The following is a 55,359-nucleotide window of genomic DNA, read 5'->3' as shown; positions in this document are numbered from 1 at the left end:
AACAACCTCGACCGGCTGCCGCCCGACGGGTTCGAGATCGTCTGCTTCCCGGTCAAGGTCCACCGCGCCTCCGCCGGCTGGACCCGCGCCGTCGCCATCCTGCCGGAAGAGGGAGGGGCGCATGACCGGCTGCGGCCATGGCCACGCAAGCTGGGGGCCAGCCGACCAGATCGGCGCCGCCAATCTGCTGACGCCCGAACTGCGCCTCGCCGCCCTGCGTCTGGTGACGCAGGGACATGCCTACGACCTCAGCCACGTCACCGGTGCCGACGCGCCGTTCATGGCCCCGAACCAGACGCCGTTCCTGCTCTCGCTCTGGGCCACCTGGCGCGACACCATCCGCCGCCGCCGCCGGCACGGCTTCACCAACGATGCCGGTTCCAACGTGGAACGGCTGGAAATGACCGCGCATACCGGAACCCATATCGACGCGCTCGGCCATTTCTCCATCGGCGACCGGCTCTATAACGGCCTCAGCGCTGCCGACGTCGTCACCGACCGCGGCCTCGACCGGCTCGGGATCGAGCACGTCCCGCCCATCATCACCCGCGGCCTCCTGCTCGACGTCGCCGGCCTCGACGGCGGCGCGTTCCTCGAACCCGGCCGCGTCGTCACGCCTGACGACCTCGCTTGCGCCGCCGGCGACAGCGTCATCAGCCCCGGCGACGTGGTGCTGATCCGAACCGGCTGGGGCCGTTTCTTCGCCGCCGACAACACCCGCTACCTGGCCGGCGAGCCCGGCATCGACGTTCCCGCCGCACGCTGGCTCACCCGGCAAGGCGTGGTCGCGATCGGCTGCGACAACATGGCCGTCGAAGTGCTGCCCAACCCCGATCCCACGCAATCCCTGCCGGTACACCAGCACGCGCTGGCGGAGGCCGGGGTCCATCTGATCGAAAACCTCGCCCTCGAGGAGCTCGCCCGGGACCGGGTCACCCGATTCTGCCTGATCCTCCTGGCGCCCAAGTTGCGTGGCGCCACCGGCGCTCCGGTGCGGCCCGTGGCGCTGATCTGACGATCAGGCCGCCTGCAATGGCGGCAGGATTTGCCAGGCAACCTGGCCGGGCGCGGTCACTTCGGCGAGGAAGCTGACGCGGTCCGGCTCGCCGGCGGCATTCCAGGTGGTGTCCAGCAGCAAGGCGGGCTCTTCGGCCGTGGTGATGTGCTGCCCGCGCAGCGCGTCGGCGAGGCCGCGCGGGTCGGCGCGGCCCAGGCGGTCGGTGGCGGCCTTCACCATGGCGACGGCCATGTGGCCCTCGATGGCGGCGCTGCTCGCCGGTTGCTTGAAACGGGCCTGGAAGCGGTCGTGGAACGCCGCCAGCGGGGGGGCCGCGGCGGCCAGCGCCACGCTCGCGCGCACGCCCACGGCGGCGGCGCCGGCCTTTTCCAGCGTTCGGTTGGCCACCAGGATGGCCTCGCCGAAGATGGGAAGCTCCGGCGCCTGGCGGCGCAGCTCGATCAGCAGGCGCGCGGCGTCACGGCCGGGGGCCGCCAGGAACACGGCGTGCGGCGCGGCGCGCAGCAGCTTGGCGATCTCGCCGGGCAGCTCGGCGGCCGTGGTCGGCACGGGCAGGTCGCCGGCAATGGCCAGGCCCACCGGCTGGGCGGCGCGGACGAAGGCGTCACGGCTGGCGCGGCCGGGTTCCGCGGGGGTCCACAGCACGCCGATCCGGGTGATGGCGGGCAGGGCGGCGCGCATCCACAGCACCAGCTTGGTCATGCGGGCGGCCTCGGGCACGCTGGCCAGGAACAGGAACGGGGCCCCGGCGGTCGAGACCATGGTGCTGCCGGTGATCTGCAGGATGCGCCGTTCACGCACCATCGGCAGCGATGCCAGCGTGTCGGCCGCCGACAGCGGGCCGAGCAGCGCATAGGGATCACCATCCAGCGCGCGCTGCAGGCTGCCGCGCAGCCCGGCGGCGCTGGACTGGGTGTCATAGGTGCTGACCTGCACCATGCGGCCGAGAATGCCGCCGCCGGCGTTGATGTCCTGCACCGCCATCTCCACGCCGTTGCGCCAGTCGTCGCCGATCAGGGCGCGCTCGCCGGACAGCGGGATCACCTGGGCGATTTGGAGAGGGGCGTCCGCGGCGTGGGCCCGCGTGGCCAGCGCCGCGAGGCCGATGGCGCCGAGGCTGCGCCGCGTCAGGACGCGGGGAGATGTGGGATGCATGGTGCCGCAGGTCTCGCACCGGCGGCGGCAGGCGTCAACGCCCGGCGCGGCGCGCCAGGCGGCTCAGCGCGGTCGTTCGCGTGTCAGCGGATGTTGCGGTTGACCGCGTCGATCTCGCCTGCCACGGCCGGCGCCTCGGCGACCTCGTCATAGCTGGCGGCGCGGCTGGGGGTTCTTCGCGCCCGGGAGTTTGCCAGCATCACGCCGCGATCAGGGCGGTCATAGATGAAGCCGTAGGTCGGATACACGCTGCCGAAATCGCCGTTGCGGCCCAGGCTCACGCGCACGGCCGACCAGTCGTTGTTGTCGGAGACGTCGATCACCGCGATGCCGCGCGCCACGTTGCCCTTGCCGGTACGCGCCCAGTTGGCATGGTCGATCTCGACCTCGCGCGCATTGATCACCCGCGTCACGACGGCGACATGGCCCAGGCGCATCGAGCCGGTGGCGCGGAAATTCAGCACGCTGCCCGGCTCCGGCTGGCTGCCGCGCTGGTAGACGCCGGCGGCGGCATCCCACCAGTTCACGGCGTTGCCCTTGAGGTCGATGCCGGAAGCCGCGCGCGCATATGGCACGCAGCTGATGCCGCCATAGCTGTGGCGCGCATACACCACCTTGCCGGTCTTGGACTGGGGCTTCTTCGAGGACAGATGCGCCGGCGCGGTGGAGGCGCGCGGCGCGGCCGCGCGGCCGGGCTGTGCCGTGCTGGCCTTGTGCGTGGCCTGGGTGCGATTGGCGGTGTCGTTCGGCCGGGCGGCATGTGCGGGTGTCGGGTTGCCGAGTGTCAGGAATGACCCGAGCACGACCGCCGTTCCCCCCATCATCCATGCCCGCATACGCCGAATCCTTCTAGCCGTTGCAACCGTGTTTCCGATTGCTACACGGCCGTGAGCGTGACAACCCGGGAAAGCATTGGGTGCACGTCAGGCATGCGATTTAGTGGATACGCCCCTGTGGATAACGGCTGGAATGAGGAACGCTGTCCTAAAACGTTGGATTTCCAGGGGTGTTGCCGATAAATTTGTTGCATGTGGCGCAAATGCAACAACCGCTGGTAGCGAGGACCGGCGGCGATTCGCGCCGCCATGTCGTTGCGCCATCGCAGCTTCGCCGAACGAAGCCGCGGCCGGGAGGGGCGGCAGGCGCCGCGATCCCTCCCGGATTGTCGTGGAAGCCTACTTGCAGGCGGTGACCATGATTTCGACGAGGATGCGCGGATCGGCCATGTTGGCCTCCACGCAGGCCCGCGCCGGGGCGCCGTCCTTGGGCAGCCAGGCGGACCACAGCTCGTTCATGGCGTCGCGGTCGCGGATGTCCTTGAGCCAGATCTGCGCCTGCAGGATGCGGGTCTTGTCGGTGCCATGCGTCTCCAGGATCGCGTCGATGGCGTCCAGGACCTCGGCGGTCTGGCCCTTGATGTCCTTCGCCACATCCTTGGCCGTGCAGCCCTGCAGGTACACGAAGCCATGATACTCCACGGCTTTGGCGAGAATCTTGTTCGGTTCGGTGCGGATGATCTTGCTCATGGCCCCTCTGTCTCCCGGCGATACGAAGCCTTGGCTTCTAGAGCATCTTCCGGCGCGGCGAAATCACCGCGCCGCAAAAAGATGCTCGTTCCCGGGTAGGATCGGAATCGCTGCCGAACGGAGCGAGCCCGGCGCCGGCGGACGGTTCTCGCAACGGGGCAGCCGCAGCGTGGTCACGTCGGCGCTTCGCCCCGCTCCAGGGCACGCGCCATGTGCGGCAGGCGGCTGATCGCGGCGACACAGGCGCCGGCTGCGATCGCACAGCCGACCAGCACCGGCGCCTGCAGCCCCGCCACCTCGGACGCCGCGCCATAAGACAGCGCGCCCATGGCCGGGGCGGCGCGGGTGATCATGCCCCACAGGCTCAACACCCGGCCAATCATGTGGCTGGCGGTGGCGGTCTGCAGCAGCGTCTGCACGGCGATGCCGTGTATGGTCGTGGCCGCTCCCATGGCCGCCGCGCAGACCACCGCAAAGGGGAAGGCGTGCGTCGCCACGAACCCGGCGGTGGCCAGCGCCAGCACCAGCCCGCTGCCGACCGCCAGCTTGCACAGCCCTTTCAGCCGCCCGCGCATGGCGATGAACGTGCCGCCGGCCAGTGCCGCCAGCCCGATCGCGCTCGACACCGTTGCCAGTCCCTCGGCGCCGCGGCCGAACAGCCCGGCCACAAAGGGCGGCAGCAGTTCCGGCACGGCGCGAATCAGCACGCCCACCGTCGCCGCGTACAGGAACAGCGGGCCCATGCCGGGATGGCGCGCCACGTAGACGATGCCGTCCAGCGCCTCGCGCAGCACGCTGCCGGTGGGCGCGTGGCCGCGCCGCGTGGCGGCATCCAGCTTCAGCAGCGGCATGGTCATGCTGGCCGCCAGATAGGCGCAGCAATTCGCCAGGATCGCCGGCACCACGCCCCAGGTGGCGACGATCACGCCGCCGATGCCCGGCCCGATCGACCGGGCCAGGTTGAAGCACAGCGAATTGAGCGCCACCGCCCCCGGCAGGTCGGCGCGCGAAACCATGCCGGGCACCAGGCTCTGCCGCGCCGGCTGGGCGAAGGCCTGCGACGTGCCCAGCAGGATCTCCAGCGCCGCCATGTACTCGATGCGGATCAGGCCGGTGAGCGTCAGCACCGCCAGGGTCAGCGCGTGGCCGGCGGTGATGAGTTGGGTCAACACGGTCAGCCGCAGCCGGTCCACCCGGTCCGACACCGCGCCCGCGAACGGCGAGACGATGACGGAAGGGCCCAGGTTGCAGAAGGTGAGGATGCCGATCCACAGCGCCGAATGCGTCAACTGCCAGGCCAGCCAGTCGGTCGCGACCTTCTGCATCCACAGCCCGGTCCATGAGGTCAGGCTGCAGGCGTAGAAGATCTGCGTGTTCCGGCTCGACAGGACACGGCGAATCGCCGTGAGGCTGCCCACGATGATGCCGTGCCTAGCGCTTTTTGGGTGGCGGCGGCGGTGGTGGCGGCGGCAGCGGCGTGGCCTCGGGCGCGGCTTGCGGACTGGCGCCGGCGGTGCCGCCGATCCCGTTCAGGCAGTTGGACAGCAGCACGTCGCGCGCATAGCGGCCGGACAGGCCGCTGGTGGTGTTGGACTGCGGCAGGCCGCTCAGCGGCGCGTCGCGCGTGCTGGTGGCATAAGTGTCGGCGCGATAGATGTCCGCCCGGTTCTGCCGCAGATAGACCTCGTCCGCACGCTGCTTGCAGGCGGCCTGCTGTGCGGCGGAGGCGTGCGACTGCGGCTGCTGCGCGGCGCAGGCGGCCACCGCCAGGGTAGCCAGCAGGGAAAGGGTAGGGCCCCGGACCGTTCGGATGGCGGGCAGGCGAAGGCGGGTCATGCAGGGGCTCCTGACGAAAGGCGGGGCGCGGTGGCTGAAGAGGACAGCATGCTGGCGCGCGCCACAAGGGCACGGACACGCTCGGGGTCGAGCCGCGCATCCGGCGTGAGCGCGGTGGTCGCGGCCGCGTGCAGCAGCGCGGGGTGGATCTCGGCACCGTCGCGGCGGACGGTGAACAGCGCATCGGCCCAGCGCGCTTGCGCCAACAGGTCGACGAGCCCGAGCAGGCGCAGGCACAGCGACAGCCCGTAGCTGGTCGAGGTGCCGATGGTGGCGTCGACCGCATGGGCCCAGCAGCACGCATCGGGGTCGGCCAAGGCGAGATCGGTGGCGCTGCCGTCACCGCGACGGAAGCGGAACAGGCGCGCGGGCCCCCAATCCTCATGCGTGGCGGCACTGCGCGCGGCGTCCCAGGCCGCTGCCAGGTCGCGCTGGCGCACGGGCGGCAGGGCCTCGGGCGGCGCGTCGACCAGATAGGTCAGCGTGCCGTCCGCGGCCGCTCCCATCTGAATCGTCGTTGCGCGCGCATTGTCGTCCATGCGCCTAGGATGGACCTCCGCCGCGAGCCGCGCCACCCTCTCACGAACATTCAAGGAGCGCCGTCCATGTCCGATCCCGCCGACCTGACCGCTACCGAAGCCACGCGCCGGATTCGATCGGGACGACTCAGCACCGCGGCATTGCTGGAGGCCTGCCTGGACCGGATCGACGCGCGCGAAGGCCAGGTCCGGGCTTTCGCCCATTTCGATGCGGCCCAGGCACGCCGCGCGAAGCCGGTGGATGGGCCGCTGTACGGTCTGCCGGTCGGTGTGAAGGATGTTCTCGATACCTCTGATATGCCAAGCGAATATGGCTCGCCGATCTGGGCCGGGCACCGGCCGCTTGCGGATGCGGCCTGTGTGGCATGGACCCGGGCGGCCGGCGGCGTGATCCTCGGCAAGACCGTCACCACCGAATTCGCCACCCGCAAGCCCGGGCCCACCACCAACCCCGCCAATCCCGCCCACACTCCCGGCGGCTCCAGCAGCGGCTCGGCCGCGGGCGTCGCCGCCGGCTTCTTCCCGCTCGCTTTCGGCACCCAGACCGCCGGCAGCATCATCCGGCCGGCGGCTTATTGCGGCGTGGTCGGCTTCAAGCCGAGCTTCGGCAGCATTCCACGATTGGGCATGAAAGTGATGTCGGATAACCTTGATACGATCGGCGTCATGGCCCGCAGCGTCGCCGATTGCGCCTTGTTCGCCGGCACCGTCGCAAATCGCGACCTGGGCGACCCCGACGCCCGCCTGGACCGCGCCCCGCATATCGGCCTGTGCCGCTCGCCGGCCTGGGACAAGGCGGCGCCGGAGACGCAGGTGTTGTGGGAGCGCGTGACCGGCGCGGTCGCGCGCGCCGGGGCGGCGCTGCAGGAGCGGGAGCTGCCAGAGGCCTATCGCGCGCTCGACACCGCGCATCCGCTGGTGATGAACGCGGAGAGCGGGCGCTCGATGGGCTGGGAGCTGCTGACCGCGCGCACGCAGATCAGCGACGTGCTGCGCGAGCGGCTGGAATGGGGCCTCGCTCATCCGACCGCGGAGCTGGACGCGGCGCTGGCGGTGTTCGCCCGGCTGCAGGACGGCGTTCCCGCGCTGATGGACGGGGTCGACATCCTGCTGACGCCGGCCGCTCCCGGCGAGGCGCCGGCCGGGCTGGAGTGGACCGGTGATCCCGCCTTCAACGCCTACTGGACCGCGCTGCACGTACCTTGTGTCACCGTGCCGGCCGGTACCGGGCCGAACGGCTTGCCGCTGGGCATCCAGATCGTCGGCCGCCGCGGCGACGACCGGCGGACGCTGGCCTGGGCGCAATGGGTGGCCGCGGCGGTGGCGAACTGATGGGCCGGCACCTCGCCATGACCGACGCCCTGGCGGCCTATGTGGCCGAACGGGGCACGCGCGAGTCCGACGCCCAGCGTGGCTTGCGCGCGGCCACGCGGGGGCGGCCCGGGGCGGGGATGCAGATCGGCCCGGACCAGGGCCAGTTCATGGCCTTCCTGGTGCAACTGACCGGGGCACGGCGGGCGCTGGAGATCGGCGTGTTCACCGGCTACAGCGCGCTGAGCGTGGCGGCGGCGCTGCCCGAGGGCGGCGAGCTGGTCGCCTGCGACATCAGCGAGGACTACACCAGCGTGGGCCGCCCGTTCTGGCGGCAGGCGGGGGTGGACAGGCGCATCGATCTGCGCCTGGGCCCGGCCCTGGCCACGCTGGACGGGCTGCTGGCCGACGGGCAGGACGGCACGTTCGACTTCGCTTTCATCGACGCCGACAAGACCGGCTACGACGCCTATTACGAGCGCTGCCTGGTGCTGGTCCGGCGCGGCGGGCTGATCGCCATCGACAACGTGCTGTGGGGCGGCGCGGTGATCGACCCCGCCGACACGAGCCCCGACACCGAGGCGCTGCGGGCACTCAACCGGAAGATCCATGCCGACGCGCGCGTGGACATGTGTCTGCTGCCGATCGGCGATGGGCTGACACTCGTTCGCCGGCGCTGACCGGCGATGCCCCGGTCGCGCATGACAGGGGCGGATCTGCTGGCCGGCTTGTCGGTGGCCGGGCTGTTGCTGCCGGAAGCGGTGGCTTATGCCGGGATCGGCGGCGTGCCGCCGCAGCACGCGGTGGCGGCGGCGGTGGCCGGCCTGGTGGTCTATGCGGCGATCGGCGGCAGCCGGTTCGCCGTGGTGGCCCCTACCTCGTCGTCGGCGGCGATCGTGGCGGCGTCGCTGGCCGAGCTGTCCCCCGGGACGCCCGAATACCGGCTGGCCCTGGCCTTCGGCATGGTGCTGCTGACCGGCGCGTATTTCCTGGCTGCCGGAATGGCGCGGTTCGGGAACCTTTCCGCGTTCATTGCGCGCCCCGTGCTGCGCGGATTCGGCTTCGGCCTCGCCGTCACGATCGTGGTCAAGCAATTGCCGTTGCTGGTGGGTGTCGCGGGGGTCGGCGGATCGCCGTTCCTGATCCTGCGCGAGCTGGCACACCGGGTGGGGGAGTGGCACCCGTACAGCGCCGCGACCGGCGTCGCGGCATTGGCCGTGTTGTTCGCGCTGAAGCGATGGCCGCGCATCCCCGGGGCCTTCGTGGCGCTGGTGCTGGGCGTTGCGGCATCGCGGGCCGCCGACCTGCCGGGGCATGGGGTGCAGGTCGTCGGCGTCATCGACATCACCGGGCTGGTGCCCGGCCTGCCGGATCTGGCCCGCGCTGACTGGGCTCGGCTGTGCGCGCTGGCACTCCCGCTGTTCATGATCGTCTTCGCGGAATCCTGGGGATCGATGCGCTATTTCGCGCTGCGCCACAACGATACGCTGGACGCCAACCGGGAGCTCATGGCGCTCGGGGCGGCGAATGCCGCGGCGGCATTGGTGCAGGGCATGCCGGTAGGGGCGGGGTTCTCGGCGACGGCGGCCAACGAAGCGGCGGGGGCGGCCTCGAAGCTCGCCGGTGTGGCCGCGTCGGTTGCGCTCGCGGCGATGATGCTGGGCGCCGGCGGGCTGATCGCAAACCTGCCGGAGCCCGTGCTCGCCGCCGTGGTGATTGCGGCGCTCGCGCATTCGCTCGACCCCACGCCGCTGCTGGCGCTGTGGCGCATCGGCCGCGATCAGTACGTGGCGCTGGTCGCGGCCGTCGTGGTCATCGCATTCGGCGTGGTCGACGGCATGCTGATCGCGGTTGGCCTGTCGCTGGCCGCCGCGCTGCAGCGGTTTTCGCGGCCGCAGGTCAGTGAGCTCGGCGAGCTCGGCGACAGCCGCAACTACGTCGACCGCATGCGACATCCGGAGGCGCTGACATCCACCGGCATTGCGATCTTCCGGCCGATGCTGCCGATGTTCTTTGCCAATGCCGAGCTGATGCTGGCCGAGATCGGCGCGCGGCTGGAGCGGCAGGACGCGGTGCAGGTGGTGGTGCTGAGCCTTGAGGAGAGCAGCGACCTCGACAGCACCGCGGCGGAGACGCTGATCGCGTTCGACGCGCAGGTGAAAGGCAGCGGCCGCGTGCTGCTGTTCGCGCGGATCAAGGACGAGGTGCGTGACCGCCTGGCGCGCGCCGGCGCCGCATCGCTGGTGCAGCCGGCCCGCTGCTACCGAAGTGTCGCGGATGCGGTGGCGGCGGCGGAGGCATTGCTGCGGTGAGGTGATATTTGCCGACCCGCATCGCCCGGAACCGGCTGCGTGGCCCTACATCGCCGCCGCTGCGAACGCCGGGTGCCCGATGCCGCCATGGCGTGGCGTGCGCTGCAGCTGGGCCAGGAACACCTCGCAGAAGCGGTTCGCCGTCGTCCTGCGGACCTGCGCGTGCAATGCCTCATGGCGGGCCTTTCGTTCCTCCTCGCGCATGGACAATGCGGCGTGCATGGCCTCGGCGACTTCGTCGGCGTCGAAGGGATTGACGATCAGGGCGCCGGCCATGTCGTCCGCCGCGCCGGCGAAGCGCGACAGGATCAGGACGCCGGGATCGAGCGGATCCTGGGCGGCGATGAATTCCTTGGCAACCAGGTTCATGCCGTCGCGCAGCGGCGTGACCACGCCGACGCGGGCGAGGCGGTAGAAGCCGGCGAGGGTGCGACGGCCGAGCGGCCGCGTCATGTAGCGCAGCGGCGTCCAGTCGGCGTCGGAATAGCGGCCGTTGACGTCGCCCACCAGCCGGTCGAGCTGGCGGCGCAGGCTTTGATAGTCGCCGATGTCCTCGCGCGACGGCGCGGCCACCTGCAGGAAGCTGACCTGCCGGCGGTGCTCGGGATGCTGCTCGAACAGGCGACCGAATGCCTCGACCCTGTTCGGCAGGCCCTTGGCGTAGTCGAGCCGGTCGACGCCGATGGCCAGCGCCCGGCCATCCAGGCTGGCGGCCAGGCGCCTGGTTTCGGGGCTGCCGACCGCACGCTGCGCCACGCGCGAGAAGGCGTCGGCGTCGATGCCGACGGGATCGACAATCGCGCGCACGCGGCGCCCGCCATGGCTGAAGCAGACGGTCTCGTCCGCCTGTCCGTTCGGCGACTGGATGTTCGGCACTTCGACGTTCAGCACCTGGGTCACGCAGTCCTTGAATGCAGCGAGGTAGCCGCGCGTCTGGAAGCCGACGACATCGTATGCGCAGAGCGATCCGAGCAGTTCGGCCGCCCGCGGCAGCGCCGACAGGATCGCCGGCGGCACGAACGGCGTATGCAGGAAGAAGCCGATGCGGTTGTCCACGCCCAGCGCGCGCAGCTCCTCCGCCAGCGGGATCAGCAGATAGTCGTGCACCCAGATCAGGTCATCGGGTTGCAGCAGCGGCGCCAGGGCCCGGGCATAGGCGCGGTTCACGGCGCGATAGCCGGCATATTCCTCGGGGCGGAAATTGATCAGGCCGAGCCGGAACAGCAGCATCGGCCACAGCGCACCGTTGCCGAAGCCGGTATAGAACAGGCGATGGTCGGTCTCGCCGAGATCGATGGTGGCGTAGGTGACGCCGCCTGCCTCCTGCAAGGTCGCCGCGGTTGCGGTGGCGGGGGCGCATTTTCCGCTCCAGCCGAACCACAGCGAGCCAGACTTGACGGCGTCCGCGAGGACCACCGCCAATCCGCCGGCCTGGGGCAGGCGCTGGCGCGGCTGCGGAACGCGGTTGGAGACGACGACGAGACGGGCCACGGTGTGTTCTCCTGGCGGAAAGCGAGGCCCGGCATTCGTTGCGTGCTGCCCCCCGGACCGGCAGCGTAAGGGACCATGAACCGGTCGTGATGGAGCAGAGCCGGGACAGGCGAAAGAAGATGAAGCGACGAGGGCCAGGCATCGAATTACAGGATCAAGGAGGTCCACGCATAAAAGGATGCGCTGGAAACCGTCAACTTGATTTGTTGTATTTTGATCGGAACGGACGTGCTGCGTGCCTCGTTATATTTCAATAGTGTTCAAAAGCAATTGAACGGATTTTTCATGATTCGGAAGCGGCGCCGGGTATACTGGCGCGGCTCGGGTGCCGTGCTGCCGTGGGGCGATGGTGTTACGTGCGCAGGAGGATCGTTTCGCCGGAGCGCCGGGACCGTTCGGCGGCGAAGGCCATGATGTGGCTGTCGAGCGACTCCTGCAGCGACGTCAGCGCCGGACCGACCTGGGTGTGCCGCAGCCTTTGCTGCGCCCGGCCGAGGAAGTCGGCCATGATCCCGTCGTCGCCGCCGCCATGATAGCCGTCGGCCGGAAGGCTCAGCTGGATGCGGGTGACTTCATCGGTACGGAAATCGGTGACGGTGATCTCGTTCTGGTTGAAGTTGCCGGTAATCTCGCCGTGACTCCCCATCAGGTGCACCGTGCGAGTGTTCTCGCCGGTGAAGGCGCTGACGTTCAGGGTTGCGCTGACGCCGTTGGCGAAGCGCATGCTCACGACCTGGCTGTCGGCGACGTCGTTGTCGCACATATAGACGCAGCGCCCGTATGGCCCTTCGTGCAGGGCCTGCGCCAGGGCAGCGGGCGAGGGGTCGAGCGCCACCATGGTGTGCGGCCACCGGTTCTGCGGCGGCAGTTTCTCGAGGTAGATCCGCGGCGCCGAGTAGGGGCAGCTGCGCTCAACCTTGCAGCCGCCGTCGCAGCGATCGGTGGCGCCGTCGGGGGCGTTCTGCCAGGTGAAATGCGCGAGCGCGCCGAACGAGCTCAGCGCCACGCAAGGCGCGCCGACGAACCAACGGATGATATCGAGGTCGTGGCACGCCTTGGCCAGGATCATCGGGCTGGCATCGGCAAGGCGGCGCCAGTTGCCGCGGACATAGCTGTGCGCGAAATGCCAGTAGGCGATGTGCTCGGTATGGCGCAGCGTCTGCAGCCGGCCGATCGCGCCGCGGTCCAGCAACTGCCTGATCTGCAAGAAGAACGGCGTGTAGCGCAGCACATGCGCGACGGTGATGTCGCTGCCGTGCGCCCGCGACGCGTCCTGCAGGACCTGGATCTCCGCCTCGGTCGGGCAGATCGGCTTTTCCAGCAGGATGCTGACGCCGCGCTCGATCGCGGCCAAAGCGGGCTGCAGGTGCAATGGGTCGGGGGTTGCGATGATGACGGCGTCCAGCTCCGTCTCGGCCGCCAGCAATTCCTCCCAGCCCGGATACAGGTGCCTGGGGTCGAGGCCGTGCTGATGTCCGGCATCCTGTAGGCGGTCGGAACGGGGGTCCGCCACCGCAACGACGCGGGCCAGGTCGGGGCGCCGGAGCACATAGGCGCCATAGGCGCCCATGCCGCGATTGCCGGCGCCGAACAGGGCGATGCGGATGCGTGGCGGTTCGGTGGTGTCGTTCATGGCGCTGCCCCCCTGAGCCGGCGAATGATACCGGATGCTGTTCCCATTGGGTGTGACGGATGCGCGCAGGTAGCGTGTCAATGCGGCGGTGATGCGGCGATCCGTGCGCGGCGGGCGCGGGCGCAGTCACAGTTCGGTGTTCGGCGGGACGGCTGCGCACGGCATCATCGGCGCGCAGCGATCGGGTCGTACACGAAACGACAAGCAATGCCAGGGGAATTATTGCGGCCGGAATGGCTATGTTACATGTCCGGAGTTGACATCATCTGTAGATGTCCGAACATCCCGCCCGTTTCCGCCAGCATTGTCTGGCGCGCGTGATCCACCACCAGAACGAGAGAGAAGCATGACCGCGTTCATCGCAGCACCCAGCTTCCGGGATACGACGGCCGAGGAATGGCAGAAGGTGTTCGATCGCTCCAGGGCGCGTGACATTTCCACGGCCGGAGACCACGTTCTGACTCTTCTGCGCAGCCAGGAGTCGGTCGCGACGAGCGGATGGGCCATCAATGCCTACACCCATGCGCTGCAGGCCGGGACCAAGGCCCTGCGCGCCGGCATGGACGAGGAGTACGTCGTCTGCGCCCTGCTGCATGACATCGGCGAGTTCCTGGACCCGTTCAATCACGGCGACATCGCCGGCGAGGTGGTGAAGAATTTCGTCTCCCCGGAGAACTACTGGATGGTTGCCAATCATCCGGTGTTCCAGCTGCATTTCCGCGACCATTCGCGCTATGACCGCGAGGCCTGCCTGAAATACCAGGGCCACCCGGCCTTCGAGCGGACGCTCGATTTCTGCGAACGCTTCGACCAGAGCTGCTTCGACGGCGCCTACGACAACCTGCCGCTGGAGGCCTTCGAGCCGATGGTCCGGCGCGTGTTCATGCAAGGCACGGAGAGATTGTACGCGCGCCATCCCTACGCGACGCGCGCGGCGGCGGCGCAATAGGCCGGCCGCAATGAAGGAGATCGGCATGCACCGACGCACACTTCTCGCCGGCGCCGGCGCCGCGCTTCTGGCCGCGCCCGCCATCGCCCAGCCTGCGCGCGCGCGGACGCTGCGCATGGTTCCGCAGACGAGCCTCACGGCGCTCGACCCGGTCTGGACCACGGCCTCGGTCACCTCGGCTCATGGCTACGCGGTGTTCGATACGCTTTACAGCGTGGACAGCAACCTCCGGCCGCAGCCGCAGATGGCCGAGGGCCACGACGTTTCCGCCGACGGGCGCGTCTGGCAGATCAGGCTGCGCGACGGGCTGAAGTTCCACGACGGCGAAGCCGTGCGCGCCGCCGACTGCGTGGCGAGCCTGGTGCGCTGGAGCAAGCGCGACAGCTTCGGCCAGACCCTTGCCCGGTTCGTGGATGCGTGGGAGGCGGCCGACGACCGCACCATCCGCATCCGCCTCAACCGGCCGTTCGCGCCGCTGCTCGATGCCATCGCCAAGCCGGCCTCCGTGGTGGCGTTCATCATGCCGGAGCGGCTGGCGAAGACGGATGCGAACACGGCGATCACCGAGATGGTGGGCTCGGGCCCCTTCCGCTTCCTGAAGGACGAGTTCGTCGCCGGCAGCCGCGTGGCGTATGCGCGCTTCGAGGGTTATGTGCCGCGCCAGGAGCCAGCCAATTTCATGGCCGGCGGGAAGCGTGCGTTCTTCGACCGGATCGAGTGGCAGATCATCCCCGATCCGGCGACCGCCGCCGGCGCGCTGCGCAACAACGAGGTCGACTGGTGGGAACTCGCGCATCCCGACCTGATCCCGCTGTTCGCGCGCGACAGCGGCGTGAAGGTGACGCAGGTCGACGATCTCGGGTTCATCTCGATCCTGCGATTCAACGCGCTGGTTCCGCCGTTCAACAATCCGAAGCTGCGCGCGGCGGTGCTCGCTGCCGTGGACCAGGCGGATTACATGCGCGCCGTGAACGGGGAGAACGTTCGCTGGCACAACTGCGCCGCCATGTTCCCGTGCGGCATACCCTTCGTGAAGGAGCTCGGCGCCGGCGTGATGAACCAGCCGCGCGACCTGGCGCGTGCGCGCGCGGCGATCCGCGCGGCGGGCTATGGCGGCGAGCGCGTCGTGGTGATGAACCCGGCCGACTTCCCCTCGATCGCGCCGCTGGGCGAAGTGACCGCCGACCTGCTCAAGCAGCTCGGGATGAATGTGGATCTGCAGCAGATGGATTGGGGCACGCTGGGCCAGCGGCGGACCTCCAAGGCCGGGGTTGACGCCGGCGGCTGGAACATCTTCCACACCTGGACCAACAGCGTGTCGATCACCAACCCGGCCCTGAACTACTACGTCCGCGGCCAGGGCCAGGCCGGCTGGTTCGGCTGGTACGAGAACGCCGAGGTCGAGCGTCTCACCGATGCCTGGTCGCAGGCCGCGACCGACGCCGAGAAGCAGGTGATATTCGACGCGATCCAGCGCCAGGCCTTCGAGACCGCGCCGATCATCCCGCTCGGCCAGTACTATCCCGCCACCGCGCACCGCAGCAATATCGTCGACCGGATACCCGCGACCAACCCACTGCCCTGGAACATACGGCGCGCCTGAACGGCGCAGGAGCACAGACATGACAAACATCTCTGCGATCACGATCCCGTCGGTCCGTTCGCGGGTCTCGCCGGAAGAATGGCAGGCGCGGGTCGATCTCGCCGCCTGCTACCGGTTGATCGCGCGCTACGGCTGGGCCGACCTGACCGCCACGCACACCTCGGTGGAGGTGCCGGGCAGCGACCGCCAGCACTTCCTGATCAATCCGCACGGCATGCTGTTCGAGCAGGTGACCGCCTCGTCGCTGGTGAAGATCGACTGCGACGGCAACCCGGTGATGGAATCGCCCTATCGGGTGAACCCGGCCGGCTTCGTGATTCACTCGGCGATCCATATGGCGCGGGCGGACGCCATCTGCGTGATGCACACGCACTCGGTGGCCGGCATCGCGGTGTCGATGCAGGCGCAGGGGCTGCTTCCGGCCAGCCAGCACGCCTGCTTCTTCCATGGGAATATCGGCTACCACGACATCGAGCACATGGAGCACGGGGTGGAGGGGCGTGCCGCGTTGGCGCGCGATCTTGGCCCGCACCCGGCGCTGATCATGCGCAACCACGGCCTGCTGGCCTGCGGGCGAACCGTGGCCGAGACGTTCTGGCTGATGCACACGCTGGAGAAGGCCTGCGCGGCGCAAGTGGCGGCGCTGGCCGGCGGCGCGGCCCTGCATCCGGTCTCGGAGCAGACGGCTTCCTGGTTCGGAGACCTGGTCGGCAACAAGGACTTTTCGCTGAAGCTGGGGAATACGGCCTGGCCGTCGCTGCTGCGGCTGCTGGACGATACCGATCCGTCATATCGCGACTGATACCAACGGCCCTTGACGATGACCCTTCCATCGTCGAGGGCCGTTGATATCGCGCGCCGATCCGCTTGCGGCACGCAAGCGCGTGCCTGTCGCGGGCTTGGTGGGCGGCGGCGCGCCAAATAACGACTCGTACCAGCGGTCATTCTTCATGGCCGCTGGTATGACGCCGGGATAGTGTTGGGGGGCAGGCCGCAGCAATGCGGCCCGCGCGCGATCCCGCCGGGGGGCGCCGTGTTCCACTTGCTGCACATGCCGCTTGCCGACCTGATCGCCATCTATGGCTACTGGGTGGTTGCCGTTGTCGTCGGGCTCGAGAGCATCGGTCTGCCGGTTCCGGGGGAGACGACGCTGGTGGCGGCGGCGATCTATGCGGGCACGACCCACCGGCTCGGCATCGCCCTGGTGATCGCCGCCGCCGCCACTGGGGCGGTGATCGGCGACAATATCGGCTACTGGATCGGGCGTGAGGCCGGCTACCCGCTGCTGCTGCGCCATGGGCGGCGCATGGGGTTGGCTGAAGACAGGCTCAAGCTGGGGCAATACCTGTTCCTGCGGCACGGCGGCAAGATGGTGTTCTTCGGTCGGTTCGTCGCCATTCTGCGCGCGCTCGCGGCCCTGCTGGCCGGTGCCAACCGGATGCCGTGGGGAAGCTTCTTCGCGTTCAATGTCGCCGGCGGCGTGGTCTGGGCGACGCTTGTCGGGCTTGGCGCCTACGTGCTGGGCGACCGGATTCACCAGTTCCTCGGGCCGGTCGGCTGGACCATGCTGGTGCTGGCCGGGATCGCCGGCGTTGGCGGCTGGGTGTTCTGGCGGCGCCACGCGGCGCGGCTGCTGGCCGATGCCGAGCGCGCGCTGCCGGGGCCGCTGGCGCCGGCCCGGCGCCGTCCTCGGTAATTGGTTCGATCGGGTCTGGCGCCTGGATCAGGGCGCGCGCCGCGTGTCGCGGACCATGTAGCGGCTCCCGGTGCCGTAGCTGGCCAGCTTGGCCGCCATCGCCGGGTTGTCGAGTGCGATGAACCCTTGGGCTTCCCAGAAGGGCGCCGAGGCGCCAACGGCGATCAGCGACACGCCGGGCAAGCCGGCGGCGGCGGCGTGGCCGATGATGGCGCGCACGATCGCCGCCGCGGCGCCGGTGCCGCGGGCGCGCGGGAGCAGGGCGATGTCGTGGAGGTAGTAGGTGTCGGGCGCCGCGGGAAGGGCGCCGAGAAGATGGTTCAGCGCCGGCGGGTCGAGCGCGCGCCAGGGGTGGCTGACCAGGTAGCCGGCCGCGCCGTCCAGCACGAAGCAGCCGGCGGGGTGCAGGCGCAGCCGCTCGGCGAAGATCGAGATGTCTTCCGGATGGTCCGGGTGAACGGCGTCGGCGATGCGCGCGACGTCCGGCAGGTCGTCCTGGGTCATGGCGCGCCACTGCATCATCTGGTGCCGCTCACGCGCAGCCGATGCCGGTGCGGTCGAACGACCGCACATGGCCGGCGTCGAGGATGAAGGTCGTCCGGCAGGTGAAGGTTGCCGGCAGCCGCATGCGCATCTGCCAGATATCGGTGCGCTCGTAGACGACGTAGCGCAGCCCCGCCGTGTCGAAGCTGCGTGTGGGCTGGCCCAGGCGCTGCACCAGCTCGACCTCGCCGGCGCCGATCAGCGCGGACAAGGAGGCTCCGGAGGAGAGGTTAGGGGTACGGGAGTCGGGCGTCTCACGGCTGCAGGCCGACACGGCGAGCAGGACCGTGAGGGCCAGAGTCCCGGGGGCGCGTGCCATGCGCGGATGGCTCCCTGTGTTGCGGCTGCCACGGCCGCAATTTGGCACAGAGTTGCCATCAGGGGGCCACCCATCTGATCAAGATGGCCCCCCCGGCATCACGCCTGGTCGTGTCCGCCGCCGGCCTCATACCAGCGGCCATGAAGAATGACCGCTGGTATGAGTCGTTATTTTGCGCGCCGCCGCCCACCAAGCCCGCGACAGGCACGCGCTTGCGTGCCGCAAGCGGATCGGCGCGCGATACCAACGGCCCTTGACGATGGAAGGGTCATCGTCAAGGACCGTTGGTATCAGGCCCGCCGCACGCCGTACATCTGCGGGAAGCCGTCGCGGATGTCGCGCAGCGTGGAGCGGAACACGTTCGGGCCCGAATAGAAGCCCAGCGGCACGAAGGGCACGGTCTCGAACATCAGCAGCTGCATCTGCTTCGCCACCGCCTTCTGGGCGGCCAGGTCTGGCGCGTCCAGCCAGGCCTCGCGCAGTTCCTCCATCTTCGGGTTGTCCGGCCAGCCGAACCAGGCGGCCGGACCGCTGCGGATGGCCGAGCTCGCGGCCGGGGAGACGTTGCCGGTGCCGCCGAGATTGGTGAGGAAGATGTTCCAGCCGCCCTTGTCGATCGGCTCGCGGCTGGCGCGGCGCTGCACCACCGTGCCCCAGTCCACCGCCACGTAGTCCACGTTCATGCCGATGCGCCGCAGCAGGTCGACGGCGATCTGGGAATAGGCGTGCAGCGGCGGGATGGTGGTGGCGCCCAGCACGACGATGCGCTCGCCCTTGTAGCCGGCGGCGGCGAGGTCGCGCTTGGCCTGCGCCATGTCCTTGACCCGGCCCAGCGCCTCCGTCCCGGCATCGCTCGCCAGCGGCGAGCCGGGGGCGAACAGGCCGGCGGGGTTCTTGATGATGCTGGGGTCCGCGCCCGCATAGGCGGTCATGAACTCGTCCTGGTTCACCACCGACAGCACCACGCGGCGGATGGCCACGTTGTCGAAGGGCGGGTGCAGGTGGTTGAAGCGCAGGCAGCCGATCGAGCCGTAGGGGTCGATGACCTTGATCGTCAGGGCCGCGTTGCGCTTGAGCGACGGCACCAGGTCGATCGGCGGGTTCTCCCACCAGTCGATCTCGCCGGAGCCCACGGCGGCGGCGGCGGTGGCGGGGTCGGGCAGCATCTGCCATTCCACCCGGTCGAAATACGCGACCTTCGGGCCGGCGGTGAAACTCGGGGTGCCGTCGGCGCGCGGCACATAGGCCTCGTTGCGGGCGAACGCCACGAGCGAGCCGGGCACGCGCTCGTTCGCGAGGAACCGGAACGGGCCGCTGCCGACGATCTCCGGCACCTGGGCGTTGGCGTCGGTGCGGGCCAGGCGCTCGGGCATGATGCAGGCGGCGTATTGCGCCAGCGCGTCGCGCAGCAGCGGGAACGCCCGCTTGAGCCGGATGCGGACGGTCTTGTCCGAGGGTGCGGAGATTTCGTCGATGCGGCTGGCGAGCACGCTGACCAGGGCGTCGCGCTTGCCGCTGCGCTGGATGCTGGCCACCACGTCGCGCGCCAGGACGGGGGTGCCGTCGTGGAATTTCAGGCCGTCGCGCAGCGTGAGTTCCCACAGCTTGCCGTCGTTCTCGACGCGCTCGCCTGCCAGCATCTGCAGGCGCGGGGTCAGCGACGCGTCGAGGCCGTAGAGCGTGTCGAAGACGGCGAGCGAGAAGTTGCGGGTGATGTCCGCCGTGGTCCAGACCGGGTCGAGCGACGCCAGGTCGGCATGCGGGACGAATTTCAGCGTTCGCGATCCCTGGGCCGCCGCGATCCGCGGTGCCGCCAGGACAGCGGCGCCGGCCGCGAGGAAGTCTCTCCGTTTCATGAACAAGCCCCTCTGTTGCCGGGGCGGTTTTCCGCCTCCGGATGGCCAAAGCAAGGGCGCCGATGCTAGGGGAGCGATGGGATGGCGTTCAATACGGGACCGGCCACAGGGGCGGCGAAACAGGCGTGATCGCCGGTATCAGGCGGCCGGTTTCGCCGGATGCGTGCAGCCTTTGTTACTGTCCGACATCCACGGGGCGCAGGCGCTGTGGCAGCGTGGCCAGGCTGTCCACCGTGTCGAAGTCGCGCAGCACGGAGTCGTCCTTGACCTCGACTTCCTCCACCTGCTCCATGTGCCGCTTCAGCAGGGCGCGGGCGCCGACATCGCCGGACAGCGCGCGGATTTCCGGGAAATAGCGGCGGTCCCACAGGATCGGGTTGCCGGTCTTGCCCTGGTGCGTGGGGACCACGATGCAACGGCCCTCGTCAGTGTCGTAGCTGGCGATCAGGCGGTCGATGATGCGGCCGGTGACCAGCGGCATGTCGCCGAGGCAGACGATGGCGGCCGAGACGGTTGCGGGGACCGCGGCAATGCCGGCTTTCAGGCTGGCGGACAGGCCGGATTCGTGGTCGTCGGCGTGCACGAAGGTGACGGGACGGCCGCCGAGGGCGGCGCGCACGTCTTCGGCGCGATGGCCGGTGACGACGACGATGGGGCGCGCGCCGGAGGACAGGACGTTGTCCACGACCCGTGCGATCATCGGCTTGCCGGTGCGGTCGGCGATCAGAAGCTTGTTGTACGGCGCCATCCGCGTGGACTTGCCGGCGGCCAGCACCACGGCGGCGAACTGGCGGCGCTTCGGCTGCGGCTCCTCCCTGGCGACGGCCTTGGCGCGCGGCAGGGGGCGGGCGTCGGTGTCCTTCAGCAGGCCGCCCACGCCCATGCGCATGATCTCGGCCGGTCCCATCGGGAGGTCGGCGAAGATGCGCTGCAGCACCCAGTCGATGCCGTTGGCCCTGGGGCTGCGGGCGCAGCCGGGCAGGACCAAAGCGGGGGTGTCGCCGATGCGGCCCAGGCAGATCAGGTTGCCGGGATCGACAGGCATGCCGAAATGAATGATCTCGCCGCCGGCGCGCACCACGCCGGAGGGGCCGACATCGCGGCGGTCGACCGTGGCCGAGGCGCCGGCGACCAGCAGCAGATCGGCGCCGGCGGCGAGGAGTTGGTGCAGGGCGGCGGCGATCGGCACCTCGGCGTGCGGGCAGCGCAGCGGCGCCAGCAGGCGGCCCCCCAGGCCGGTGACACGGGCGTCGGTCGCCTCGATGGTGCCTTCGATGACGCTTTCCTTGAGGCCGGGCAGCTCGCAGATCACCAGGCCGACGGTGCGCTTGCGGAACTTGTGCAGGGTGATGGCGGGCGCCGTGCGCGCCACCGCCTCGACCTTCTGCATCACGGTCTCGGCGACGGCGAAGGGGATGACCTTGAGGGTCGCCACCATGTCGCCGGCCGCGACCATGGTGAAATCGGGCAGGGTGCCGATGGTCAGCGCGTCGTCGATGAGGTTGATGCGGTCGACGACGGCGGCGTCCACGCGCAGCAGGCCGGGGGCGTCGGCGTGCAGGTTCACCCGGCCGGTGACGGCGCGGCGGCGCGACAGCAGCGGCGCGTCGAAGGCACGGGCCATGCGGTCGGCGGCCTCGTTCTCGGGCACGTCGCCCGGTTCGAGGCGGGCGGCGACGATCTCGGTGCGGCCGGCGGCGCGCAGGGCGGCGATGGCGGCCTCGTCGAGCAGCGCGCTTTTCTTCAGCACGCGGTCCGGCAGCCGGTGCGAGTGCGCGGTGACTGCCCCGAGCGCCTCGTCGAGCGGGAACGTGCCGAAGATCATGCCGCGGCCTTTGCGGCCGTCTTGGTCGCGAGCGGGGCGTTGCGGCGCACGGCAACGAATTCGGCCAGGATGGACAGGGCGATTTCGGGGGCCGTCACCGCCTCGAGGTCCAGGCCGACGGGGCCGCGGATACGGGCCAGGGCTTCCTCGCCGTGGCCGAGTTCGCGCAGGCGCTTGAGGCGGGCGGCGTGGGTCTTCCGGCTGCCGAGGGCGCCGATATAGAAGGCGCGGCTGCGCAAAGCGCGGTCGAGGGCGGGGTCGTCGAGCTTCGGGTCGTGGGTAAGGGTGACGACGGCGGTGCGTGCGTCCGGCACCAGGGCGTCCATCGCCTCGTCCGGCCAGTCGGTCATGATGGTGACGTTGGGGAAGCGCTCCGCGGTGGCGAAGGAGCCGCGGGGATCGACCACGATGACGTTGAGGCCGAGCTGGGCGGCCATCGGCACCAGGGCCTGGGCGATGTGCACGGCGCCCACCACCACCAGGCGCTGCGGCGGGTTGAAGACGTGCAGGAACCAGGCGCCGTCCGCGAGCTTCACCGTGTCGCTCTCGTCGCGGTCAAGCGCACGCGCGGCGGCGGCTGCCAGTTCGGGCCCGGCATCAGGGGACGGCAGCAGCATTTGCTCGCCGGACGGCAGCCTGGTAGCGACGACGACCGGGCGTTTGGCCGCGCGCGCGGCGGTGAGGGCGGCGAGCAGGTCCGGGGTCATGCCAGCTTCTCCACGAACACCTTCAGCTTGCCGCCGCAGGCTAGGCCCACTTCCCAGGCACGCTCGTTGGTGATGCCGAAATCCAGCAGTTGCGGCACGCCGGTCTGGATGGTCTTCATGGCGGCGTCGGCCACCGCGCCCTCGATGCAGCCGCCGCTGACCGAGCCGGCCATCTTGCCGGAGACGGTGACGGCGAGCTGGCTGCCGGCGCGACGGGGCGAGCTGCCCCAGGTTTCCGTGACCGTGGCGACGGCGACCTGTTCGCCGGCGGCGCGCCACTGGGCGGCGAGGGCGAGGATATCGTCGGCTTGCTGAGGGGCAGGGGTCGCGTCGGTCATAGGGCCACTCTCCAGGCGTCCATCGCCCGGGGGTTGCTCGGACGGGACAGGGTTTCGACCAGTTCGCGCAGGCTGGCCAGATTGTGGATCGGGCGGAACTCGTCCACATGGGGGAGCATCGCGCGGATGCCCTGGGATTTGGGTTCGAACCCGTCCCATCGCAACAGCGGGTTGAGCCAGATCACGCGGCGGCAGGATTTGTGCAGCCGCTCCATGTTCTCGGCGAGGCCGGTCGCGCCGTCGCGGTCCAGCCCGTCGGTGATCAGCAGGACGACCGCGCCCTGGCCGAGCACGCGGCGGGCCCAGTTGCGGTTGAACAGGCTCAGCGCCTCGCCGATGCGAGTGCCGCCGGACCAGTCGGGCACGGCGTGGGCGACCAGCTGGAACGCCACCTCGGGGTCGCGGTGGCGAAGCTGGCGGGTGATGTTGGACAGGCGGGTGCCGAACAGGAACACCGACACGCGGTCGCGGTCGTTCGCGACGGCGTGGAGGAAATGCAGCAGAATCTGGGCGTAACGCGACATCGATCCGGAGATGTCGCAAAGCGCGACCAGCGGCGGCGGGCGGGTGACCCTGCGGCTGCTGTCGATCGACAGGATCTCGCCGCCATGGCGCAGGCTGGAGCGGATGGTGGCGCGCAGGTCCACATGCGGGCCCGCCGGGTCCGGGCGCAGGCGGCGGGTGCGGTGCAGGGAGAGCGGCAGGGCCAGACGGCGGATCTCGGTCTTGGCGTTGGCGATGTCCGCGGCGCTCATCGCCTCGAAATCCATCTGCTGCAGCCGTTCGCGCTCGGAGACGGTCATGTCCGCCTCGATCTGCGGCGGTTCGTCCTGCGGGCGCGGGCGCTTCTCCTGCGGGCTCGCCATCGCCTCGGCGAGGCGGCGGCTGCCGGGCGGCGCGCGCTCGGGGCGCTTCTCCTTCGCCGCCTCCAGCAGCGCCATGGCGGCAGCGGTGCGGGCCAGTTCGGGGTCGCGCCAGAACATCACGAAGGCCTGGTTGAACAGGTCCTCATGCTCGTGGCGGTGCACCATGGTGGTGCGCAGGGCGGTGCGGACGTGATCGCGGCGGCCGATATCGATGAGACCGAGGGCCTCCTGGGCGGCCAGCATGTCGGACGGGCCCACCGGCAGGCCGGCGCGGCGCAGCAACCGGGCGAAATGCATCACGTTGGCGGCCATCTTGCCGCCCGGTTGCGGTCCGCCCGCTGGCGTCATGCCGCCGCCGCGGCGCGGACCTCACCCACCAGGCGGGCTGCCTCCGCACCTTTGATCTTGGCGATATCATCCTGATATTTCAGGAGAACGCCGAGCGTTTCATCCACCGCCTCGGGGGCCAGCTCGTGCTGGTCGAGATGGGTGAGCGCGCTGGCCCAGTCGATGGTTTCGGCGACGCCGGGCAGCTTGAACAGGTCCTCGCTGCGCAGGCGCTGCACGAAGGCGACGATCTCGGCCGACAGCTTCTCGGACACGCCGGGGGCCTTGCGGGCCAGGATCTGGCGCTCGCGCCGCGCGTCGGGGTAGTCGACCCAGTGGTAGAGGCAGCGCCGGCGGATGGCGTCATGCACCTCGCGGGTGCGGTTGGAAGTCAGCACCACCACCGGCGGGACAGCGGCGTGGACGGTGCCGTATTCCGGGATGGTGAGCTGGAAGTCGGCGAGCACTTCCAGCAGGAACGCCTCGAACGGCTCGTCGGCGCGGTCGAGCTCGTCGATCAGCAGCACGGCGGGCGGCTGGTCCGGGTCGATCGCGCTCAACAGCGGGCGGGGCTGCAGGAATTCGCGGGAATAGATGTCGCCGGCCAGCGTGTGGCGGTCGACCGTGCCCGCAGCCTCGGCGATGCGGATCATCATCAGCTGGCGGGCATGATCCCACTCATAGGCGGCGGCCGCGAGATCGAGGCCGTCATAGCATTGCAGCCGGACCAGGCGGCGGTTCAGGCCGGCGGCGAGGACCTTGGCGATCTCGGTCTTGCCGGTGCCGGGCTCGCCTTCCAGGAACAGCGGGCGCCGCATGGACAGGGCCAGGAACACGGTGGTGGCCAGCGCGGTGTCCGCGACATAGCCGCCGGCGGCGAGGAGCGATGCGGTTTCGGTGACGGAGGAGGGGAGCATTACGCGACCCCCTTGGCGTGGAGGGGGGCGCTGAAGGCTGGGCAGGCGTTCGTCACCGTGAAATTATCCTTTGCAAACAGGGCGCTGTGCCGGAAATTTCGCTCAGAGCAGGCTTCCGAACAGCAGCACGAGGATGGCCAGGAAGAGGGCCACGCCGATCCAGGCGATGATGGGAAAGCCCATCGGCTCGCGCGGCAGCATGCCGAGCACGCTGACGGAGGGGGCCGCGGCGGCGGCCGGTGGCGCGCCGGCGGCTTCGGCCTCGACGGGCGGCGCCACCTGGGCGGCGAAGCGGTCGAAGAAGGCGTCGGCCATCTGCTTGGCGGTCGCGTCGATCAGGCGCGCACCGAGCTGGGCGATCTTGCCGCCGACCTGGGCCTTCACGTCGTATTTCAGGATGGTGTCGCTGCCGTCGGGGATCAATGTCACCACGGCGCCGCCCTTGGCGAAGCCGGCGACGCCGCCCTGGCCCTCGCCCTCGATGCGATAGCCGTTTGGGGGATCGAGGTCGAGCAGCCGGACCTTGCCGGCGAACCGGGCGGAAATCGGGCCGATCTTGACCGAGGCGGTGGCCTTCAGGCTGTCGTCCCCCTCCCGCTCCAGGCTTTCGCAGCCGGGAATCGCGGCCTTGAGGATCGCGTTGTCGTTCAGGGCGTTCCATACCTTCTCGCGCGGCGCTGGAATCCGCCGCTCGCCGGTCATGTCCATGTCGGGCCGTTCTCCGTTCCGCGCGGCGTAGGTGCCTAAGGTTGCGCGCACTGGACGTTACTTATAGGGGTTGGGCCATGCAATCATCCCCCCCCTTTCGCCGCGGCGCTGCCTGGATGTGGGGTGGGACGGCGCTGTTGGCCAGCCTTGCTCCGGGTGCGGCGCTGGCGGCACCGCCCGGGGGTGCGGCGCCCGGGCCGGAGTGGGGCGTTCCGTTCGCCGGGGTGCTGCTGTCGATCGCGCTGATGCCGGTGCTGGCGCCGCATTTCTGGCATCGGCGGATGGGGGCCGTCGCGGCGGGATGGACGCTGGCGCTGGTGCTGCCGCTGGCGGTCATGCAGGGTGTCGGCGTGGCGGGCGCCGCCGTGTGGCATGCCATCCTGCTGGAATACCTGCCTTTCGTAACGCTGCTGCTGGCGCTGTTCACGGTGGGCGGCGGCATCCTGCTGGAAGGCGGGCCGTGGGGGACGCCCCGGGGGAACACGCTGCTGCTGGCCCTCGGCACCATGCTTGCGGGGGTGATGGGGACCACCGGGGTGTCGATGGTGCTGATCCATCCGCTGCTGCGCGCCAACTCCCACCGGCGGCGGCGGGTGCATATCGTCGTGTTCTTCATCCTGCTGTGCGCCAATGTCGGCGGCGCCACCACGCCGCTGGGCGATCCGCCGCTGTATATCGGCTTCCTGCACGGCGTGCCGTTCTTCTGGCCGCTGCGCAACCTGACAGCGCCGATGCTGGTGGTGGCGGTGCCGCTGCTGGCGGCGTTCTGGCTGCTTGACCGGCATCTGGCGGCGCGCGACCCGCAGCCGGCCCGTGTACAGCGGATCCGGGTGCGTGGCCGGCCCAACGTGGCGCTGATCGGCGTGGTGGTGGCGACCGTGCTGGCGCAGGGGATGTGGCACCCCGGGACGGCGCAGATCCTGGGTCAGGCGATCGAGCTGGAGCGGCTGGGCGGTATGGCCGTGTTCGTGGCGGTCGCCGCGGTGTCGCTGCTGGTGACGCCGGCCGCGGTGCGCGAGGGCAACCTGTTTACCTGGGCGCCGATGGCCGAGGTGGCCAAGCTGTTCGCGGCCATCTTCATCACCATCGGGCCGGTGCTGGCCATGCTCGCGGCCGGGCGGGAGGGGCCGCTGGCGCCGCTGCTGGCGCTGATGACGGACGCCGGGGGGCGGCCGATCCCGCTGGCGTATTTCTGGCTGGCCGGCACCCTGTCGGCGTTCCTGGACAACGCGCCGACCTATCTGGTGTTCTTCCAGCTCGCCGGGAACGATCCCGCGCTGTTGACCGGCGAGCTGAGCGGCACGCTGCGGGCCATCGCCGCGGGGGCCGTATTCTTCGGCGCGCTGACCTATATCGGCAATGCGCCCAACCTGATGGTGCGCACGATCGCGGCGCATCGCAGCGTGCGCATGCCCGGCTTCTTCGGCTACATGGCGTGGTCCTGCGCCATCATGCTGCCCGTCTTCGTGCTGCTGACCCTGATCTTCTTCGTATAGAGGAACCCTGCCATGACGTATCTGGTCGCCGACGATCTTCCCGCCGAGCCCGCGGGCGAGCGCTTCCGGCGCCTGCTGGCACGTGGCGGCATTCTGCAGATACCCGGCACCCATAACGGCCAGGCGTCGCTGCAGGCCAAGGCCGCGGGGTTCGAGGCAGCGTATTTGTCGGGGGCGGCGATGACCGCCTCGATGGGCCTGCCCGATCTCGGCATCATCACCGTGGACGAGGTGTGCTTCTTCATCCGCCAGGTGGCCCGCGCCTCCGGCCTGCCGGTGCTGGTGGACGGCGACACCGGCTACGGCGAGGCGCTGAACGTGATGCACATGGTGCGCAGCTTCGAGGATGCGGGGGCGGCGGCGGTGCATATCGAGGACCAGCTGCTGCCGAAGAAATGCGGCCACCTGAACGACAAGAAGCTGGCTGACGCGCATGACATGGCCGCCAAGGTGGCTGCCGCCCGCAAGGCGCGCCGGCACCTGTTCATCATCGCCCGCACCGATGCCGCGGCCAGCGAGGGCATGGACGGGGCGGTGGCGCGGGCGCGGCTGTACCTGGACGCCGGGGCCGATGCGATCTTCCCGGAGGCGCTGACCACGGCGGAGATGTTCCGCGAATTCGCCAGCCGGGTGAACGCGCCGCTGCTGGCCAACATGACCGAGTTCGGCCGCACCCCGTTCTTCACTGCGCGCGAGTTCGAGCAGATGGGCTACCGCATGGTGATCTGGCCGGTGAGTTCGCTGCGCGTGGCCAACAAGGCGCAGGAGGAGCTATATGCGGCGATCCGGCGCGACGGCGGCACGCACAGGATGGTGGACCGGATGCAGACCCGGGCCGAGCTGTATGCAACGATCGGCTATCACGACTACGAGGCGCTGGACGCCTCGATCGTGAAGACGGTGATTCCGACGGCGATGCCCCAGGTGGCGTGATTGCTGGGTGGCGCATATGGCAGGGGCGCAGGCGCCTGATCCGCGGCTGCGTCCGGTCTATGTCGGCAGCGAGATCTATCGCCATTCGACCTATGGGCCGAAGCATCCGCTGGCGGTGCCGCGCGTCTCCACCTGCACCGATCTGGCGCGGGCGATGGGGTGGCTGGATGACAGCGCCTTCGTGCAGGCGCCGCTGGCGAGCGATGCGCAACTGCTGCGCTTCCACCACACGGACTACATCGCCGCGCTGAAGCGGGCCGAGGCGACGCAGGCGGTGAGCGCCGAGGACCGGGCGCGGTTCCGCATCGGCGCCGATGGGAACCCGGTCTATCGCGAGGTGTTCCGCCGCCCGGCGATCTCGGCGGGCGGGGTGATGCTGGCGGCGGGCATGGTGGCGCAAGGCGGCATCGTGCATTGCCCGGGCGGCGGCACCCATCACGGCCGGCCGGACCGGGCCAGCGGGTTCTGCTACCTCAACGACCCCGTGCTGGGGATCCTGACCTGGCTGGACCAGGGGCTGGACAACATCGTCTATCTGGACATCGACGCGCATCACGGCGACGGGGTGCAGGACGCATTCCATGACGACGACCGGGTGCTGACCATCAGCATCCACGAGGCCGGCCGCTGGCCGTTCACCGGGGCGGCGGACGATCGGGCCGGCGGGGCCGCGCGCAATTTTCCGGTGCCCGCGGGGTTCAACGACACCGAGCTGCGCTGGCTGCTGGAGGCCGCGGTGCTGCCGTTGATCTACGCCCGCCGCCCGCAGGCGATCCTGCTGCAATCGGGGGCGGACGGGCTGGAGGAGGACCCGCTGGCGCGGCTGTCGCTGTCCAACAACGCGCATTTCGGCGTGGTGGCGGCGATTCGCGACCTGGCGCCGCGGCTGGTGGTGGTGGGCGGGGGCGGCTACAACCCCTATGCCGTCGGGCGCTGCTGGGCGGGGATCTGGGCGGTGCTGAACGGGCAGCCGATCCCTGACCACACTACGCCGGCGGCCGAGGCGGTGCTGCGTGGCCTGGTCTATAACCGCGCCGCCGGGCGCAACCCGCCGGAGCACTGGTTCACCACGCTGCGCGACGCGCCGCGGGAAGGGCCGGTGCGCGACGCGGTGCGGCGCTTGGCAGAGCTTTGAACCAAACGAAGGTCCGACCGCATGATCCGTCGCCGCCATGTGCTTGCCCTGCTCTCCGGCGCCGCGCTGGCGTTGCCGGCGCGCGCCCAGATCGGGCTGAACCCGACCGGTCCGCAGCCCGAGCTGCCCAAGGAGCCGCTCACGATCGTGACGCATGACAGCAAGCGGCACGAATTCATCGTGGAGATGGCGCTGACGCCGGCGCAACAGACCATCGGCCTGATGTTCCGCCCCAAGGTGCCGCCCGATGGCGGGATGCTGTTCGACTGGGGCGCGCCGCGGCCGTCGCAGATGTGGATGCGTAACACCGTCAGCAGCCTGGACATGCTGTTCATCAACGCCGATGGCAGCATCCGCCACATCGCCGAGCGCACCGTGCCGCAGAGCCTGGCGATCGTCGACAGCAATGGCCCGGTGCGCGCGACGCTGGAAGTGGCGGCCGGCACGGCGGAGCGGCTGGACATCCGCGTGGGCGACAGGGTGCTGCAGCGCATCTTCGCGAACGCGCCCTGAGGCTTGCTTTGCCGGGGGCGCATCAATAGCTTGCCGGCCGGATGCCCCGCGCCGGAAGGGTGGGGCACCGGATAGGGTCCGGGGCGTGGCGCAGCCTGGTAGCGCGCGTGTTTTGGGTACACGAGGCCGCCGGTTCGAGTCCGGCCGCCCCGACCAGCCAACGGGATATGGAGACAGTGATGGCGCCGAGGGTACGGATCTACCAGCAGCCGAAGACCGCGATGCAATCCGGCATGGCCGGCACGCATGAATGGGTGCTGGAGTTCGAGCCGACCGAGGCGCGCCGGGCCGACCCGCTGATGGGCTGGATCGGCAGTTCCGACACCAGGGGGCAGGTGCGGTTGACCTTCGCGACCCGCGATGAGGCCGTGGCCTATGCCGCGAAGCAGGGTTTTGCGTATGAGGTGGAACTGCCACATCAGCGGCGGATGAAGCCGAAGGCCTATGCGGATAATTTCAAGTTCGGCCGCAGCGAGAATTGGACGCACTGATCCGTCCTGTGTGCGGCCCGGCGTTGCGCGCCCTTAGCTCAGGTGGATAGAGCAACAGCCTTCTAAGCTGTGGGTCCCTGGTTCGAGTCCAGGAGGGCGCGCCAATAATTAATTTGTCGAAAAACTCAGGAAAATTCTCCAGATTGGGCCATCCCCGTGTGGGCGGGGGAGTCCCCGGGCGGGGCTGGGACTTCGAGCGCAAGAAACGGAGTGCACGCCCGCGCGGGGACAGGCGAGGATGGCCCGTTTTGATGGCGGACAGCCGATGCAGCATCTCATCCTGGCAGTCCTGATCGCGGGCTCTCCATCTGGCCCGGTTGTAGCAACCGCCCATGACCCGCCCGCGGCGGCGATGTTCGTGGCCGCCAGGACGGGCAAGGAGCGGCTGAGCGACAAGGCGTCGGACGATCAGCGCGTGGACGATTGCAAAGTGCCCCCGGCGCGACGGGACCGCGCCAGGCCGACCGCCTGCCCGTGGGACGGCGGGAGCTGACGCGGTTCCGTCGCGCCCGGCTCCCTGGAAAAGCCCGACAGGCGAGGCCGCTCTTTGTGCAGAGCGCCTTGGCTGGGGTTTCACCGCCTGGCCCGCGAGCCAGGCGGCGTGCACCATCAGGTCTTGTAGTAGTTGTCGATCAACTGCTGCTCGGCCGCGGCCGCCTGCTTCACCGAGGCGGTGGGGTCCTGGTTCTGGATCAGCACCCGATCGAGCATGTCGGCGAAGATCTGGCCCTGCGCGTCCTCGTTGACGAAGTCGGTCGCGTGCGCGTAGCGCAGGCCCGCCAGCATCGGCCCGGCGAGCGGATCGGCGAGGTTCTTGTCGCTCAGCGCGACCGACTTGCGGGCGGGAAGCTCGCCCGTCGTGTCGAACCAGAGCTGCATGGCCTCGTTCGTGGTGATGAAGGCGAGGAACTTCGCGGCGGCATCACGCTTGGCGCCCGCGACGGTCGAGGACAGGCCGTTCACCCAGTAGGACGCATAGTTGCTCTTGACGCCGTTGTGCTGCGGCAACTCGGCGACGCCCCAATCCAGCCCGCGCGCGCTCTTGAAGGTGCCGAGCCGGAACGAGCCGTCGACATGGACGCCGGCCTTGCCGGCCTTGAACGCCGCCTGGCTCTCGGAGAGGAAGCCCGCGGCCGCAACCTTATGCTTGCGCTGCAGATCGGTGTACCAGGCGAAGGCGGCGCCCCCGGCGTCGCTTCCGTACATGACCGTCCTGAAGTCATCGCTGTAGGGCCGGCCGCCGAATTGCCGCACCAGCACCTCGCGCCACCAATGGTGGTCCTGCGAGGGAAGGCCGATGGTCGCGCCGGCCGTGGTGATGTTGCCGCGGGAATCGCGCTGCGTGACGGCAAGTGCGTCCTTCAGCATCTCGTCGAGAGTCGCCGGCGGCTTGCCGCCCGGGACGCCGGCATCGGCGAGGAGTTTCTTGTTGTAGAACAGGCCGAGGCTGCGCACCGCGGTCGGGATCGCCCAATAGGTGCCGTCCGTCTTCATCAGCTTGACGAAGTCGAAGAAGGCGTCGTCGATCTCGGCCGTCTTGAACAGCTCCGACGGCAGCGGCTGGATCAGCTTGGCTTTCGCATATTCGCGCATCCAGCCGAAAAACAGCTGGAGGATGGCAGGGCCCTCGCCGGCCGGAACCGCCGCCGCGACCTTGGTGCGGTATTGCGCATAGGGGAAGTGGGTGTGCTTGACCTTGATGCCTGGATTGGCCGCCTCGAATTTGGCGATGAGCGCGTCGATCGCCTCGACGCGCTCCTTGAAGAAATACTGCCAGTATTCGATCTCGATCACGTTCTGCGCGCGCAGGACGGCGGGCGCGGCGAGGGTGAAGCCGGTCGCGAGCGTGCCCTTGGCGAAGCCGCGCCGGCTGAGCCGGAAGTTGTTGTCCTCAGTCATCGATCGTTCTCCCTTGATTGAGCTATAAGGCGGCCGCGCACTGCGATTCTGCGGCGTGACGGGGTTGGGGCAGGGGATGGACGGGCCACGACGGATGGCGCTCACGGGCGCAACGCTTTTCGCGCTCTGCGATGCCGAGCCGCCGCCCGCCGATTGGGCCTATTCGTTCCCGACCGCCGCGATCGACGCGCACCGGGATGTTGCCGACGCCTGGTTGCCCGACGGCAAGTTCCACACCCGGTTCGGCGTGTTCGCGCTGGTCGACGGCGTCCGGATCACGCTGGTCGACACCGGCGTCGGACCGGGGCCGCATGCCTATTTTCCTGGCCTTGCCGGCAGGCTGCTTGCGGAGATGGAAGATGCGGGCCTCGATCCCGCCGCCGTCGACACGGTGCTGTTCACGCATTTCCATCTCGACCATGTCGGCTGGGCGTGCGGCGGCGACGGCCGCCCGACGTTCCCGAAGGCGCGTTATCTGGCCCCGGCGGCCGAGCTCGCGCATTGGCAAAGCGAGGGCCGGCAGGCCGCCTTGCCGCACCATGTCGCGGCCTATGAGCGTTGCATTGCGCCGCTGGTGGTGAGCGGCCGGCTTGAGACCGCCGAGTCCGGCGAAGCGTTGCTCGCACCGGGCCTCAGCTTCGTCGCGGCACCGGGCCACACCAAGGGGCATCACGCCGTGCTGGTCGAGGGGCGCGGCCGGCCGGTTTTGATCGCCGGCGATCTCTGGCACAGCCCGGCGCAGATCGCCGTGCCGGCGTGGTGCCATCGCGCCGATCGCGACCAGCCCCGCGCGATCGAGAGCCGGACGCGGCTGGCTGGCTGGGCGGCGGAGGCGGGCGCGATCGTCGCCGCCGGCCACTTCCCCCATGATCGCGTCTTCGGAACGATTATGCGGGCAACGGGTGGGGGCCTCACTTTCGCGCCGCTGCGCGGGTCCGCGCCGGCCGGGTGAGCCCAGGGGGGCGCGGCGCATCATCGCCGCTTGCCCGGGCCGGTGTCCGCCGGGACGCGCGGCCTGGCGGCGGGGCGCTGCCGGACCTTCACGACCCGTGGCTGCAGGGTCAGGCCGCTGAACAGCGGCAGGGTCGCGCCGCCGAGGGCCGGTGACGCCCGCCCGACCCGGCCCAGCATCAGCCGGGGCCGGCAGCGCCCGGCGCGGGCGCTCACCGTCGGCGGCAGCGGTTCGAGACGGGAGGCGAGGTCCTTCAGCGCCGTCTCCGGCAGTTGTCCACCGAGCACGACCGTCTCGGGATCAAAGATGTTCTCCAGGTTGGCGATGGCGATGCGGAGCACGCGCGCGGCCGCGTCGAACCATGCGGCGACGACGCGTGGGTCTCCTGCGAACAGCTCGTCGGCCGTGACATGGTCGGAGGCCCCCGATGCCGACCGCAGCGCCGACAGCGACGCGGTGGCTTCGAGCGTGACCGGACACCCACGGCGGTCCTCGCTGATGACCATGCGGCCGATTTCGCCGGCATTGCCCCAGGCGCCGGCGAGCGGCCGGCCGTCGACGAAGATGCCGCCGCCGATGCCCTCCGACAGGTACAGATAGACAAAGGTTCGCAGATCGCGCGCGACGCCGAGCAGATGCTCGCCGATTGCCGCGGCGGTGGCGTCGTTGTCGACGAGGACCGGCATCTTCAGGGCTGCCGAGAAAGCGGCGTCGAAGGCCTCGCGCGACCAGGCCGCCATCGACAGCGAGTCGGGCTCCGCTTCTTCGACAGCGCCGAACGGGCCCGGCAGGACGATGCCGGCGCCCCAGAGCCGGGACCGGTCGACCCCGGCCTTCACGAGCAGATCGTCCACCAGCGTGGCGATGTCGGGAAGGGTGCCTTCCGGCGTTGCCGTCTTGCAGGGCCGGACGATCTCGGCGCGCACATGCGCGCCGAGATCCGCCAGAACGCCGGTGAGCCCACCAGGCTCGATCTGCAGGCCGATCGAATAGCCGCCGTCGACGTCGAGCATCAGATCGATCGGCGGCTGCCCCCGCGCGGTGGCGCGGCGGCCGATGTTCTTGACGAGGCCGTCCCGGCACAGCTCGTCGGCGACGAGCGACACCGTTTGCGCCGAAAGGCCGGTCGCGGCCGCGATCTCGGCGCGAGACGCGGGGCCGCCCCGGCGCAGGGCGTCGAGCACGACGCGGCGATGGTGGCCGCGACGGTCAAAGGGCGCGAGGCCGGAAACGCTCATCCATCCCAGACCTTCTCCCCCGTTGCGGCGCCCGGGCACGAATTTCCGGACGCGGCCCTTGCACCATGGCGTGATCTGCGCCTTAAATCAACGTCTGTGATTTAAGGGGTCGCCGCCCGTGGGGTGGTTGCCGAAGCGGGATTGCGAATGAAGCGCTACGGCGACTGGAAGGTGGAGACGAAGCAGGCCGCGCAGGCCTGGCTGTTCCTGGCCGTGCCGATCGTCTTCTTCACGGTCATCCGCTTCTACCCGGCGCTCGATTCCTTTGGCATCGCGTTCACTGAATGGAACCTGCTGTCGCCGCCGAAATTCGTGGGTTTCGCCAATTTCCGCAGGATGATCGACGATCCGGTGTTCTGGCTGTCCTTCAGGAACACGTTCCTCTATCTGATCATTGGCACGCCGGTCAGCCTCGTGATCTCGTTCGTCGTGGCCTACTACCTCGATCAGGTCAGGTTTGCGCACGGGCTGATTCGCGCCCTCTACTTCATTCCGTATCTGACGACGACGGTGGCCATGGCCTGGGTCTGGCGCTGGTTCTACCAGCCGCCGCCGATCGGCCTGTTCAACAACATGCTCAATGCGATCGGGCTCGACGCGCTGCCCTTCCTGCGCTCGACCGAACAGGCGCTTCCGGCCGTGCTGGCGCCGGCCATCTGGGCCGGGCTTGGCTTCCAGGTGGTGCTGTTTCTTGCCGGCCTGCGGGCCATCCCGTCGAGCTATTACGAGGCCGCGCGGATCGACGGGGCCGGCCGCGGCATGATCCTGCGTGAGATCACGCTGCCGCTGCTGAAGCCGACGATGATCTTCCTCGTCGTGATCAGCTCGATCGGCTTCCTGCGCATCTTCGACCAGGTCTACAACATGACCGACAATGGCGCCGGCGGCCCGCTGAACTCCACCCGGCCGCTCGTCCTGAACATCTACCAGACCGCGTTCCGCTCCTTCGAGATGGGCTATGCCGCGGCGCAAACCCTGGTGCTGTTCCTGATCTTGCTGGTGGTCAGCCTCGTCCAGCTTCGGCTGCTGCGAGAGCGGGCATGAGCACGCCCTTGAATGCCCCGTCCGCGCCGCGCGACCCATTCGTCGCGGCGTCGGGCGTGCGGACGAGGCCCGGCCTCGTCGTTGCCTGGACCCTGCTGATGATGGGCGGGATCGCGATGATGGTGCCGCTCGTCTACATGGTCGCGACCTCCCTGAAGTTTCCGCATGAGGTCTACGACCTCAACATCATTCCGAAGGAGCCGACCTTCGAGAACTACATCTATATCTTCAAGAACACGCGGTTCGGGCTGTGGTTCGTGAACTCGCTGGTGACGAGCACGTTCGTCACGATCTCCGTCCTCTTCTTCGACAGCCTGATCGGCTACACGCTGGCGAAGTTCAAGTTCCGGGGGCGCGAGATCGTCTTCATCGCCATCCTGACGACGCTGATGATCCCCACCGAAATGCTGGTCGTCCCCTGGTACATCATGGCCAAGAACTTCGGCTGGCTGAACAGCTATTGGGGCATCATGTTCCCCGGCCTGATGACCGGCTTCGGCGTGTTCCTGATGCGGCAGTTCTTTTCCGGCATCCCCGACGACTACATCCACGCGGCGCGCGTCGACGGGCTCGGTGAGTTCCGTATCTGGTGGGTCGTCGCCATGCCGCTGGTGGCGCCGGCGCTTTCGGCGCTCACCATCTTCACGTTCCTCGGCAACTGGACGGCCTTCCTGTGGCCGCTGATCGCCACCAACGATCGCGGCCTCTATACGATGCCGGTCGGGCTCGCCTCCTTCTCGGGCGAGTACCTGACCGATTGGGAACTGATCATGGCGGGTGCGACGATCGCGACGCTGCCGACGCTGGTCGTCTTCCTCGTCTTCCAGCGCTACATCATCCGCGGCGTCGTGCTCGCGGGCATCAAGGGTTGACGCGCATGAGCCCGCAACACGCAGCCGCTCCCTCCGGCAGCGACGACCGCTTCCCGGCGCCGGTCTATGCCCGCACGGTGCTGGCGCCCGCCTTCGCGCATACGCAGGCCCATCACCTCGGCCACCTCATGCGCCTGCACCGCGCCCATGCGGTCATGCTGGCCGAGGAGGGTCTGATGTCACGCGCCGATGCGGCCGCCATCCTCGGCGCCCTCGATGCGGTGGAGCGCGAGCGCGCCGACGCGACGGAGCCGGCGGCGTTCACCGGCGAGCATGAGGACCTGTTCTTCTTCATCGAGTCGCGGCTTGCGCGGCACGTCGATCCCGACATCGCAGGGCGGCTGCATACCGGCCGGTCGCGCAACGACATCGACCACACCCTGTTCAAGATGGCCTTGCGCGAGCGGCTGGACGCGCTCGCCTCGACGCTGCTCGACGTGGTCGAAGTGCTGATCCGGCGCGCGACGGCGGATATCGGCACGATCGTGCTTGCCTATACCCATGGGCAACCCGCGCAGCCGACGACGTTCGGCCATTACCTCAGCGCCATGACCGAGGCATTGCTGCGGGACTTCGACCGCCTGATGCAGGCGCGCGACGTCGTCGACCGCTGCACCATGGGCGCGGCCGCCATCACGACGACCGGCTTCGCGCTGAACCGCGAGCGCATGGCCGATCTCCTCGGGTTCTCCGCCATCCTGCGCAACTCCTATGGCTGCATCGCCTCGAGCGACTACACCGCCGGAACCTATGCGGCGCTGAAGCTGAATGCGCTGAATGTCGGCCGCTTCGCCCAGGATATGGGATTCTGGGCGGCCTTCGAGGTCGGCCAGCTGCGGCTGTCGGACGGTTTCGTGCAGATCAGTTCGATCATGCCGCAGAAGCGCAACCCCGTGCCGATCGAGCATATGCGCCTCATGGCTTCGCTCTGTGCCGGGCAGTGCGACGCGGTGATGCTGGCGCTGCATAACACGCCGTTTACCGACATGAACGACAACGAGCACGAGGTTCACGGGCAGGGCTATGCCGCGTTCGCCACCGCCGACCGCCTGCTGTCGCTGCTGGCCGCCGTCATCGCCTCGGCCGAAGTGAACGAGACGCGCGCGCGGGCCAATATCGATGCGTCCTACGCCACGATCACCGAGCTCGCCGACACGCTGGTGCGCGAGGAGGGGGTGGCGTTCTCCGGCGCGCATCACGTCGCGGCAGCGCTCGCCCGTGCCATGCAGGCGACCGGCCAGACGCTCTCGACGGTTCCCTATGGAGTTTTCGCCGACCTGTTCGCCGCGCGCTTCGGGCGACGGCCCGGCCTCGACGAGCCGACCTTCCGGCGCGTGACGACGCCCGACCATTTCGTCGCCGTGCGCAACCGCCCCGGCGGACCGGCGCGCGAGGCGATGACGGAGAGCCTGGCGCTCTATTGCGCGCAGGCGAGGGCGGCGCGCGCCGCCCTCGCTGCCCACCGGGAACGGGATGTTGCCGCGCGCAAGCGCCATGGCGCGGCCATCGCCGCCATCGTCCATGCCGGCGGGTCAGGAAAGGGCGCCTGATCATGGCCGAGCTTTCCCTGCGCGACGTCGTCAAGCGCTACGGCGACATCGACATCGTCCACGGCATCAGCCTCGACATTGCCGACGGCGAGTTCGTCGTGATCGTCGGTCCCTCGGGCTGCGGCAAGTCGACGACGCTGCGGATGATCGCCGGTCTGGAGAGCCTTTCGGGCGGGACCATCTCCATCGGCGGCCGCGTCGTGAACACGCTGGAGCCGAAGGAACGGAACATCGCCATGGTGTTCCAGAACTACGCGCTCTATCCGCACATGACCGTGTTCCGCAACATCGCCTTCGGGCTCTATGCGGCGCGCCTGCCCAAGGCCGAGATCGAGCTGCGCGTGCGCAAGGCGGCGACGCTTCTCGGCCTGACCGATCTGCTCGACCGGCGGCCGAGCGCGCTCTCCGGTGGCCAGCGCCAACGCGTCGCCATGGGGCGCGCCATCGTTCGCGACCCGACGGTGTTCCTGTTCGACGAGCCGCTGTCCAACCTCGATGCGCAACTGCGCGGGCAGATGCGCACCGAGATCAAGCGGCTGCACCACACGATCCGCACGACGATCGTCTACGTGACCCACGACCAGGTCGAGGCAATGACGCTGGCCGACCGTATCGTCATCATGCGGGACGGGCGTATCGAGCAGATGGGCCACCCGCTCGACGTGTTCCACCATCCCGCCAGCACCTTCGTCGCCGGCTTCATCGGCACGCCGAAGATGAACCTGGTGGAGGTTGGCGTGCAGGCGGATGCGGCGGACGCCCGGCTCGATCTCGGCGGCGGCGCCGCGCTGGGCCTGCCGCAAGGTGCCGCCAGGATCGGCGGCCGCTCCCGCATCATCCTTGGCATCCGGCCGGACGATCTGCAGATCCGCCCGGTTGGCCAGGCGGGCGCCGGCGACGGCGTTCGCCACCTGAGCGGCGAGGTCGTCCTGTCCGAGCCGCTCGGCAGCACGACGCAGGTCATCAGCCGGATCGGCGGGTCCGAGTGGATCGGCATGTCGGACGGGCACTTCATTCCCACACCCGGATCGCGGATCACCATGATACCGGACGCCCGGCGGCTGCATCTGTTCGACATCGCGACCGGCAAGGCTATCGCCGACGGCGGAACCGAGGTCGGTACGCATCTTGGCTGATCTCACGATGCCCACCGCTGCGCAAAGCGTCGCACCATTCGATGCCACGGGCGCCGTCGTCCGGGCAGTGCTCGCTGCCGGTCCGCTGACGATCGACGAGATGTCGCGCCGCATCGGCCTGCCGGCACGATCCGCGTCGGACACCGTTCGTTTGCTCGAGCGTGATGGGTGGCTGGCGACGCGTGGCGCGCGCGAAAGCGGTGGCGCGGCCGTCTTCGACCTGCGCGCCGATGCTGCCTTTGTTCTCGGCCTCGATCTTGGAGGCACGAAGCTGCATGCGGCCGTGGCGGACCTGCGCGGGCGTGTCGTTGCGGAAGGCGTCGAGCCGACCGATCAGCGCGGCGGCCAGCATGTGGTCGAGCAGATTGGCCGGCTTGCCGACGTCCTGGCACGGCGCGGCGACGTTCCGGACGGCCGCATCCGTATCGGGGCGATGGGCAGTCCGGGCGTGGTCGATCCGCGATCCGGCGGAATAGCCATAGCGCCCAACATTCCCGGCCTCGACGAGATCGACGTCGGCGCGGCCTTGAAGGGCCGCCTCGGCTTCGCCGTCGCCATCGAGAACGACGTCAACCTCGCTGCCGTCGGCGAAGCGTGGCGCGGCGCACGAGGCGGTGCCGCGAACTTTGCCTTCATCGCCGTCGGCACCGGAATCGGCATGGGGATCGTCGCCGATGGCGAGCTGCTGCACGGTGCGCGGGGCGCTGCCGGCGAGATCGCCTATCTGCCGCTCGGCGCCGACCCGTTCGACCGCCGCAACCTGCGGCTCGGGACGCTGGAGACGGCGATCGGCAGCCGCGCGATCGTCGCGCGCTATGAGGCGCTCGGCGGCGCGCCGGGAAAGACCGTCCGTCAAATCTTCGACGTGATCGGCACCGATCAGGCCGCCTGTGTCGCGCTGGACGATGTCGCGCGCATTCTCGCCACCGCGATCCTGGCGGTTCACAGCGTCCTGGATCCGGAGCGGGTCGTGCTCGGCGGCAGTATCGGCTCGCGGCCGGAATTGTCGGCCATGGTCGAGCGGCACCTGGCGGCCTGCATGAGCCGGCCGGTGCGGGTCGAGATCAGCGTTCTCGGGAGCCGCGCGACCTTGACGGGCGCGATCGGCAGCGCGCTCGACAGCTTCTATCGTTCCGTGTTCGCCATCCCCTGGCTGCGTCTTTCTTCGTCGGGCGAGTCGCGGACCATGTCGGCGGATGGCGCCGCGAGATGAGCGAGATCGACCAGCAGATCGCGACGGAGATCGTCGCCGATGCCGCCGCGGTGGCCGAGCGCGTGTCGGACATCATCCTCGCACGCGTTCGCGCGCAGCCGCGCCTGACGCTCGGGCTCGCAACCGGCAGGACGATGGTGCCGATCTACCAGCGTCTGGTCGCGGCGTATCGCGCCGGCACGGTCTCTTTCCGCGGATGCACGACCTTCAATCTCGACGAATATTGCGGTCTTGCCGCCCACGACCCGGCGAGCTTCCATACCTATATGCGGGCGAGTTTCTTCGACCACGTGGACCTGCGCGCCGACCACGCCCATGTGCCGGACGGCATGGCGGCGGACGCGGACGGCGAATCGTTGCGTTACGAGCGCCTGATCGCGGCCGCCGGCGGCATCGACCTGCAAGTGCTCGGCATCGGGATCAACGGCCATATCGGTTTCAATGAACCCGGATCACCGCTTCGGTCGCGCACGTGCCGCGTCACCCTGGCGCCGGAAACGCGCGCCGCCAATTCCTTTTCGTTCGGAGAAGGCCGGGCTGTGCCGAGCCACGCCATTACCATGGGGATCGCGACGATCCTGGACGCACGGGAAATCGTTCTGGTCGCCACAGGCCGCGACAAGAAGCGGGCGGTCGAGGCGGCGCTGAACGGACCCGTTTCCGAGGATTGTCCTGCCTCGGCGCTGCGGCGCCATCATCACGCCTGTCTCGTCTGCGACGAGGACGTCCTCGTGCGCTGATATAATATCGGTGGCCCACCTCGACGACCGCGGTGCAGGTGTCGGAGGCGCGGCGGGCCGGGTGGTTCTGACGGAGAAGCTGCCAGCCGCCACCGCTCCGATGTTGACGAGATGTTTCTGATGCCGGTGTCTTTCGAGGATGCTGCCGCGCTCGCGCTGCAGAAATATGGTGAGCGCGCGTGGTGGGCGCTGAGCCAGCGTGAGAGATCTGCGGCGATCTACGCGGAGATGCGCCGGCTCGACCTCGAGGCGGTGCCGCCGGCGCCCGGGGTGGGCACGGCGGCGCGTGATGAAGCGGCACAGGAGCCTGTCATATCCACGGATCCAGCCTGAGCGCGAATAAGCGCCGCTGCACCAGGCGTTCGCCGATGCGGCGGGTGAGGGGACGCATCAGGCCGGGCGCACATTCCAGGGATAGGCCGAGACCCCCTGCAGCACGCCGGTGATGCTGCGGCGGAACAGCGTGCGGATGTAGAATTGGCCGAGCGGTATGGTCGCCACCTCGTCCATGGCCAGGGCGCCGATGGCATCGGCGACGCGGGCCTGGGTGGCGTCGTCCGGCGCCTCCAGCCATTCCTGCGTCATCTCCTCGGCCTTGGCGCTGGTCCACCAGCCGAACCAGCCGGCCGCGCCCTGGCCCCGCACCAGCGGCGAGACCGCCGGGCTGGCATAGCTCATGGCCGAGCCGGTGGTGTGGAAGATGCTCCAGCCGCCTTTCTCCACCGGCTCGCGGCTGGCGCGGCGTTGCACCACCGTGCCCCAGTCGCTCTCCTGCAGGTCGACATTCATGCCGATCCGCTTCAGCGCGTCCGCCGTCACCTGGCCGAGCGGGCCGATATCGGGGAAATCCGTGGGATTGATGATCACCACTTTCTGGCCGGCATAGCCCGCTTCCTTCAGCGCCGCCCGCGCGGCATCCAGGTTGCCGGGCATCATGGCCGGGCCGGCGTCGCGGTAGTACGGCGTGTCTTTCGGATACAGGCTGCGGCAGGTGGTCCACAGCGAAGTGTCGTCGCCGCGGGCGGCGCGCATGTAGTCTTCCTGGATGACCGCGAGGCGCACCGCGCGGCGCAGGCGCACGTCGTTGAACGGCGGCTGCAGATGGTTCAGCCGCATCAATGCGAGCCGGCCGCCGGGGTCGGCGACCTGGCCGGCAACGTTGGGGTTCTTCAGCAGCGCCGGCTGCAGGTCGCTGAGCGGGCGCTCCCACCAGTCGATCTCGCCGTTCTGCAGCGCCGCGGCGGCGGTGGCGGGATCGGGGATCATGGTCCATTCGACGCGCGGGAAATAGGCGATCTTGGCGCCGGTGGCCCAGTCCGGCTTCTCGCTGCGGGGCACGTAGCCGTCGAACTTCTCGTAGATGACGCGGCTGCCGGAATTGAATTCGCTGGCGATGAAGCGGTACGGGCCGGAACCGACCATCTCCTTGATCGCGGTGTTGGCATCGGTAAGGGCCAGCCGCTCGGGCATGATGAAGGCAACCGAGGAGTCGGCCTTGCCGATCGCGTCCAGCAGCAGCGGGAACGGGCGGGTGAGGTGGATCTCGATAGTCCGGTCGTCGGGTGCGGCCCAGCGATCGACCACCTTGGCCAGGAGCTGACCGAAGGACTCGCGCCTGGCCCAGCGCTGCAGGCTGGCCACGCAGTCGATGGCCCGCACCGGGGTGCCGTCGTGGAACTTCAGGCCTTCGCGAAGGCGGATGCGCCAGAGGCGGCCGTTGCCGGAAACCTCGTGCCCTTCGGCCATCTGCGGCTGTGGGCGCATCCTGCTGTCGGTGGAATAGAGCGTGTCGAACACGTAATAGCCGTGCTCGTTGGTGACCGTGGCGGTGGTCCAGATCGGGTCGAGCACACTGAGGTTCGCCTGCGGCACGAAGCGCAGCGTGGCGGTCTTTGCGGGTTGCGCGATCGACGGCGTTGCGAGTGCCGTCGGCGCCGCCAGAGCGGCGGCGCCTTTCAGGAAATTGCGGCGATACATCAACGGCTCCGTCAGGCTGGGCGGACGTTCCAGGGATAGGGCGAGACGCCTTGCAGCACGCCGGTGATGCTGCGGCGGAAAGCGGTCTTGCCGTACCACTGGCCCAGCGGAATGGTCGCGACCTCGCTCATCGCGAGGTTGGCGAGCTCGGAGGCGACGCGCTTCTGCGATGCCGTATCCGGCGCGTCGAGCCATTCCTGGGTGAGCTGCTCGGCCTTCGGGCTGTCCCACCAGCCGAACCAGCCATCCTTGCCCTGGCCGCGCACCAGGGCCGACGTGGCCGGCGTGGAATAGGCGGCCGACGAGCCGAAGGTGTGGAAGATGCTCCAGCCGCCTTTCTCCACTGCCTCGCGGCTGGAGCGGCGCTGCACCACCGTGCCCCAGTCGGTTTCCTGCAGGTCGACGTTCATGCCGATCTTCTTCAGCGTGTCCGCTGTTACCAGCCCGAGCGGGTGGATGGCAGGGAAGTCGGTGGGATTGATGATCACCACCTTCTGGCCGTTGTAGCCGGCCTCCTTCAGCGCGGCGCGGGCGGCGTTCAGGTCGCTCTTCATCCATTTGCCGTTGTCCTGCGTCTCATACGGCGTGCCGCACGGGAACTGGCTGTGGCAGATGCTCCACAGCGACGTGTCGTCGCCGAAGGTGGCGCGCATGTAGTCTTCCTGGTTCACCGCCATCAGCACGGCGCGCCGGATGCGCACGTCGTTGAACGGCGCCTGCAGGTGGTTCAGCCGCATCAGCGATTCGCGGCCCTGCGGATTGTCGATCTGCAGGGCGATGTTCTTGTCCTTGGCCAGCGTCGGCAGCAGGTCGCTGAGCGGCTGCTCCCACCAGTCGATCTCGCCGTTCTGCAGCGCGGCGCCGGCGGTGGCGGGGTCGCCGATGATCTTCCATTCGATGCGCGGGAAATAGGCCACCTTGCCGCCGGTCGCCCAGTCCGGCTTTTCGCTGCGGGGCACGTAGCCGTCGAACTTCTCGTAGGCGGCGGAGCTGCCCGTGTTGTACTCGCTGGCGATGAACCGATAGGGCCCGGAGCCCACCATCTCGGTGATCTGCTTGCTCGCGTCGGTGCGGGCGAGACGCTCGGGCATGATGAAGGCGACCGACGCGTCGGGCTTGCCGATGGCTTCCAGCAGCAGCGGGAACGGCTTGGTCAGGCGGATCTCGATGGTGCGGTCGTCAACGGCGCCCCATTTCTCCACCACTTTCGCCAGCACTTGGCCGAAGGGCTCGCGCTTGGACCAGCGCTCCAGGCTGGCGGCGCAGTCGATGGCGCGCACCGGCGTGCCGTCGTGGAACTTCAGGCCGTCGCGCAGGCGGATGCGCCAGACGCGGCCGTTGTCGGAGACCTCGTGCCCCTCGGCCATCTGCGGCTTCGGCTTGCCGTCGGCGGCGGTGGAATAGAGCGTGTCGAAGACATAATAGCTGTGGTTGCTGGTGACGGTGGCGGTGGTGAAGATCGGGTCCAGCAGCGTCAGGTTGGCCTGCGGCACGAAACGCAGCGTGGCGGTCTTCGCCGGCTGGGCGATGGCGGGCGCGGCGAGGAGCGAGGCGGCGGCGCCTTTGAGCAGGGTCCGGCGATGCATTTGGCAGTTCTCCCGATATTTGTCTTTGTGAGCAGGCTAGCAGAGTCGGACGCAGGTCGCGAGGCGGTCCTTCACCGTGCGCGGCACCGTGTCCGGATCACACGTCCACCAGTCCGTGGCGGGCATGATTTCGACCTCGATGAGACCGTTGCCGTCCGTCGGTTCCATCATCGCATCAATCGCGGCGATGCCGATCGTGCCGCCTGCCAGTGCGCAGGGCAAGACATCGCCCCTTGGCCGTCTGGACCGATGGCGCGTCCGCTGGCAGCCTGCGCGCACACACGGAGGACCTGATGAGCACACGGGAAGGCGCGATCGCGCGCGCGTTGACTTTCTTCGACGAGGGCAAGTTCCGCGACCGGCTTGCCGGGCTGGTGGCGATCCCGAGCACGTCCCAGGATCCCGGCCACGAGGCCGACGTGAAGCGCTACCTGGAAGCGGGCATCCGGCCCTGGATCGAACGGCTGGGCTTCACGGTGGCCGTGCATCCGAACCCGCAGCCCGGCTTCGGCCCTATCCTGACCGCCGAGCGGATCGAAGATCCGTCACGTCCCACCGTGCTCACTTACGGTCATGGCGACACGGTGCGCGGGCTGGAGGACCAGTGGGACGAGGGCCTGAAGCCCTGGACGCTGACCGAGGCCGGAGACCGCTGGTACGGCCGCGGCACCGCCGACAACAAGGGCCAGCACGCGCTGAACCTGACCGCGCTGGAGCAGGTGCTGGCCGAGCGGGGCGGCAAGCTCGGCTTCAACGTGAAGCTGGTGCTGGAGACCAGTGAGGAGCGCGGCTCGCTGGGCCTGCGCGCGTTCGTGGCCGCCAATGCCGAGGCGCTGAAGGCCGACGTGCTGATCGCGAGCGACGGCCCGCGCGTGGCCGCCGACACGCCCACGGTGTCCACGGGCACGCGCGGCACGTTCCATTTCGACCTGGTGCTGGATGTCCGCCCGGGCGGCGTGCATTCCGGCAACTGGGGCGGCATGACCACTGATCCGGCAATCGTGCTGTCGCATGCCATCGGCGCGATCTGCGACCGCAACGGCAAGATCCTGGTGCGCGACTGGCTGCCCCGCAACGGCATGCCCGCCGCGGTGCGCGCCGCCCTGGCAGGCTGCGAGCTGCACAGCGAGGCGTCGGCGACGATCGACCCCGGCTGGGGCGAGCCCGGCTTCACCGCGGCGGAGAAGGTGTTCGGCTGGAACAGCTTCATCGTGCTGGCCATGGTGTCCGGCCGGCCGGAGAATCCGGTGAATGCGGTGGCGCCGAATGCCCGGGCGCATTGCCAGATCCGCTACACCGTGGACAGCGACCCCACGACGTTCGAGGCCGCGCTGCGCCGGCATCTGGACGCGAACGGCTTCCCCGAGGTGAAGATCGAGCGCGCGGGCATCCGCATGCCGGCGAGCCGCACCAATCCCGACGATCCCTGGGTGCGCTGGACGGTGGACAGCATGGAGAGGTCGCTGGGCCGCCGGGTGCAGGTGATCCCGAACAGCGGCGGCGGCCTGCCCGGCGACGTGTTCGTCGACCATCTGCATGTGCCGCTGGTGTGGATTCCGCACAGCTACAACGGCTGCAAGCAGCACGGGCCGAACGAGCACTTCCTGATCGCCCCGGCGCGCCAGGGCATGGCCGCCTATGCCGGCATCTGGTGGGATTTGGGCGAGGCCGGAACGCCCGCAGTCGGCCCGCGCTGAACCGGCGCGCCCGCCAACCGGCGCGCGAGCCGGTTGGCGGGCATGGCCATGGGTCGTGGCGGCATCGGCATCCGAGACTGGCGGGTGCGACAGGGATTGAACCTGTGACCGCCGCCGTGTGGAGGCGATGCTCAGCGTATGGCTTGTCGAAAATTTTATGACGCCGCCCTGATACGGATCGACAGAGCGTTGGTGGCTGATAAGGAACCTGGCTAGGCTGGCGCCTCTTCCATCGTCGGGAGGGGGAAAAATGGCCGCACAAGCCAAATGGCGTTTCTCCGGCGATTATTTCGAGAACTGCAACTGCGACGTGGTGTGCCCATGCCTCGTGTCGCCCGCTGCGCCGTTGACCGCGCGGCCGAGTCAGGGCGTGTGCGACGTGGCTCTGGTCTTCCACATCGACAAGGGGAACTACGACCAGATCCCGCTCGACGGGCTGAATGTCGCCGTGGTCGCCCATACGCCGGGACCCATGGGGGACGGCAACTGGACGCTTGCCGCCTATATCGACGAGCGCGCCGACGACAAGCAGACCGCGGCGCTTGGCGCCATTTTCGGCGGTGCCGAGGGCGGCCCGATGGCGGCCTTCGCGCCGCTGGTCGGCAAGCATCTCGGCGCGAAGAAGGTGGCAATCAAATACGCCATCGATGGCAACACCCGTTCGGCGGAAATTCCCGGCATCATGCATATGGCAGTGGCGCCGTTGCCGAGCCTGCACCCGAGCGGGGAGATTTGGGGCGCGATGGGCCATCCGGTCGCGCCGGACAAGATGGCGTTCGGCGTTGGCGGCAAGGACAGCACCTTTGCTGACCACGGCATGCGGTGGGACAATTCCGGCAGGAACGGCCACTACGCACCGATCAACTGGTCGAACTAGCAGCGCGCTGGCCTCCGCTCGCCGCTTCCCGACCCTCGCCGTGGCGCCGGACGGCCGCCATGGGGACAAGCTGTCATGGAACGCGCCCAGACCGATCGGCTCCTGGTGCAACGCAACGTCATCCTTGGTCTGCTGCTGGCGCTGGCCGCTGCCGCCTGGGTGCTGCTCGCATGGCAAGGCATGGACATGGCGATGACATCGCCAACCATGGGCTTACGTGCCCCGCTTTTCCTCGCGATCTGGGTGGTCATGATGGTGGCGATGATGTTTCCGACCGCCGCGCCCATGATCCTCACCTTCCACAAGGTGCAGGCGAGCAGGCGGCAGCGCGGCGAAGCTTTCGTTGCAACCTGGGTGTTCGTGGCCGCCTACCTGCTGGTGTGGACGCTGTCGGGTGTTGCCGCCTATGCCGGCGCCCTCGCCGCCGAGGCCGTTGCCGCACGCGTCGCGCTGTCGCCCGCTGCCGCCGCCCGGATCGGCGGGGCGGTCCTCGTCGCGGCAGGCCTCTACCAGGTCACGCCGTTCAAGGACCTGTGCCTGTCGAAGTGCCGCACGCCGATCGGCTTCATCATGACCTCGTGGCGCGACGGAGTGGCGGGCGCACTGCGCATGGGCGTGCTCCACGGCGCCTATTGCCTCGGCTGCTGCTGGCTGCTGTTCGTCATCCTGTTCCCGCTCGGCATCATGAATGTCGTCGCCATGGCGGTGATCACGCTCGTCATTTTCGCCGAGAAGACGCTGCCCTGGAGGCGCCGGGTGGCGCGTGTCACGGCCGCCGCTCTCGTGGGCTATGGCGCGGTCGTGCTGGCCGCACCGCAGGCCCTGCCCACCTTCATGGCGACTGACGGCACGGCAGCGACTGCCGTGGCTGCGCCGATGGACATGCAGAACATGCCGATGCCCGCGAGCGCCACCGCACCGGCCAGGCAGTGAAGGGGCGGGGAGCTCGGCGCCTGTGCTCGCGCGCCGCTTCCCGCGTGGCGAGGAGGCCACCGCCTCATTCTCGCGGAATCGCACATGATTGAACAATTTCAGGAACCGGGAATGGTGGGTGCGACAGGGATTGAACCTGTGACCCCCGCCGTGTGAAGGCGATGCTCTCCCGCTGAGCTACGCACCCTTCCCGGAGGCCGGGTGATAGGTCGGGCGCCTCCGCGCTGTCAAGCGGGGATCGCGGGCAGGCACACAGCACCGCGAGGTGGGCGGCGCGGCGTCACGCCGGCGTTGTATCTGCGCGCGAACGGGGCGACATTTGCGGCATGAAGCGGCTCTCTGCCCTGCTGCTTGCTGTGCTGATGGCTGTCCCGCTGGCGCTGGCTCCGGCGGGCGCGGAGGAACAGGCGCCCGCGCATCTGGCGTTCGCGGTCTATGCCGCCGGATTCAATGTATTGAACATCGACAGCGATCTGGACCTGGGCGGGCCAGGCTACCGGATCGACCTGTCCTATCGCACCGCCGGCCTGTTCGGAACGCTGTTCCGAAGCGAAATCAACAGCTTCGTGCAAGGGTTCTGGGCCGACTCGCGGCCGGAGCCGCTGCGCTTCGCCAGCTGGGGGGTGCTGCGCGGCAATACCCGTCGCACCACGATCGACTACCAGGCGCATCAGCCCGTGATCCGCGCGTTGGAACCGGCGCAGGAAGCGGACCGCGATCCGGTGCCGCCTGCCATGCAGCACGACACGATCGATACGCTGAGCGCGATGGCGCTGCTGGTGCGCCAGGTGGCGAGCACCGGGCGGTGCGACGGGCGAGTCGCCACCTTCGATGGGCGCCGCGCCTCCGAGATCACCGCCCGGACCGGGGGCGAGGAGGAGCTGCGCGCGGATTACCACTCGAGCTTCCACGGCCGGGCGCTGCGCTGCGACATCGAGGGCCGGCAGATTGGCGGGTTCCAGCACGACACCGACGAGGCCGAACTGCACAAGATCCATTACAGCACCGCCTGGCTGGCGCGCGTGGTGCCCGGCGCGCCGGCGCTTCCCGTGCGGGTGGTGTTCGAGACCCGGTTTTTCGGTCACGCCACCGCCTATCTTACCGAGGCCCGGCCCGGCCATGCCACCGCTTCGGCAACCGGCGCCGCGCGGTAGCACGCCGGTCCTGATCGCGCGGCGCCGACGCAGGTGTTATGCCCTGCGCCGGTGAATCAGGGAGCGTGAAGGCAGACCCATGATAGCCTTCAAGCGGCCGGGAAACCCGTGTGGAGGGTGGCGCGCGCGTGCGGGGTGCGGCCATGGATGGCCTGTCGGTTTGCGCCCGTCGGGATCGCGGTTCACAATTGAAAAATGCGCGACATCTGCGAGTTGACCCGATGAACCCCCGGACCCCGAATTCGCAGTACAATCTTGCCGCGCCCGATTCCCTGTCGGTGCGGGTGGCGACCGCGGTGCGCGGACGCATGTTCGACCTGTTCATGCAGACGCTGGCGCCGGCTCCGGACGAGACGGTGCTGGATCTCGGCGTGACGTCGGACCAGACCTACACCTCGTCGAACTACTTCGAGGCGCTGTACCCCCACAAGGACCGGATCACCGCCGCCGGCATCGATGATGCGCAGTTCCTGGAGGTGATGTATCCCGGCGTCCGCTTCGTGCATGCCGATGCGCTGGACCTGCCGTTTGCCGACGGCCAATTCGACCTCGTGCATTCCTCGGCGGTGCTCGAGCATGTGGGATCGTTCGAGAACCAGGCGCGCATGGTGGCGGAGTGCCTGCGGGTGGCGCGGCGGGGCGTGTTCCTGACCACGCCGAACCGATGGTTTCCCATCGAGTTCCACACCCAGCTGCCGCTGGTGCACTGGCTGCCGAAGCCGATGTGCCGGGCGGTGTTCCGGCGCACGGGCTACGGGTTCTTCGCCGACGAGGCGAACCTCAACCTGATGTCGGCGCGCGAACTGATGCGGATCGCCGCGCGGCACCCGGCGTGGTCGATCGGCTGCCGCACGGCCAGGTTGCTGGGATGGCCGAGCAACCTGCTGATGATCGGCACCCGCGCCGACTGATCCGCACGAAACCGCCTGCGCGTGGGGCGGGTGGCCAAGCGAGGGCTGGTGGTATACCAGCGCCTGCGGCATGATGGCGCTGTTACATTGGAAATTCGGCCCCAACTGGATGGAAGCGGCCTCTGCTCAGACGGTCCTGGTGGTTGACGACCGCAAGGACGTGGCGGTCACCCTGGCGGAAATGTGCCGGGCCTGCGGCTTCGATGCCGAGGTCGCGGAGGACGGCGTGGGCATGCTGGGGTTGCTGCAGCGGCATCGCCCGAGCTGCGTCATCGTGGATGTGATGATGCCGGACCAGGACGGTTACGAGGCGATGAAGGACATCGCCCGCTTCGATCCGTCCTTGCCGGTGATGCTGGTCACCGGCCACGGCGACGTCTGGCTGCAGATGGGGGTGACCCTGGGCCGCGCCCAGGGGCTCACCGCAGTGCACACGGCGACGAAGCCGGTTCGGGTGCACGCGGTTCGCGCGTTCCTGGAGACGGTGGCGAGCCGCTAGTGTCCTGAATCTGAAGTTCGCATAGGTGGCGAACTTCAGATTCAGGACACTAGCCCTTTGTTTTCAGTGGCCTGCTGGCCCCTGCGTCCGCCGCAAGATGCGGCGAACCTCGGGGGCAGGACACTAGCCGGGAAGCTTGCCTTCCGGCGTCGCGTGATCGATGACGTGGGGCAAGGCGTCCGCCATCACTTTCAGCAGCGCCTCCGGCGTGGTGCCGGCCTGCTCGGCCCAGGCATCGAGCTGCTCTGGCGTGAACGCAGCCTCCAGCTCCTCCGGCGTTATCGGCAGGTTCTCGCCGTGGCTGATCCAGGAGCGCACCTTCTCGGCGAGGCCGGCATTCTCCAGCTGCGCGATCAGAGGGGTGAGAGCGCCGCCGGCCGCGCCTTGTGCGACGCCCAGGATCTGCGCCACGCTGCCCATCATCTGCCCCAGAAACTCGCTCATGGAATCCTCCACCTTCGCGCGCCAGGGTAGTGAAGCGGCGCCCACGACACCAGGGGCGTGAAGGAGGCGGCTGGGTATCCGGGCGTCGCTGGCACGCAATGCTTTCCGCAGCACGCCCCGTTGCTGTAACGATAGGGCATAAAAAGGGGAGGATGCAGATGATGGCCCACGCTTCCAGCCAGGTCGCGATGAGCTATGTCAGCGGCATGTCCGACATGCCGCTGCTGGGCGACACCATCGGCCAGCATTTCGACCGCACGGTGGCGCGCTTCGGCGATCGCCTCGCCCTCGTCGCCCGCCAGCAGGGCCTGCGCTGGAGCTGGCGCGAGTTGGCCGAGCGCGTGGACGCTTTCGCCGCCGGCCTGCTGACCCTCGGGCTGAAGCCGGGCGAGCGTATCGGCATCTGGTCACCCAACAACGCCGAATGGGTGATCACGCAGTTCGCTGCCGCCAAGGCCGGGCTGGTGCTGGTGACGATCAACCCGGCCTATCGCCTGGCCGAGCTGGAATACGCGCTGAACAAGGCCGGCTGCCGCGCGCTGGTCACCGCCACCGCGTTCAAGACCAGCGACTATGCCGGCATGCTCACGACCCTGGCGCCGGAGCTCGATGCCTGCCTGCCGGGACGGCTGGCCTCGCCACGGCTGCCGAAGCTGGAGCTGGTGGTGCAGATCGGAGCCCGCACGATCCTGGGCGCGCTGCCGTTCGCCGAGGTGCCCGATCTGGCCACCGCCGCCACGCGGGCGCAACTCGCCGAGCTGGGGACGCGGTTGCAGTTCGACGACCCCATCAACATCCAGTTCACCTCCGGCACCACCGGCTCGCCCAAGGGGGCGACGCTGACGCACCACAACATCCTCAACAACGGCTTCTTCACCGCCGAGGCCATGAAGCTGACCGAGGAGGACCGGCTGTGCATCCCGGTGCCGCTGTACCACTGCTTCGGCATGGTGATGGGCGTGCTGGGGTGCCTGACGCACGGGGCGGCGATGGTATTCCCCGGCGAGGGCTTCGATCCGTTGGCGACGCTGCAGACCATCGCGGCCGAGCGCTGCACGGCGCTGTACGGCGTGCCCACCATGTTCATCGCCCAGATGGACCATCCGCAATTCGCCGAGCTCGACGTCTCGTGTCTGCGTACCGGGATCATGGCCGGATCACCGTGTCCGATCGAGGTGATGCGCCGCGCCATGAAGCTGATGCATCTGCGCGACATCACCATCGCCTACGGCATGACCGAGACCAGCCCGGTGAGCTTCCAGACCACGCTGGACGATGCCGTCGAGCGCCGCGTGTCCACGGTCGGGCGCGTCCATCCGCATCTGGAGGTCAAGGTGGTGGACAGTGAAGGGTGCGTCGTGCCGGTGGGCACGCCGGGCGAGCTGTGCACGCGCGGCTATTCGGTGATGCAGGGCTACTGGGACGACCCCGAGCGGACGGCGCAGGCGATCGACGGGGGGCGCTGGATGCATACCGGCGACCTCGCCACCATCGATGCCGAGGGCTATTGCGCCATCGTCGGCCGCATCAAGGACATGGTGATCCGCGGCGGCGAGAACGTGTATCCGCGCGAGGTGGAGGAGTTCCTGTACCGCCACCCGAAGATCTCCGACGTGCAGGTGTTCGGCGTGCCCGACGCGAAATATGGCGAGGAGATCTGCGCCTGGATCAAGCTGCGCGAGGGCGAGGCGATGACCGAGCAGGACGTGCGCGATTTCTGCCGCGACCAGATCGCGCATTACAAGGTGCCGCGCCATGTCCGCTTCGTCGACGCGTTCCCGATGACGGTGACGGGAAAGATGCAGAAATTCCTGATGCGCGCGGCGATGGAGAAGATGCTGGCGGACCAGGGCGGCGGCGGCGAGCGCGCGGCATGAAGCGCCGCTACGTCACCGCCGACGTGTTCACCGAGAGCCTCTTCGGCGGCAACCCGCTGGCCGTGGTGCTGGATGCCGAAGGTCTGGACGGGGCGCGCATGCAGGCGATCGCGCGCGAGTTCAACTATTCCGAGACGACGTTCCTGCTGCCGCCCGCGGACCCCGCGCACACCGCGCATGTGCGCATCTTCACGCCCGGCATCGAGGTGCCGTTCGCCGGGCATCCGAACGTGGGCACCGCCTTCGCGCTGGCGCGGATCGGCATGGCCTTCGGCCGGCCGGTGGGCGAGGCGGTGGTGTTCGAGGAAGCGGCGGGTCTGGTTCCCGTGCGCATCCTGCGGCGCGACGATACGCCGGCCGGGGCGCAGCTCACCGCACCACAGCGCCTGTATCGCGGCGCCACGATGCCGCCCGAACGCCTGGCCGCCTGCCTGTCGCTGTCGCCAGACGACATCGTGATGCGGGCGCATCCGCCGCAGGTGGCGTCGGTCGGCCTGCCTTTCGTGATCGCGGAGTTGCGCGACCGTGCGGCGCTGGCGCGGGCGCGGCCGGATGCCGCCGCCTGGGCCGCCTGCCTGCCGGTCGACGACGCCCACGCCATTCATATCTACACCCGGGCCGAACCGGCGGCGGGCTGCGACATCCACGCGCGCATGTTCTCGGTGCTCGACGGCACCGGCGAGGACCCCGCGACCGGCAGCGCCAACGCGGCCCTGGCGGCGCTGCTGGCGGCGTTGTCGCCGGCGACGGACACGACGCTGCATCTGCGCATTGCCCAGGGCGAGGACATGGGACGGCCGAGCCTGCTGATGACCGAGGTGGACAAGATCGCAGGCGTGCCCGCGCATGTTCGCGTCGGCGGGTATTGCGTCGCGGTCATGGAAGGTGTGCTGGAAGCATGATCGCCGCGCCGGCGGTTGCCTTGCCTGCGCATCCCTGTTAGCGTTCTTGCCATGACGAGCAAGCAGCCGGGTGCCGGCGCACATCTCGCATCGCGATTTTGGTACCGCTGGTATTTCCCGGCGGCCTAGGTATCGCGCAGTCATCGCAGATCCCCGAAGCCGCCACGCCAAGGCGGCTTTCGTGTTTCTGGACGGCTTCCGACTTTCCCATTCCAGTCTCCCGATCGATCGTCAGGGCAGGGCGGCCTCTCAACCAAGGAGGCCCATCATGGGTGAGTTCGATTTCGACGTCGTCAGCGACATCTCGGAGATCCTGAGCCGGCGAAAGCCGCCGGAAAGCGCCGAACCTGCGGCGCCCGCCGCCGGTGGTTCGGCGCATGCGGGGACACGCACCGGTTCAGCCGGCCCCGCTGAGGAGGGGCGCCGGCAGGCGTCGCCGTCCAGGTAGCGCGGGGCCCGGCGTTGCAGGGGGCTCGTGCCGCTTGTAGCCTGCGGGGAACCCCTGAAAGCGCGTTGCATGGTGTTCCCGTCGCCTGTCGAAGCCGTGTTGCTGGATATGGACGGCACCCTGCTGGACACCGAGCAGGTCTATGTCGGCGCCATGTTCGGCGCCCTCGTGGAACTCGGCTTCGCGGTTCCCGATGCGCTTGCCAGCGCCATGGTCGGGCTGCCCGGCAAGGAGTGCATGGGCCTGCTTCAGGGCCATTTCGGCGCGGCGTTCCGGGCGGATGCGTTTCATGCCGCCTATGTGGCGCAGCGCACGGAGCGGCTGCGCGACGGCATTCCGCTGAAGCCCGGGGTGATCGAGCTGCTGGACCACCTCGCCGCGGCCGGGCTGCCGACAGCGGTCGCGACATCGTCCTCGCGCAGCAATGCCGAGACCAATCTGGGCCGCGCGGGACTGCTGGCGCGCTTCGGCGCGGTGGTGACGCGTGACGACGTGGTGCAGGGCAAGCCCGATCCGGCCCTGTTCCTGAAGGCCGCGGCGGCGCTTGGGCGGCCGCCCGGACGCTGTGTCGCCGTCGAAGACTCGCATGTCGGCGTGCGCGCGGCGCACGCCGCCGGCACGATGCCGGTGATGGTGCCGGACATGCTGCCGCCCAACGAGGAGATGCGCCGGATATGCGTGGCCATCGCCGGCGATCTGCACGAGGTGCGGGCGCTGCTGGCGCTGAAGGTCAGTGTTGACTGACCGCCTCGGCGTGGCCTGAGAGCACGCCCATGGCGCCGCGCACGGCGTTGCGGAAGGCTTCGTCGAAGGACACGCCGGTGATGCCCCAGGCAATGTCACGCCCCTGCCAGGCGAGGCGCCATTCGCCGACCCAGCCGAAGGCGGCGTCGCTCCAGGTCAGCGTGCCGTCCAGCGGCACGCTGCCGGGCGGCGCGGCGCCAACCGCGAGCCGGTCCTTGGGCAGCAGCACCACACGCATGCCATAGCGCTCGGCCGAGGCCAGCAGCGCCTGGCGCTGGCGCTCGTCCGCGTCGGCGTCCGCGGTCATCGGGAAGGTGGCGTTGCGGTCCCGCACGGTGATCCGCACCAGCAGCGGCGGCCGGTCGGCCCGCCAGGGCTGCTCGCCGAGTGCGGCCAGGGCGGCGTCGATCTTCGTCGGGGCGAAATGCGCGATCAGCGTGAACGGGCGGTCGCGCGAGCCCTGTTCGTCATGACGGGGCATGTCGGACTGGCGGTCGAGATAGGCGAAATCCTCGACCAGCTCCGCCGCGGTCCCGCCCAGCGCGTCCACGCGGGGGTCGTCGAGCAGGGCCGGATTGCCGGAGACCTTCACCAGGACGTCGCGCAGACACTGCGCCAGCCCG

General features: G+C 69.2%; 55 protein-coding genes and 3 tRNA genes (1 of these 58 running past the window's edge). 33 read left to right on the top strand and 25 right to left on the bottom strand.

Translation table 11 applies throughout. The features are described from left to right. Window positions 1-121 precede the first annotated feature (121 nt). Window positions 122-1,015, top strand: coding sequence for a cyclase family protein (locus OL599_RS10725; protein WP_264713732.1), 894 nt, complete (start codon window positions 122-124; stop codon window positions 1,013-1,015). A 3-nt stretch (window positions 1,016-1,018) separates the two neighbouring features. Here OL599_RS10725 and OL599_RS10720 read toward each other — a convergent pair whose 3' ends face one another. From OL599_RS10720 to OL599_RS10695, 6 genes are all read right to left on the bottom strand, one after another. Next, on the bottom strand, window positions 1,019-2,173 hold the full coding sequence (locus tag OL599_RS10720; protein WP_264713730.1) for an ABC transporter substrate-binding protein: 1,155 nt from the start codon (window positions 2,171-2,173) through the stop codon (window positions 1,019-1,021). A gap of 83 nt (window positions 2,174-2,256) precedes the next feature. Further along, window positions 2,257-2,976: a CHAP domain-containing protein gene (locus OL599_RS10715; RefSeq protein ID WP_264713729.1), complete on the bottom strand. Its 720-nt coding sequence runs from the start codon at window positions 2,974-2,976 to the stop codon at window positions 2,257-2,259. 372 nt (window positions 2,977-3,348) lie between these two features. After that, entirely contained in the window at window positions 3,349-3,699 is a 351-nt protein-coding gene (locus OL599_RS10710; RefSeq protein ID WP_264713728.1) for a RidA family protein, read from the bottom strand. Window positions 3,700-3,872: 173 nt separating this feature from the next. Continuing rightward, on the bottom strand, window positions 3,873-5,117 hold the full coding sequence (locus OL599_RS10705) for an MFS transporter (RefSeq protein WP_264713727.1): 1,245 nt from the start codon (window positions 5,115-5,117) through the stop codon (window positions 3,873-3,875). A gap of 13 nt (window positions 5,118-5,130) precedes the next feature. After that, the gene (locus OL599_RS10700; RefSeq protein ID WP_264713726.1) at window positions 5,131-5,535 is read right to left on the bottom strand and encodes a hypothetical protein; all 405 of its coding nucleotides are present in this window, start codon (window positions 5,533-5,535) and stop codon (window positions 5,131-5,133) included. After that, entirely contained in the window at window positions 5,532-6,074 is a 543-nt protein-coding gene (locus OL599_RS10695) for a hypothetical protein (RefSeq protein ID WP_264713725.1), read from the bottom strand. The genes OL599_RS10700 and OL599_RS10695 overlap by 4 nt, the downstream gene beginning before the upstream one ends. A gap of 66 nt (window positions 6,075-6,140) precedes the next feature. Between OL599_RS10695 and OL599_RS10690 the strand changes: the two genes are divergently transcribed. The 3 genes from OL599_RS10690 to OL599_RS10680 are packed head-to-tail and all read left to right on the top strand — an operon-like array spanning window position 6,141 to window position 9,697. After that, window positions 6,141-7,406, top strand: a complete 1,266-nt coding sequence (locus tag OL599_RS10690; protein ID WP_264713724.1) for an amidase — start codon at window positions 6,141-6,143, stop codon at window positions 7,404-7,406. 17 nt (window positions 7,407-7,423) lie between these two features. Next, a complete protein-coding gene (locus OL599_RS10685) occupies window positions 7,424-8,065 on the top strand; it encodes a class I SAM-dependent methyltransferase (protein ID WP_264713723.1) in 642 nt (213 codons plus the stop codon). A gap of 21 nt (window positions 8,066-8,086) precedes the next feature. Then, entirely contained in the window at window positions 8,087-9,697 is a 1,611-nt protein-coding gene (locus tag OL599_RS10680) for a SulP family inorganic anion transporter (protein WP_264713722.1), read from the top strand. 45 nt (window positions 9,698-9,742) lie between these two features. On the opposite strand, the gene OL599_RS10675 is transcribed toward OL599_RS10680, so the two are convergent. Both OL599_RS10675 and OL599_RS10670 read right to left on the bottom strand, forming a co-directional pair. After that, the gene (locus OL599_RS10675) at window positions 9,743-11,188 is read right to left on the bottom strand and encodes an alpha,alpha-trehalose-phosphate synthase (UDP-forming) (protein WP_264713721.1); all 1,446 of its coding nucleotides are present in this window, start codon (window positions 11,186-11,188) and stop codon (window positions 9,743-9,745) included. A 352-nt stretch (window positions 11,189-11,540) separates the two neighbouring features. Then, window positions 11,541-12,821: a Gfo/Idh/MocA family protein gene (locus tag OL599_RS10670; protein ID WP_264713720.1), complete on the bottom strand. Its 1,281-nt coding sequence runs from the start codon at window positions 12,819-12,821 to the stop codon at window positions 11,541-11,543. Between the two features lie 346 nt (window positions 12,822-13,167). On the opposite strand from OL599_RS10670, the gene OL599_RS10665 reads away from it, so the two are divergent. The 4 genes from OL599_RS10665 to OL599_RS10650 all read left to right on the top strand — a co-directional run bounded on the left by OL599_RS10665 (window position 13,168) and on the right by OL599_RS10650 (window position 17,069). After that, a complete protein-coding gene (locus OL599_RS10665) occupies window positions 13,168-13,770 on the top strand; it encodes an HD domain-containing protein (protein WP_264713719.1) in 603 nt (200 codons plus the stop codon). A gap of 25 nt (window positions 13,771-13,795) precedes the next feature. Beyond that, window positions 13,796-15,373 (top strand): ABC transporter substrate-binding protein, encoded by a 1,578-nt coding sequence (locus OL599_RS10660; protein ID WP_264713718.1) that lies wholly within the window; start codon window positions 13,796-13,798, stop codon window positions 15,371-15,373. 19 nt (window positions 15,374-15,392) lie between these two features. Then, a complete protein-coding gene (locus tag OL599_RS10655) occupies window positions 15,393-16,175 on the top strand; it encodes a class II aldolase/adducin family protein (protein ID WP_264713717.1) in 783 nt (260 codons plus the stop codon). A gap of 249 nt (window positions 16,176-16,424) precedes the next feature. Further along, window positions 16,425-17,069 carry a DedA family protein gene (locus OL599_RS10650; protein ID WP_264713716.1) on the top strand — a complete coding sequence of 215 codons (645 nt, stop codon included), beginning with the start codon at window positions 16,425-16,427 and terminating at the stop codon, window positions 17,067-17,069. A gap of 27 nt (window positions 17,070-17,096) precedes the next feature. Here the strand turns inward: OL599_RS10650 and OL599_RS10645 are convergent, their stop codons facing one another. The 9 genes from OL599_RS10645 to OL599_RS10605 all read right to left on the bottom strand — a co-directional run bounded on the left by OL599_RS10645 (window position 17,097) and on the right by OL599_RS10605 (window position 25,475). Next, a complete protein-coding gene (locus OL599_RS10645; protein ID WP_264713715.1) occupies window positions 17,097-17,573 on the bottom strand; it encodes a GNAT family N-acetyltransferase in 477 nt (158 codons plus the stop codon). Window positions 17,574-17,601: 28 nt separating this feature from the next. Then, the gene (locus OL599_RS10640; RefSeq protein WP_264713713.1) at window positions 17,602-17,931 is read right to left on the bottom strand and encodes a hypothetical protein; all 330 of its coding nucleotides are present in this window, start codon (window positions 17,929-17,931) and stop codon (window positions 17,602-17,604) included. Window positions 17,932-18,221: 290 nt separating this feature from the next. Further along, on the bottom strand, window positions 18,222-19,787 hold the full coding sequence (locus OL599_RS10635; protein WP_264713711.1) for an ABC transporter substrate-binding protein: 1,566 nt from the start codon (window positions 19,785-19,787) through the stop codon (window positions 18,222-18,224). Window positions 19,788-19,962: 175 nt separating this feature from the next. Further along, a complete protein-coding gene (locus OL599_RS10630; RefSeq protein WP_264713710.1) occupies window positions 19,963-21,612 on the bottom strand; it encodes a molybdopterin-binding/glycosyltransferase family 2 protein in 1,650 nt (549 codons plus the stop codon). After that, entirely contained in the window at window positions 21,609-22,319 is a 711-nt protein-coding gene (locus tag OL599_RS10625; protein ID WP_264713709.1) for an XdhC family protein, read from the bottom strand. Before OL599_RS10625 ends, OL599_RS10630 begins: the two co-directional genes overlap by 4 nt. Further along, the gene (locus OL599_RS10620) at window positions 22,316-22,657 is read right to left on the bottom strand and encodes an XdhC family protein (RefSeq protein WP_264713708.1); all 342 of its coding nucleotides are present in this window, start codon (window positions 22,655-22,657) and stop codon (window positions 22,316-22,318) included. Before OL599_RS10620 ends, OL599_RS10625 begins: the two co-directional genes overlap by 4 nt. Continuing rightward, a complete protein-coding gene (locus OL599_RS10615) occupies window positions 22,654-23,835 on the bottom strand; it encodes a vWA domain-containing protein (protein ID WP_264713707.1) in 1,182 nt (393 codons plus the stop codon). The genes OL599_RS10620 and OL599_RS10615 overlap by 4 nt, the downstream gene beginning before the upstream one ends. Window positions 23,836-23,867: 32 nt before the next feature. Further along, entirely contained in the window at window positions 23,868-24,767 is a 900-nt protein-coding gene (locus tag OL599_RS10610) for an AAA family ATPase (RefSeq protein WP_264713706.1), read from the bottom strand. A gap of 102 nt (window positions 24,768-24,869) precedes the next feature. Beyond that, on the bottom strand, window positions 24,870-25,475 hold the full coding sequence (locus OL599_RS10605) for an SRPBCC family protein (RefSeq protein WP_264713705.1): 606 nt from the start codon (window positions 25,473-25,475) through the stop codon (window positions 24,870-24,872). 77 nt (window positions 25,476-25,552) lie between these two features. On the opposite strand from OL599_RS10605, the gene OL599_RS10600 reads away from it, so the two are divergent. The 7 genes from OL599_RS10600 (at window position 25,553) to OL599_RS10570 (ending at window position 30,147) form a co-directional block, all read left to right on the top strand. Next, window positions 25,553-26,971, top strand: coding sequence for a sodium:proton antiporter (locus OL599_RS10600; protein WP_264713704.1), 1,419 nt, complete (start codon window positions 25,553-25,555; stop codon window positions 26,969-26,971). Window positions 26,972-26,983: 12 nt separating this feature from the next. Beyond that, a complete protein-coding gene (gene prpB / locus OL599_RS10595) occupies window positions 26,984-27,904 on the top strand; it encodes a methylisocitrate lyase (protein WP_264713702.1) in 921 nt (306 codons plus the stop codon). A 16-nt stretch (window positions 27,905-27,920) separates the two neighbouring features. After that, window positions 27,921-29,039, top strand: coding sequence for an acetoin utilization protein AcuC (locus OL599_RS10590; RefSeq protein WP_264713700.1), 1,119 nt, complete (start codon window positions 27,921-27,923; stop codon window positions 29,037-29,039). A gap of 21 nt (window positions 29,040-29,060) precedes the next feature. Then, window positions 29,061-29,552 (top strand): DUF192 domain-containing protein, encoded by a 492-nt coding sequence (locus OL599_RS10585; RefSeq protein WP_264713699.1) that lies wholly within the window; start codon window positions 29,061-29,063, stop codon window positions 29,550-29,552. A 79-nt stretch (window positions 29,553-29,631) separates the two neighbouring features. Further along, window positions 29,632-29,708, top strand: a tRNA-Pro gene (locus OL599_RS10580). Between the two features lie 23 nt (window positions 29,709-29,731). After that, a complete protein-coding gene (locus OL599_RS10575; RefSeq protein WP_264713698.1) occupies window positions 29,732-30,043 on the top strand; it encodes an ETC complex I subunit in 312 nt (103 codons plus the stop codon). A gap of 27 nt (window positions 30,044-30,070) precedes the next feature. Beyond that, window positions 30,071-30,147 (top strand) — tRNA-Arg (locus tag OL599_RS10570). Window positions 30,148-30,652: 505 nt separating this feature from the next. On the opposite strand, the gene OL599_RS10565 is transcribed toward OL599_RS10570, so the two are convergent. After that, window positions 30,653-31,942, bottom strand: a complete 1,290-nt coding sequence (locus OL599_RS10565) for an extracellular solute-binding protein (protein WP_264713697.1) — start codon at window positions 31,940-31,942, stop codon at window positions 30,653-30,655. Window positions 31,943-32,036: 94 nt separating this feature from the next. Here OL599_RS10565 and OL599_RS10560 point away from each other — a divergent pair, with 94 nt between their 5' ends. Continuing rightward, window positions 32,037-32,894 carry an MBL fold metallo-hydrolase gene (locus OL599_RS10560; protein WP_264713696.1) on the top strand — a complete coding sequence of 286 codons (858 nt, stop codon included), beginning with the start codon at window positions 32,037-32,039 and terminating at the stop codon, window positions 32,892-32,894. Between the two features lie 20 nt (window positions 32,895-32,914). On the opposite strand, the gene OL599_RS10555 is transcribed toward OL599_RS10560, so the two are convergent. Beyond that, on the bottom strand, window positions 32,915-34,132 hold the full coding sequence (locus tag OL599_RS10555) for an ROK family transcriptional regulator (protein WP_264713695.1): 1,218 nt from the start codon (window positions 34,130-34,132) through the stop codon (window positions 32,915-32,917). A 147-nt stretch (window positions 34,133-34,279) separates the two neighbouring features. On the opposite strand from OL599_RS10555, the gene OL599_RS10550 reads away from it, so the two are divergent. From OL599_RS10550 to OL599_RS10520, 7 genes are all read left to right on the top strand, one after another. Further along, window positions 34,280-35,176 carry a carbohydrate ABC transporter permease gene (locus OL599_RS10550; protein ID WP_264713694.1) on the top strand — a complete coding sequence of 299 codons (897 nt, stop codon included), beginning with the start codon at window positions 34,280-34,282 and terminating at the stop codon, window positions 35,174-35,176. Beyond that, window positions 35,173-36,048 carry a carbohydrate ABC transporter permease gene (locus OL599_RS10545; protein ID WP_264713693.1) on the top strand — a complete coding sequence of 292 codons (876 nt, stop codon included), beginning with the start codon at window positions 35,173-35,175 and terminating at the stop codon, window positions 36,046-36,048. Before OL599_RS10550 ends, OL599_RS10545 begins: the two co-directional genes overlap by 4 nt. A gap of 5 nt (window positions 36,049-36,053) precedes the next feature. Next, window positions 36,054-37,598, top strand: a complete 1,545-nt coding sequence (gene argH, locus OL599_RS10540; protein WP_264713692.1) for an argininosuccinate lyase — start codon at window positions 36,054-36,056, stop codon at window positions 37,596-37,598. 2 nt (window positions 37,599-37,600) lie between these two features. After that, complete coding sequence (locus OL599_RS10535; RefSeq protein ID WP_264713690.1) at window positions 37,601-38,734, top strand: ABC transporter ATP-binding protein; 1,134 nt, start codon at window positions 37,601-37,603, stop codon at window positions 38,732-38,734. Further along, the gene (locus OL599_RS10530) at window positions 38,727-39,947 is read left to right on the top strand and encodes an ROK family protein (RefSeq protein ID WP_264713689.1); all 1,221 of its coding nucleotides are present in this window, start codon (window positions 38,727-38,729) and stop codon (window positions 39,945-39,947) included. Before OL599_RS10535 ends, OL599_RS10530 begins: the two co-directional genes overlap by 8 nt. After that, window positions 39,944-40,687, top strand: a complete 744-nt coding sequence (nagB, locus tag OL599_RS10525) for a glucosamine-6-phosphate deaminase (RefSeq protein ID WP_264713688.1) — start codon at window positions 39,944-39,946, stop codon at window positions 40,685-40,687. The genes OL599_RS10530 and nagB overlap by 4 nt, the downstream gene beginning before the upstream one ends. Window positions 40,688-40,798: 111 nt before the next feature. Further along, window positions 40,799-41,020, top strand: a complete 222-nt coding sequence (locus OL599_RS10520) for a hypothetical protein (RefSeq protein ID WP_264713687.1) — start codon at window positions 40,799-40,801, stop codon at window positions 41,018-41,020. 57 nt (window positions 41,021-41,077) lie between these two features. On the opposite strand, the gene OL599_RS10515 is transcribed toward OL599_RS10520, so the two are convergent. The 3 genes from OL599_RS10515 to OL599_RS10505 are packed head-to-tail and all read right to left on the bottom strand — an operon-like array spanning window position 41,078 to window position 44,472. Further along, window positions 41,078-42,664 carry an ABC transporter substrate-binding protein gene (locus OL599_RS10515; RefSeq protein WP_264713686.1) on the bottom strand — a complete coding sequence of 529 codons (1,587 nt, stop codon included), beginning with the start codon at window positions 42,662-42,664 and terminating at the stop codon, window positions 41,078-41,080. A gap of 11 nt (window positions 42,665-42,675) precedes the next feature. Continuing rightward, window positions 42,676-44,250: an ABC transporter substrate-binding protein gene (locus OL599_RS10510; RefSeq protein WP_264713685.1), complete on the bottom strand. Its 1,575-nt coding sequence runs from the start codon at window positions 44,248-44,250 to the stop codon at window positions 42,676-42,678. 36 nt (window positions 44,251-44,286) lie between these two features. Next, window positions 44,287-44,472: a hypothetical protein gene (locus tag OL599_RS10505; protein WP_264713684.1), complete on the bottom strand. Its 186-nt coding sequence runs from the start codon at window positions 44,470-44,472 to the stop codon at window positions 44,287-44,289. 71 nt (window positions 44,473-44,543) lie between these two features. On the opposite strand from OL599_RS10505, the gene OL599_RS10500 reads away from it, so the two are divergent. The 3 genes from OL599_RS10500 to OL599_RS10490 all read left to right on the top strand — a co-directional run bounded on the left by OL599_RS10500 (window position 44,544) and on the right by OL599_RS10490 (window position 47,757). Beyond that, complete coding sequence (locus OL599_RS10500) at window positions 44,544-45,947, top strand: M20 family metallopeptidase (protein ID WP_264713683.1); 1,404 nt, start codon at window positions 44,544-44,546, stop codon at window positions 45,945-45,947. A 250-nt stretch (window positions 45,948-46,197) separates the two neighbouring features. After that, complete coding sequence (locus tag OL599_RS10495) at window positions 46,198-46,824, top strand: DUF1326 domain-containing protein (RefSeq protein WP_264713682.1); 627 nt, start codon at window positions 46,198-46,200, stop codon at window positions 46,822-46,824. A 75-nt stretch (window positions 46,825-46,899) separates the two neighbouring features. Next, on the top strand, window positions 46,900-47,757 hold the full coding sequence (locus tag OL599_RS10490) for a DUF2182 domain-containing protein (protein ID WP_264713681.1): 858 nt from the start codon (window positions 46,900-46,902) through the stop codon (window positions 47,755-47,757). A 112-nt stretch (window positions 47,758-47,869) separates the two neighbouring features. On the opposite strand, the gene OL599_RS10485 is transcribed toward OL599_RS10490, so the two are convergent. After that, window positions 47,870-47,944 (bottom strand) — tRNA-Val (locus tag OL599_RS10485). Window positions 47,945-48,119: 175 nt separating this feature from the next. Here OL599_RS10485 and OL599_RS10480 point away from each other — a divergent pair. The 3 genes from OL599_RS10480 to OL599_RS10470 all read left to right on the top strand — a co-directional run bounded on the left by OL599_RS10480 (window position 48,120) and on the right by OL599_RS10470 (window position 50,321). Then, window positions 48,120-48,911, top strand: coding sequence for a DUF3108 domain-containing protein (locus OL599_RS10480; protein WP_264713680.1), 792 nt, complete (start codon window positions 48,120-48,122; stop codon window positions 48,909-48,911). A 221-nt stretch (window positions 48,912-49,132) separates the two neighbouring features. Continuing rightward, window positions 49,133-49,822, top strand: coding sequence for a class I SAM-dependent methyltransferase (locus tag OL599_RS10475; RefSeq protein WP_264713679.1), 690 nt, complete (start codon window positions 49,133-49,135; stop codon window positions 49,820-49,822). 73 nt (window positions 49,823-49,895) lie between these two features. Beyond that, window positions 49,896-50,321 (top strand): response regulator, encoded by a 426-nt coding sequence (locus OL599_RS10470; RefSeq protein ID WP_264713677.1) that lies wholly within the window; start codon window positions 49,896-49,898, stop codon window positions 50,319-50,321. Window positions 50,322-50,444: 123 nt separating this feature from the next. On the opposite strand, the gene OL599_RS10465 is transcribed toward OL599_RS10470, so the two are convergent. After that, window positions 50,445-50,765, bottom strand: a complete 321-nt coding sequence (locus OL599_RS10465; RefSeq protein ID WP_264713676.1) for a YidB family protein — start codon at window positions 50,763-50,765, stop codon at window positions 50,445-50,447. Window positions 50,766-50,926: 161 nt separating this feature from the next. Here OL599_RS10465 and OL599_RS10460 point away from each other — a divergent pair, with 161 nt between their 5' ends. From OL599_RS10460 to OL599_RS10445, 4 genes are all read left to right on the top strand, one after another. After that, the gene (locus OL599_RS10460; RefSeq protein ID WP_264713675.1) at window positions 50,927-52,642 is read left to right on the top strand and encodes an AMP-binding protein; all 1,716 of its coding nucleotides are present in this window, start codon (window positions 50,927-50,929) and stop codon (window positions 52,640-52,642) included. After that, a complete protein-coding gene (locus tag OL599_RS10455; RefSeq protein ID WP_264713674.1) occupies window positions 52,639-53,544 on the top strand; it encodes a PhzF family phenazine biosynthesis protein in 906 nt (301 codons plus the stop codon). Before OL599_RS10460 ends, OL599_RS10455 begins: the two co-directional genes overlap by 4 nt. 268 nt (window positions 53,545-53,812) lie before the next feature. Continuing rightward, window positions 53,813-53,992 (top strand): hypothetical protein, encoded by a 180-nt coding sequence (locus OL599_RS10450; RefSeq protein WP_264713673.1) that lies wholly within the window; start codon window positions 53,813-53,815, stop codon window positions 53,990-53,992. Window positions 53,993-54,061: 69 nt separating this feature from the next. Then, on the top strand, window positions 54,062-54,736 hold the full coding sequence (locus tag OL599_RS10445; protein WP_264713672.1) for an HAD family hydrolase: 675 nt from the start codon (window positions 54,062-54,064) through the stop codon (window positions 54,734-54,736). On the opposite strand, the gene OL599_RS10440 is transcribed toward OL599_RS10445, so the two are convergent. Beyond that, on the bottom strand, window positions 54,723-55,359 hold the 3' portion of the coding sequence (locus OL599_RS10440) for a DUF2066 domain-containing protein (protein ID WP_264713671.1). It continues 131 nt past the right edge of the window; the window shows 637 of its 768 coding nt (coding positions 132-768); the start codon falls outside the window, past its right edge; it ends in the stop codon at window positions 54,723-54,725. The two genes, OL599_RS10445 and OL599_RS10440, sit on opposite strands and share 14 nt — an antisense overlap.

The organism is Limobrevibacterium gyesilva (assembly GCF_025989185.1).
Lineage (GTDB): Bacteria > Pseudomonadota > Alphaproteobacteria > Acetobacterales > Acetobacteraceae > Limobrevibacterium > Limobrevibacterium gyesilva.
The sequence above is the reverse complement of the archived record's forward strand: the minus strand, read 5'-3'. Positions and strand labels throughout refer to the sequence as shown.

Coding starts and splice junctions, on each gene's coding strand:
- OL599_RS10650 (WP_264713716.1), top strand. CDS start 16,425: ATGCCGCTTGCCGACCTGATCGCCATCTATGGCTACTGGGTGGTTGCC.
- OL599_RS10565 (WP_264713697.1), bottom strand. CDS start 31,942: ATGACTGAGGACAACAACTTCCGGCTCAGCCGGCGCGGCTTCGCCAAG.
- OL599_RS10685 (WP_264713723.1), top strand. CDS start 7,424: ATGACCGACGCCCTGGCGGCCTATGTGGCCGAACGGGGCACGCGCGAG.
- OL599_RS10625 (WP_264713709.1), bottom strand. CDS start 22,319: ATGACCCCGGACCTGCTCGCCGCCCTCACCGCCGCGCGCGCGGCCAAA.
- OL599_RS10460 (WP_264713675.1), top strand. CDS start 50,927: ATGGCCCACGCTTCCAGCCAGGTCGCGATGAGCTATGTCAGCGGCATG.
- OL599_RS10515 (WP_264713686.1), bottom strand. CDS start 42,664: ATGTATCGCCGCAATTTCCTGAAAGGCGCCGCCGCTCTGGCGGCGCCG.
- OL599_RS10535 (WP_264713690.1), top strand. CDS start 37,601: ATGGCCGAGCTTTCCCTGCGCGACGTCGTCAAGCGCTACGGCGACATC.
- OL599_RS10555 (WP_264713695.1), bottom strand. CDS start 34,132: ATGAGCGTTTCCGGCCTCGCGCCCTTTGACCGTCGCGGCCACCATCGC.
- OL599_RS10520 (WP_264713687.1), top strand. CDS start 40,799: ATGTTTCTGATGCCGGTGTCTTTCGAGGATGCTGCCGCGCTCGCGCTG.
- OL599_RS10680 (WP_264713722.1), top strand. CDS start 8,087: ATGACAGGGGCGGATCTGCTGGCCGGCTTGTCGGTGGCCGGGCTGTTG.
- OL599_RS10575 (WP_264713698.1), top strand. CDS start 29,732: ATGGCGCCGAGGGTACGGATCTACCAGCAGCCGAAGACCGCGATGCAA.
- OL599_RS10610 (WP_264713706.1), bottom strand. CDS start 24,767: ATGCTCCCCTCCTCCGTCACCGAAACCGCATCGCTCCTCGCCGCCGGC.
- OL599_RS10545 (WP_264713693.1), top strand. CDS start 35,173: ATGAGCACGCCCTTGAATGCCCCGTCCGCGCCGCGCGACCCATTCGTC.
- OL599_RS10510 (WP_264713685.1), bottom strand. CDS start 44,250: ATGCATCGCCGGACCCTGCTCAAAGGCGCCGCCGCCTCGCTCCTCGCC.
- OL599_RS10620 (WP_264713708.1), bottom strand. CDS start 22,657: ATGACCGACGCGACCCCTGCCCCTCAGCAAGCCGACGATATCCTCGCC.
- OL599_RS10695 (WP_264713725.1), bottom strand. CDS start 6,074: ATGGACGACAATGCGCGCGCAACGACGATTCAGATGGGAGCGGCCGCG.
- OL599_RS10665 (WP_264713719.1), top strand. CDS start 13,168: ATGACCGCGTTCATCGCAGCACCCAGCTTCCGGGATACGACGGCCGAG.
- OL599_RS10690 (WP_264713724.1), top strand. CDS start 6,141: ATGTCCGATCCCGCCGACCTGACCGCTACCGAAGCCACGCGCCGGATT.
- OL599_RS10615 (WP_264713707.1), bottom strand. CDS start 23,835: ATGGCCGCCAACGTGATGCATTTCGCCCGGTTGCTGCGCCGCGCCGGC.
- OL599_RS10720 (WP_264713730.1), bottom strand. CDS start 2,173: ATGCATCCCACATCTCCCCGCGTCCTGACGCGGCGCAGCCTCGGCGCC.
- OL599_RS10640 (WP_264713713.1), bottom strand. CDS start 17,931: ATGGCACGCGCCCCCGGGACTCTGGCCCTCACGGTCCTGCTCGCCGTG.
- OL599_RS10600 (WP_264713704.1), top strand. CDS start 25,553: ATGCAATCATCCCCCCCCTTTCGCCGCGGCGCTGCCTGGATGTGGGGT.
- OL599_RS10660 (WP_264713718.1), top strand. CDS start 13,796: ATGCACCGACGCACACTTCTCGCCGGCGCCGGCGCCGCGCTTCTGGCC.
- OL599_RS10550 (WP_264713694.1), top strand. CDS start 34,280: ATGAAGCGCTACGGCGACTGGAAGGTGGAGACGAAGCAGGCCGCGCAG.
- OL599_RS10490 (WP_264713681.1), top strand. CDS start 46,900: ATGGAACGCGCCCAGACCGATCGGCTCCTGGTGCAACGCAACGTCATC.
- OL599_RS10605 (WP_264713705.1), bottom strand. CDS start 25,475: ATGGACATGACCGGCGAGCGGCGGATTCCAGCGCCGCGCGAGAAGGTA.
- OL599_RS10495 (WP_264713682.1), top strand. CDS start 46,198: ATGGCCGCACAAGCCAAATGGCGTTTCTCCGGCGATTATTTCGAGAAC.
- OL599_RS10585 (WP_264713699.1), top strand. CDS start 29,061: ATGATCCGTCGCCGCCATGTGCTTGCCCTGCTCTCCGGCGCCGCGCTG.
- OL599_RS10670 (WP_264713720.1), bottom strand. CDS start 12,821: ATGAACGACACCACCGAACCGCCACGCATCCGCATCGCCCTGTTCGGC.
- OL599_RS10710 (WP_264713728.1), bottom strand. CDS start 3,699: ATGAGCAAGATCATCCGCACCGAACCGAACAAGATTCTCGCCAAAGCC.
- OL599_RS10590 (WP_264713700.1), top strand. CDS start 27,921: ATGGCAGGGGCGCAGGCGCCTGATCCGCGGCTGCGTCCGGTCTATGTC.
- OL599_RS10630 (WP_264713710.1), bottom strand. CDS start 21,612: ATGATCTTCGGCACGTTCCCGCTCGACGAGGCGCTCGGGGCAGTCACC.
- OL599_RS10480 (WP_264713680.1), top strand. CDS start 48,120: ATGGCTGTCCCGCTGGCGCTGGCTCCGGCGGGCGCGGAGGAACAGGCG.
- OL599_RS10475 (WP_264713679.1), top strand. CDS start 49,133: ATGAACCCCCGGACCCCGAATTCGCAGTACAATCTTGCCGCGCCCGAT.
- OL599_RS10450 (WP_264713673.1), top strand. CDS start 53,813: ATGGGTGAGTTCGATTTCGACGTCGTCAGCGACATCTCGGAGATCCTG.
- prpB (WP_264713702.1), top strand. CDS start 26,984: ATGACGTATCTGGTCGCCGACGATCTTCCCGCCGAGCCCGCGGGCGAG.
- OL599_RS10470 (WP_264713677.1), top strand. CDS start 49,896: ATGGCGCTGTTACATTGGAAATTCGGCCCCAACTGGATGGAAGCGGCC.
- OL599_RS10725 (WP_264713732.1), top strand. CDS start 122: ATGACCGGCTGCGGCCATGGCCACGCAAGCTGGGGGCCAGCCGACCAG.
- OL599_RS10455 (WP_264713674.1), top strand. CDS start 52,639: ATGAAGCGCCGCTACGTCACCGCCGACGTGTTCACCGAGAGCCTCTTC.
- OL599_RS10655 (WP_264713717.1), top strand. CDS start 15,393: ATGACAAACATCTCTGCGATCACGATCCCGTCGGTCCGTTCGCGGGTC.
- OL599_RS10635 (WP_264713711.1), bottom strand. CDS start 19,787: ATGAAACGGAGAGACTTCCTCGCGGCCGGCGCCGCTGTCCTGGCGGCA.
- OL599_RS10700 (WP_264713726.1), bottom strand. CDS start 5,535: ATGACCCGCCTTCGCCTGCCCGCCATCCGAACGGTCCGGGGCCCTACC.
- argH (WP_264713692.1), top strand. CDS start 36,054: ATGAGCCCGCAACACGCAGCCGCTCCCTCCGGCAGCGACGACCGCTTC.
- OL599_RS10445 (WP_264713672.1), top strand. CDS start 54,062: ATGGTGTTCCCGTCGCCTGTCGAAGCCGTGTTGCTGGATATGGACGGC.
- OL599_RS10500 (WP_264713683.1), top strand. CDS start 44,544: ATGAGCACACGGGAAGGCGCGATCGCGCGCGCGTTGACTTTCTTCGAC.
- OL599_RS10465 (WP_264713676.1), bottom strand. CDS start 50,765: ATGAGCGAGTTTCTGGGGCAGATGATGGGCAGCGTGGCGCAGATCCTG.
- nagB (WP_264713688.1), top strand. CDS start 39,944: ATGAGCGAGATCGACCAGCAGATCGCGACGGAGATCGTCGCCGATGCC.
- OL599_RS10645 (WP_264713715.1), bottom strand. CDS start 17,573: ATGACCCAGGACGACCTGCCGGACGTCGCGCGCATCGCCGACGCCGTT.
- OL599_RS10560 (WP_264713696.1), top strand. CDS start 32,037: ATGGCGCTCACGGGCGCAACGCTTTTCGCGCTCTGCGATGCCGAGCCG.